The sequence below is a fragment of the Citrobacter sp. Ct235 genome (assembly GCF_030332305.1).
In the GTDB taxonomy this organism is placed as follows: domain Bacteria; phylum Pseudomonadota; class Gammaproteobacteria; order Enterobacterales; family Enterobacteriaceae; genus Citrobacter_A; species Citrobacter_A telavivensis.
This window is the reverse complement of record NZ_JAOWIC010000049.1, coordinates 1,427,934-1,484,309: the sequence shown is the minus strand read 5'-3', so window position 1 is coordinate 1,484,309 and position 56,376 is coordinate 1,427,934. Positions and strand designations below refer to the sequence as shown.

Annotated in this window: 56 protein-coding genes and 1 riboswitch (2 of these 57 running past the window's edge); of the genes, 38 read left to right on the top strand and 18 right to left on the bottom strand. The window is 52.9% G+C overall.

The genetic code is table 11. The annotated features are described in order from the left end of the window. The 4 genes from galS to mglC form a co-directional block, all read left to right on the top strand. Positions 1-70 carry the 3' end of an HTH-type transcriptional regulator GalS gene (gene galS / locus OGY35_RS24315; RefSeq protein ID WP_152403564.1) on the top strand. 956 nt of this gene lie to the left of the window's left edge, so the window shows 70 of its 1,026 coding nt (coding positions 957-1,026); the start codon falls outside the window, past its left edge; the stop codon is at positions 68-70. 294 nt (positions 71-364) lie between these two features. Then, positions 365-1,363, top strand: coding sequence for a galactose/glucose ABC transporter substrate-binding protein MglB (gene mglB / locus OGY35_RS24310; RefSeq protein WP_042317978.1), 999 nt, complete (start codon positions 365-367; stop codon positions 1,361-1,363). 67 nt (positions 1,364-1,430) lie between these two features. Continuing rightward, entirely contained in the window at positions 1,431-2,951 is a 1,521-nt protein-coding gene (gene mglA, locus OGY35_RS24305; protein WP_152403568.1) for a galactose/methyl galactoside ABC transporter ATP-binding protein MglA, read from the top strand. Positions 2,952-2,966: 15 nt separating this feature from the next. After that, positions 2,967-3,977 (top strand): galactose/methyl galactoside ABC transporter permease MglC, encoded by a 1,011-nt coding sequence (mglC, locus tag OGY35_RS24300; protein WP_046481620.1) that lies wholly within the window; start codon positions 2,967-2,969, stop codon positions 3,975-3,977. Positions 3,978-4,026: 49 nt separating this feature from the next. Here the strand turns inward: mglC and OGY35_RS24295 are convergent, their stop codons facing one another. The 6 genes from OGY35_RS24295 to OGY35_RS24270 all read right to left on the bottom strand — a co-directional run bounded on the left by OGY35_RS24295 (position 4,027) and on the right by OGY35_RS24270 (position 8,348). Further along, on the bottom strand, positions 4,027-4,266 hold the full coding sequence (locus OGY35_RS24295) for a DUF2542 family protein (protein WP_046481618.1): 240 nt from the start codon (positions 4,264-4,266) through the stop codon (positions 4,027-4,029). 2 nt (positions 4,267-4,268) lie between these two features. Continuing rightward, positions 4,269-4,988 (bottom strand): outer membrane permeability protein SanA, encoded by a 720-nt coding sequence (gene sanA / locus OGY35_RS24290; protein WP_152403570.1) that lies wholly within the window; start codon positions 4,986-4,988, stop codon positions 4,269-4,271. A 215-nt stretch (positions 4,989-5,203) separates the two neighbouring features. Continuing rightward, positions 5,204-6,088: a cytidine deaminase gene (gene cdd / locus OGY35_RS24285; RefSeq protein WP_286633695.1), complete on the bottom strand. Its 885-nt coding sequence runs from the start codon at positions 6,086-6,088 to the stop codon at positions 5,204-5,206. Between the two features lie 129 nt (positions 6,089-6,217). Further along, positions 6,218-6,913, bottom strand: a complete 696-nt coding sequence (locus OGY35_RS24280) for a CidB/LrgB family autolysis modulator (protein WP_178827888.1) — start codon at positions 6,911-6,913, stop codon at positions 6,218-6,220. After that, positions 6,910-7,308 (bottom strand): CidA/LrgA family protein, encoded by a 399-nt coding sequence (locus OGY35_RS24275; RefSeq protein ID WP_046481609.1) that lies wholly within the window; start codon positions 7,306-7,308, stop codon positions 6,910-6,912. The genes OGY35_RS24280 and OGY35_RS24275 overlap by 4 nt, the downstream gene beginning before the upstream one ends. Positions 7,309-7,439: 131 nt before the next feature. Then, the gene (locus tag OGY35_RS24270; protein WP_042317990.1) at positions 7,440-8,348 is read right to left on the bottom strand and encodes a LysR family transcriptional regulator; all 909 of its coding nucleotides are present in this window, start codon (positions 8,346-8,348) and stop codon (positions 7,440-7,442) included. A 126-nt stretch (positions 8,349-8,474) separates the two neighbouring features. Between OGY35_RS24270 and mhbT the strand changes: the two genes are divergently transcribed. The 7 genes from mhbT to mdtQ all read left to right on the top strand — a co-directional run bounded on the left by mhbT (position 8,475) and on the right by mdtQ (position 16,140). Continuing rightward, positions 8,475-9,833, top strand: coding sequence for a 3-hydroxybenzoate transporter MhbT (mhbT, locus tag OGY35_RS24265; RefSeq protein ID WP_286633694.1), 1,359 nt, complete (start codon positions 8,475-8,477; stop codon positions 9,831-9,833). Between the two features lie 11 nt (positions 9,834-9,844). After that, entirely contained in the window at positions 9,845-10,882 is a 1,038-nt protein-coding gene (gene gtdA, locus OGY35_RS24260) for a gentisate 1,2-dioxygenase (RefSeq protein ID WP_152403580.1), read from the top strand. Positions 10,883-10,896: 14 nt separating this feature from the next. Then, on the top strand, positions 10,897-11,598 hold the full coding sequence (locus OGY35_RS24255) for a fumarylacetoacetate hydrolase family protein (RefSeq protein ID WP_286633693.1): 702 nt from the start codon (positions 10,897-10,899) through the stop codon (positions 11,596-11,598). 8 nt (positions 11,599-11,606) lie between these two features. After that, positions 11,607-12,251 carry a maleylacetoacetate isomerase gene (gene maiA, locus OGY35_RS24250; protein WP_152403597.1) on the top strand — a complete coding sequence of 215 codons (645 nt, stop codon included), beginning with the start codon at positions 11,607-11,609 and terminating at the stop codon, positions 12,249-12,251. A 14-nt stretch (positions 12,252-12,265) separates the two neighbouring features. Next, on the top strand, positions 12,266-13,459 hold the full coding sequence (locus OGY35_RS24245) for a 3-hydroxybenzoate 6-monooxygenase (protein ID WP_152403600.1): 1,194 nt from the start codon (positions 12,266-12,268) through the stop codon (positions 13,457-13,459). Between the two features lie 158 nt (positions 13,460-13,617). Continuing rightward, on the top strand, positions 13,618-14,556 hold the full coding sequence (dusC, locus tag OGY35_RS24240) for a tRNA dihydrouridine(16) synthase DusC (RefSeq protein ID WP_284554198.1): 939 nt from the start codon (positions 13,618-13,620) through the stop codon (positions 14,554-14,556). Positions 14,557-14,700: 144 nt separating this feature from the next. Continuing rightward, positions 14,701-16,140: a multidrug resistance outer membrane protein MdtQ gene (gene mdtQ / locus OGY35_RS24235; RefSeq protein WP_286633692.1), complete on the top strand. Its 1,440-nt coding sequence runs from the start codon at positions 14,701-14,703 to the stop codon at positions 16,138-16,140. Here mdtQ and OGY35_RS24230 read toward each other — a convergent pair. Beyond that, a complete protein-coding gene (locus tag OGY35_RS24230; protein ID WP_152403604.1) occupies positions 16,131-16,706 on the bottom strand; it encodes a DedA family protein in 576 nt (191 codons plus the stop codon). The genes mdtQ and OGY35_RS24230 overlap by 10 nt on opposite strands. A 163-nt stretch (positions 16,707-16,869) precedes the next feature. Between OGY35_RS24230 and OGY35_RS24225 the strand changes: the two genes are divergently transcribed. Together OGY35_RS24225 and pbpG are read left to right on the top strand one after the other, a co-directional pair. After that, positions 16,870-17,457: a Yip1 family protein gene (locus OGY35_RS24225; RefSeq protein WP_152403606.1), complete on the top strand. Its 588-nt coding sequence runs from the start codon at positions 16,870-16,872 to the stop codon at positions 17,455-17,457. Between the two features lie 165 nt (positions 17,458-17,622). Continuing rightward, positions 17,623-18,570 carry a D-alanyl-D-alanine endopeptidase gene (pbpG, locus tag OGY35_RS24220; RefSeq protein ID WP_152403608.1) on the top strand — a complete coding sequence of 316 codons (948 nt, stop codon included), beginning with the start codon at positions 17,623-17,625 and terminating at the stop codon, positions 18,568-18,570. A 137-nt stretch (positions 18,571-18,707) separates the two neighbouring features. On the opposite strand, the gene OGY35_RS24215 is transcribed toward pbpG, so the two are convergent. Together OGY35_RS24215 and dld are read right to left on the bottom strand one after the other, a co-directional pair. Beyond that, on the bottom strand, positions 18,708-19,262 hold the full coding sequence (locus tag OGY35_RS24215) for a GNAT family N-acetyltransferase (RefSeq protein ID WP_152403610.1): 555 nt from the start codon (positions 19,260-19,262) through the stop codon (positions 18,708-18,710). Between the two features lie 113 nt (positions 19,263-19,375). Next, a complete protein-coding gene (gene dld / locus OGY35_RS24210) occupies positions 19,376-21,097 on the bottom strand; it encodes a D-lactate dehydrogenase (protein WP_286633691.1) in 1,722 nt (573 codons plus the stop codon). Positions 21,098-21,313: 216 nt separating this feature from the next. Here dld and bglX point away from each other — a divergent pair, with 216 nt between their 5' ends. From bglX to OGY35_RS24185, 5 genes are all read left to right on the top strand, one after another. Beyond that, positions 21,314-23,611: a beta-glucosidase BglX gene (gene bglX, locus OGY35_RS24205; protein ID WP_286633690.1), complete on the top strand. Its 2,298-nt coding sequence runs from the start codon at positions 21,314-21,316 to the stop codon at positions 23,609-23,611. A 142-nt stretch (positions 23,612-23,753) separates the two neighbouring features. Continuing rightward, on the top strand, positions 23,754-24,671 hold the full coding sequence (osmF, locus tag OGY35_RS24200) for a glycine betaine ABC transporter substrate-binding protein OsmF (protein WP_286633689.1): 918 nt from the start codon (positions 23,754-23,756) through the stop codon (positions 24,669-24,671). Between the two features lie 15 nt (positions 24,672-24,686). Then, a complete protein-coding gene (locus OGY35_RS24195) occupies positions 24,687-25,853 on the top strand; it encodes an ABC transporter permease (RefSeq protein ID WP_286633688.1) in 1,167 nt (388 codons plus the stop codon). After that, positions 25,846-26,793, top strand: a complete 948-nt coding sequence (locus OGY35_RS24190) for an ABC transporter ATP-binding protein (RefSeq protein ID WP_152403621.1) — start codon at positions 25,846-25,848, stop codon at positions 26,791-26,793. The genes OGY35_RS24195 and OGY35_RS24190 overlap by 8 nt, the downstream gene beginning before the upstream one ends. Beyond that, positions 26,777-27,508 carry an ABC transporter permease gene (locus tag OGY35_RS24185; protein WP_152403624.1) on the top strand — a complete coding sequence of 244 codons (732 nt, stop codon included), beginning with the start codon at positions 26,777-26,779 and terminating at the stop codon, positions 27,506-27,508. The genes OGY35_RS24190 and OGY35_RS24185 overlap by 17 nt, the downstream gene beginning before the upstream one ends. Here OGY35_RS24185 and OGY35_RS24180 read toward each other — a convergent pair. After that, on the bottom strand, positions 27,489-27,596 hold the full coding sequence (locus tag OGY35_RS24180; RefSeq protein ID WP_042318015.1) for a protein YohO: 108 nt from the start codon (positions 27,594-27,596) through the stop codon (positions 27,489-27,491). The genes OGY35_RS24185 and OGY35_RS24180 overlap by 20 nt on opposite strands. A gap of 59 nt (positions 27,597-27,655) precedes the next feature. Next, the gene (gene mlrA, locus OGY35_RS24175) at positions 27,656-28,387 is read right to left on the bottom strand and encodes an HTH-type transcriptional regulator MlrA (protein ID WP_286633741.1); all 732 of its coding nucleotides are present in this window, start codon (positions 28,385-28,387) and stop codon (positions 27,656-27,658) included. A gap of 222 nt (positions 28,388-28,609) precedes the next feature. On the opposite strand from mlrA, the gene OGY35_RS24170 reads away from it, so the two are divergent. From OGY35_RS24170 to OGY35_RS24160, 3 genes are read left to right on the top strand one after another with little or no spacing between them, the layout of a single operon-like run. Beyond that, on the top strand, positions 28,610-30,298 hold the full coding sequence (locus OGY35_RS24170; protein ID WP_152403626.1) for a sensor histidine kinase: 1,689 nt from the start codon (positions 28,610-28,612) through the stop codon (positions 30,296-30,298). Then, the gene (gene btsR / locus OGY35_RS24165) at positions 30,291-31,010 is read left to right on the top strand and encodes a two-component system response regulator BtsR (protein ID WP_152403628.1); all 720 of its coding nucleotides are present in this window, start codon (positions 30,291-30,293) and stop codon (positions 31,008-31,010) included. The genes OGY35_RS24170 and btsR overlap by 8 nt, the downstream gene beginning before the upstream one ends. 46 nt (positions 31,011-31,056) lie before the next feature. Further along, positions 31,057-31,527 carry a YehS family protein gene (locus OGY35_RS24160; RefSeq protein WP_152403630.1) on the top strand — a complete coding sequence of 157 codons (471 nt, stop codon included), beginning with the start codon at positions 31,057-31,059 and terminating at the stop codon, positions 31,525-31,527. 45 nt (positions 31,528-31,572) lie between these two features. Here OGY35_RS24160 and OGY35_RS24155 read toward each other — a convergent pair whose 3' ends face one another. Both OGY35_RS24155 and metG read right to left on the bottom strand, forming a co-directional pair. Then, positions 31,573-32,031, bottom strand: a complete 459-nt coding sequence (locus OGY35_RS24155) for a YehR family lipoprotein (protein ID WP_152403632.1) — start codon at positions 32,029-32,031, stop codon at positions 31,573-31,575. A gap of 193 nt (positions 32,032-32,224) precedes the next feature. Next, positions 32,225-34,258, bottom strand: a complete 2,034-nt coding sequence (gene metG / locus OGY35_RS24150; RefSeq protein ID WP_152403634.1) for a methionine--tRNA ligase — start codon at positions 34,256-34,258, stop codon at positions 32,225-32,227. Between the two features lie 165 nt (positions 34,259-34,423). Between metG and apbC the strand changes: the two genes are divergently transcribed. The 6 genes from apbC (at position 34,424) to OGY35_RS24120 (ending at position 41,228) form a co-directional block, all read left to right on the top strand. After that, positions 34,424-35,533: an iron-sulfur cluster carrier protein ApbC gene (apbC, locus tag OGY35_RS24145; protein ID WP_284554184.1), complete on the top strand. Its 1,110-nt coding sequence runs from the start codon at positions 34,424-34,426 to the stop codon at positions 35,531-35,533. 273 nt (positions 35,534-35,806) lie between these two features. Further along, entirely contained in the window at positions 35,807-36,091 is a 285-nt protein-coding gene (locus tag OGY35_RS24140; RefSeq protein ID WP_286633687.1) for a DUF2574 family protein, read from the top strand. A gap of 296 nt (positions 36,092-36,387) precedes the next feature. Further along, a complete protein-coding gene (gene yehD / locus OGY35_RS24135) occupies positions 36,388-36,936 on the top strand; it encodes a fimbrial protein YehD (RefSeq protein WP_286633686.1) in 549 nt (182 codons plus the stop codon). A 59-nt stretch (positions 36,937-36,995) separates the two neighbouring features. Further along, entirely contained in the window at positions 36,996-37,679 is a 684-nt protein-coding gene (locus OGY35_RS24130) for a fimbria/pilus periplasmic chaperone (RefSeq protein ID WP_286633685.1), read from the top strand. A 13-nt stretch (positions 37,680-37,692) separates the two neighbouring features. Then, positions 37,693-40,182, top strand: a complete 2,490-nt coding sequence (locus OGY35_RS24125) for a fimbrial biogenesis outer membrane usher protein (protein WP_286633684.1) — start codon at positions 37,693-37,695, stop codon at positions 40,180-40,182. 14 nt (positions 40,183-40,196) lie between these two features. Beyond that, entirely contained in the window at positions 40,197-41,228 is a 1,032-nt protein-coding gene (locus tag OGY35_RS24120) for a putative fimbrial-like adhesin protein (protein ID WP_286633683.1), read from the top strand. Between the two features lie 76 nt (positions 41,229-41,304). On the opposite strand, the gene rcnB is transcribed toward OGY35_RS24120, so the two are convergent. After that, complete coding sequence (gene rcnB, locus OGY35_RS24115) at positions 41,305-41,631, bottom strand: Ni(II)/Co(II) efflux transporter accessory subunit RcnB (RefSeq protein ID WP_286633682.1); 327 nt, start codon at positions 41,629-41,631, stop codon at positions 41,305-41,307. Positions 41,632-42,375: 744 nt separating this feature from the next. Here rcnB and OGY35_RS24110 point away from each other — a divergent pair. Next, on the top strand, positions 42,376-42,810 hold the full coding sequence (locus OGY35_RS24110; RefSeq protein ID WP_286633740.1) for a hypothetical protein: 435 nt from the start codon (positions 42,376-42,378) through the stop codon (positions 42,808-42,810). A 167-nt stretch (positions 42,811-42,977) separates the two neighbouring features. Here the strand turns inward: OGY35_RS24110 and OGY35_RS24105 are convergent, their stop codons facing one another. Next, the gene (locus OGY35_RS24105; protein ID WP_286633681.1) at positions 42,978-43,811 is read right to left on the bottom strand and encodes a YadA C-terminal domain-containing protein; all 834 of its coding nucleotides are present in this window, start codon (positions 43,809-43,811) and stop codon (positions 42,978-42,980) included. A gap of 507 nt (positions 43,812-44,318) precedes the next feature. Further along, a riboswitch (TPP riboswitch) is annotated at positions 44,319-44,416 on the top strand. A gap of 31 nt (positions 44,417-44,447) precedes the next feature. On the opposite strand from OGY35_RS24105, the gene thiM reads away from it, so the two are divergent. Genes thiM through OGY35_RS24090 form a run of 3 tightly spaced genes read left to right on the top strand, consistent with a single transcriptional unit; the run spans position 44,448 to position 46,821 of the window. After that, complete coding sequence (gene thiM, locus OGY35_RS24100; RefSeq protein ID WP_286633680.1) at positions 44,448-45,236, top strand: hydroxyethylthiazole kinase; 789 nt, start codon at positions 44,448-44,450, stop codon at positions 45,234-45,236. Then, positions 45,233-46,033, top strand: coding sequence for a bifunctional hydroxymethylpyrimidine kinase/phosphomethylpyrimidine kinase (gene thiD, locus OGY35_RS24095; RefSeq protein ID WP_286633679.1), 801 nt, complete (start codon positions 45,233-45,235; stop codon positions 46,031-46,033). The genes thiM and thiD overlap by 4 nt, the downstream gene beginning before the upstream one ends. 41 nt (positions 46,034-46,074) lie before the next feature. Further along, the gene (locus OGY35_RS24090) at positions 46,075-46,821 is read left to right on the top strand and encodes a GntR family transcriptional regulator (protein WP_042318035.1); all 747 of its coding nucleotides are present in this window, start codon (positions 46,075-46,077) and stop codon (positions 46,819-46,821) included. Here the strand turns inward: OGY35_RS24090 and OGY35_RS24085 are convergent. Genes OGY35_RS24085 through OGY35_RS24075 form a run of 3 tightly spaced genes read right to left on the bottom strand, consistent with a single transcriptional unit; the run spans position 46,795 to position 50,029 of the window. Then, positions 46,795-47,760 (bottom strand): PfkB family carbohydrate kinase, encoded by a 966-nt coding sequence (locus OGY35_RS24085; RefSeq protein ID WP_286633678.1) that lies wholly within the window; start codon positions 47,758-47,760, stop codon positions 46,795-46,797. The two genes, OGY35_RS24090 and OGY35_RS24085, sit on opposite strands and share 27 nt — an antisense overlap. Then, positions 47,757-48,761 (bottom strand): ADP-ribosylglycohydrolase family protein, encoded by a 1,005-nt coding sequence (locus OGY35_RS24080; RefSeq protein WP_286633677.1) that lies wholly within the window; start codon positions 48,759-48,761, stop codon positions 47,757-47,759. The genes OGY35_RS24085 and OGY35_RS24080 overlap by 4 nt, the downstream gene beginning before the upstream one ends. After that, positions 48,758-50,029, bottom strand: a complete 1,272-nt coding sequence (locus OGY35_RS24075) for a nucleoside permease (RefSeq protein WP_152403651.1) — start codon at positions 50,027-50,029, stop codon at positions 48,758-48,760. Before OGY35_RS24075 ends, OGY35_RS24080 begins: the two co-directional genes overlap by 4 nt. A 250-nt stretch (positions 50,030-50,279) precedes the next feature. Between OGY35_RS24075 and fbaB the strand changes: the two genes are divergently transcribed. The 7 genes from fbaB to gatD all read left to right on the top strand — a co-directional run. After that, positions 50,280-51,332: a class I fructose-bisphosphate aldolase gene (gene fbaB, locus OGY35_RS24070; RefSeq protein ID WP_178823629.1), complete on the top strand. Its 1,053-nt coding sequence runs from the start codon at positions 50,280-50,282 to the stop codon at positions 51,330-51,332. Between the two features lie 200 nt (positions 51,333-51,532). Next, positions 51,533-52,408 carry a tagatose bisphosphate family class II aldolase gene (locus tag OGY35_RS24065; RefSeq protein ID WP_286633676.1) on the top strand — a complete coding sequence of 292 codons (876 nt, stop codon included), beginning with the start codon at positions 51,533-51,535 and terminating at the stop codon, positions 52,406-52,408. Between the two features lie 17 nt (positions 52,409-52,425). Next, a complete protein-coding gene (gene gatZ, locus OGY35_RS24060) occupies positions 52,426-53,691 on the top strand; it encodes a tagatose-bisphosphate aldolase subunit GatZ (RefSeq protein WP_286633738.1) in 1,266 nt (421 codons plus the stop codon). 68 nt (positions 53,692-53,759) lie between these two features. Then, positions 53,760-54,212 (top strand): PTS galactitol transporter subunit IIA, encoded by a 453-nt coding sequence (gene gatA / locus OGY35_RS24055; protein ID WP_286633675.1) that lies wholly within the window; start codon positions 53,760-53,762, stop codon positions 54,210-54,212. A gap of 32 nt (positions 54,213-54,244) precedes the next feature. Beyond that, positions 54,245-54,529 (top strand): PTS galactitol transporter subunit IIB, encoded by a 285-nt coding sequence (gatB, locus tag OGY35_RS24050; RefSeq protein ID WP_286633674.1) that lies wholly within the window; start codon positions 54,245-54,247, stop codon positions 54,527-54,529. Between the two features lie 3 nt (positions 54,530-54,532). After that, the gene (locus OGY35_RS24045; protein ID WP_286633673.1) at positions 54,533-55,888 is read left to right on the top strand and encodes a galactitol-specific PTS transporter subunit IIC; all 1,356 of its coding nucleotides are present in this window, start codon (positions 54,533-54,535) and stop codon (positions 55,886-55,888) included. Positions 55,889-55,937: 49 nt separating this feature from the next. Next, positions 55,938-56,376 carry the beginning of a galactitol-1-phosphate 5-dehydrogenase gene (gene gatD, locus OGY35_RS24040; protein WP_286633672.1) on the top strand. The gene runs 602 nt beyond the window's last position, so only the first 439 of its 1,041 coding nucleotides appear in the window; the start codon lies at positions 55,938-55,940; its stop codon lies beyond the right edge, outside the window.

Sequence of the window (56,376 nt, the reverse complement as noted above, 5' to 3'; positions counted from 1 at the left end):
TATGCCGACCCTCGTGCGGCGTCATTCGGTCGCCGTGCGACAGAATGCGGCGGCGATCACTAACTTATGATTTCGCCAGATGTAACCGCTTTCAATATGTGAGTAAATTCACAGTATCTTAACATTGTCGTCGCTATGATGGCACCGCTTGTCGCACTGTAACTACGATGTAACTGTGAGTAATCACTTTTACCGAGGTAAAGTCGCTTTAAGCGAAATTAAAGCCTATTTCTGGAGCGTTACCGGGCAAGGAAGAGAGATTTTTTTAAAATGAGCTTCGGCGTTTACATAACACTTCATTAACGTTTTGTCCCGCCGGGCATTTATCTTACGTACTACCCTGCATAATAAAACCGGAGTTACCATGAATAAGAAGGTGTTAACCCTTTCTGCCGTTATGGCAAGCATGTTATTCGGCGCGGCTGCGCACGCTGCTGATACTCGCATCGGTGTGACAATCTACAAATATGACGATAACTTTATGTCCGTGGTGCGTAAGGCTATCGAAGCAGACGCGAAAGCGGCTCCAGATGTTCAGTTGCTGATGAACGACTCACAGAACGACCAGTCGAAACAGAACGATCAGATTGACGTGCTGTTGGCAAAAGGCGTGAAAGCGCTGGCCATCAACCTGGTTGACCCGGCGGCGGCGGGCACGGTTATCGAGAAAGCGCGCGGTCAAAATGTGCCAGTAGTCTTCTTCAACAAAGAACCTTCGCGTAAAGCCCTGGACAGCTATGACAAGGCTTACTACGTCGGTACTGACTCCAAAGAATCCGGTATTATCCAGGGCGATCTGATCGCTAAACACTGGGCGGCAAACCAGGGCTGGGATCTGAACAAAGACGGTCAGATTCAGTTTGTGCTGCTGAAAGGCGAACCGGGTCATCCGGATGCTGAAGCGCGTACCACTTACGTTATCAAAGAGCTGAACGACAAAGGCATCAAAACCGAGCAGCTGCAGTTAGATACCGCGATGTGGGACACCGCAATGGCGAAAGACAAAATGGACGCGTGGCTCTCCGGTCCGAACGCGAACAAAATTGAAGTGGTTATCGCCAACAACGATGCGATGGCAATGGGTGCTGTTGAAGCGCTGAAAGCGCACAACAAAACCAGCGTACCGGTATTTGGCGTCGATGCACTGCCAGAAGCGCTGGCGCTGGTGAAATCCGGTGCGCTGGCCGGTACCGTGCTGAACGATGCGAACAACCAGGCAAAAGCGACCTTTGATCTGGCGAAAAACCTCGCAGACGGCAAGGGTGCAGCTGATGGCACTGAGTGGAAAATCGAAAATAAAATCGTCCGCGTTCCTTACGTAGGCGTTGATAAAGATAACCTGGCCGAGTTCACCAAGAAGTAAGTTTGTGGGGCGCGATGATTATCGCGCCCTTTCATCACGCACTCTGCGAGGCCAACAAGGTATAATTATGGTCAGCACAATTACTCAGCCGTCAGGCGAATTCTTGTTGGAAATGAGCGGCATCAACAAGTCTTTTCCCGGCGTTAAGGCACTTGATAATGTTAATTTAAAAGTCCGCCCGCATTCGATTCATGCATTAATGGGAGAGAATGGTGCTGGAAAGTCGACACTATTAAAATGTCTTTTTGGGATCTATCAAAAAGATTCTGGCAGCATATTATTTCAGGGTAAAGAAATCGATTTTCATTCAGCCAAAGAAGCGCTGGAGAATGGTATTTCAATGGTACACCAGGAGTTAAACCTGGTATTACAGCGTTCTGTAATGGACAACATGTGGCTGGGGCGTTATCCCACCAAAGGCATGTTTGTCGATCAGGAAAAAATGTACCGTGATACCAAAGCTATTTTTGATGAGCTGGATATTGATATCGATCCGCGCGCGCGCGTCGGGACCTTGTCCGTGTCGCAAATGCAGATGATCGAAATTGCCAAAGCGTTTTCGTATAACGCGAAAATTGTGATTATGGATGAACCGACCTCCTCGTTAACGGAAAAAGAGGTCAACCATCTGTTCACGATTATTCGTAAGCTGAAAGAGCGTGGCTGCGGTATTGTGTATATCTCCCACAAAATGGAAGAAATTTTCCAGTTGTGCGATGAGATTACCGTTCTGCGTGACGGACAGTGGATTGCGACGCAACCGCTGGAAGGGCTGGATATGGACAAGATCATCGCCATGATGGTCGGTCGTTCTCTGAACCAGCGATTCCCGGATAAAGTCAACGAGCCGGGGGAAGTTATTCTGGAAGTGCGTAACCTGACCTCGCTGCGCCAGCCATCTATCCGTGATATCTCTTTTGATTTGCATAAAGGCGAGATCCTCGGCATCGCAGGACTGGTCGGCGCCAGGCGCACTGACATCGTTGAAACGCTGTTTGGTATCCGTGAGAAATCATCGGGCACCATTACGCTACACGGCAAAAAGATTAATAACCATAGTGCGAATGAAGCCATTAACCACGGTTTCGCGCTGGTCACAGAAGAGCGTCGTTCCACGGGGATTTATGCTTATCTGGACATCGGTTTCAACTCCTTAATTTCCAATATTCAGAATTACAAAAATAAAGTCGGTCTGTTAGATAACTCGCGAATGAAAAGCGATACCCAATGGGTTATTGACTCCATGCGGGTAAAAACGCCAGGTCACAAGACGCAAATTGGTTCGCTTTCGGGTGGTAACCAGCAGAAGGTGGTTATTGGTCGCTGGCTGCTGACGCAACCGGAAATTTTAATGCTCGACGAACCCACCCGTGGGATCGACGTCGGTGCGAAGTTTGAAATTTATCAGTTAATTGCGGAACTGGCGAAAAAAGGTAAGGGGATCATTATCATCTCCTCCGAAATGCCGGAATTGTTAGGGATAACAGATCGTATTCTGGTCATGAGCAACGGCCTCGTTTCTGGAATTGTTGATACAAAAACGACAACGCAAAACGAAATTCTGCGTCTTGCGTCTTTGCACCTTTAAGATTAGGGGCTCCTCATGAGTGCGTTAAATAAGAAAAGTTTTCTTACTTATCTGAAAGAGGGCGGTATTTACGTCGTTCTTTTAGTCTTGCTGGCCATTATTATTTTCCAGGATCCCACGTTCTTAAGTCTGCTTAACTTAAGTAATATTCTGACCCAGTCTTCCGTGCGTATTATTATTGCGCTGGGGGTTGCGGGTCTGATTGTCACCCAGGGGACAGACCTGTCCGCAGGTCGTCAGGTTGGGCTGGCGGCGGTGGTGGCGGCAACGCTGCTGCAGTCAATGGATAACGTCAATAAAGTGTTCCCGGAAATGGCAACCATGCCGATTGCGCTGGTTATCCTGATTGTCTGCGTTATTGGCGCGATCATCGGTCTGGTGAACGGGATTATCATCGCTTATCTGAACGTGACGCCGTTTATTACCACGCTCGGCACGATGATTATCGTCTACGGGATTAACTCCCTGTATTACGACTTCGTGGGGGCCTCACCGATTTCGGGCTTTGATAGCGGCTTCTCGACCTTTGCGCAGGGCTTTATCGCACTGGGTAGCTTCCGGCTTTCGTATATCACGTTCTATGCGCTGATCGCCGTCGCATTTGTCTGGGTACTGTGGAATAAAACCCGCTTTGGTAAAAACATTTTCGCCATCGGCGGTAACCCGGAAGCGGCGAAAGTGTCGGGTGTGAACGTGGCGCTGAACCTGCTGATGATCTATGCGCTGTCCGGTGTGTTCTATGCCTTCGGCGGCCTGCTGGAAGCGGGGCGTATCGGTTCGGCGACCAACAACCTGGGCTTCATGTACGAACTGGATGCGATTGCGGCCTGCGTGGTCGGCGGCGTGTCGTTTAGCGGCGGGGTGGGTACCGTGTTCGGTGTGGTGACCGGTGTGATTATCTTTACCGTCATCAACTACGGCCTGACCTACATCGGCGTTAACCCGTACTGGCAGTACATCATCAAGGGCGGCATTATCATCTTCGCGGTTGCGCTGGATTCACTGAAATACGCGCGTAAGAAGTAACCCTTCCATGCAGAATCAAACCGGTGCAGACGAGCTTTGCGCCGGTTTTTTATTTGATAAAAACCAGCCAGATACCCACAAGCAGCGCGCCAACCGAAAGGCCAAAGTAGACGCCAATATAGCTCCAGTAAGCGGCAGGTTCTGCGGAACGCTGAATTAGGCGTGGTGTCTGCGAGCCCTTGACCGTTTTCTCGACGACGCCGGAGCGTAACCCTTTAATTCCTTCCCGCAGGGTCCAGGCGACAATCATCAGCACGCCAATCACGATAAAAAGCGTTTTATCTTCCATGTCTATTTTCCTTGTTTCTTTTGCAGTTCAAGCAATTGCTCTGGCGTCACGGCCGGATACCCCTGGGCATCGTCAGGAACCTGATGCAGGGTGGGGATCGGCACTAACGGGCCGAGGAACCGGGGTTCACGTTTAAACAGATACAGATCGGCAAGCGCCCCAAAGCGTGCGCCAAACTCGCGAACCCGAACCGTCAGCATATCTTTTGGCGAAGGTACGGCGTAGCACTGCGCCTGTATGCCCATATGCAGGGCGATAAACAGCGCGCGCTCGCAGTGGAAGCGCTGGGTAATGATGATGAAGTCATTGGTGTCGAAGACTTTACGGGTGCGAACAATCGAATCGAGCGTGCGAAATCCGGCGTAATCTAACACGATATCGGTAGGATCGACGCCAGCGGCAATCAGGTCTTTGCGCATGGTCATCGGTTCGTTGTAGCTTTGCAGCGAGTTGTCACCGCTAAGCAGTAGGTAGTTAACTTTGCCGCTGTTGTAGGCGTTGAGCGCGCCCTGAATACGATAGCGGTAATACTGGTTGATAACCCCGGTACGATAATATTTTGCGGTACCAAGTACCACGCCGACCTGGCGGTAGGGAAGGTCCTGAAGCTCATCGTAAATATAGGGGGCGGTTTTCCAGCTCATCCAGCGGTCAAGACCCAGCACGACCAACAGCAGCAAGCCGATCAGGACCAACAGGCTGTAGAGTACGCGCTTTAGCATGAAGAAAACTCTGTCACTGGATGAAATTTCAATCAGGCTACTGTACCCGCTGTCGAAGCGCAAGAAACAGTAGTCTGATTGGGGGGATTTTCAGCAATACGCAGTCATGCCGAATAAAACCAGTGCAGGCCTGATAAGCGTAGCGCCATCAGGCGATTAGGCCGGATGGCGGTGAAAATACCTTTTCCGGCCCAGGGGCTGAAGCCATCGGGCAATTAACCCAGTAGCACGCGATCGATGTGATGGCATCCCAGCGCTTTCAGCGTAGCGGCGGTGGCATCCCACTGGATCAGCGGCGCGTCGGCTTTTTCCGCCAGAACCGCACGTTGAATATCGGCATAACCGTAGCCGTTCAGATTCAGCAGAATCAGCGCCCCCTGCAACGGTGGCAGCGTCGGGTTAAACGCGGCATTCTCGGCATAGCTTCCGCTAAAGATGCGTCCGTCTTTGCACTCCAGCGCCACACCGCTCGGTGACTGGCTGTACGGCATATGACTGCGGCTGGCGGCGGCAATGGCCGCTTGCGTCAGTGCATCGCCCTGAGGGGCAAAACCGTGATCCTGTTCGTCCATCAGCAGCGTCTTGATGTCGAGATCTTTGGGCCCAAACGCGTCTGGCAAATAGTCGCGCAACGTATGCGGTTCGCGACCGGGCAGATGAATGCGCAGATCCAGTCCGCTGTTCAACTCGTTCATAAACTGACGGCAGTGGCCACACGGAGTGTAGTTAACGGTGATCGCCGCGAGGCCTTTCTCGCCGCGCAGCCAGGCGTGGCTGATGGCGCTTTGTTCAGCATGAACCGTTTGCTGCATGGTCGCGCCGAGGAATTCCATGTTGGCGCCGAAGTACCATGTTCCGCTCACGCCGCGTGCAATCGCGCCGACGTTGAAGTTCGACAACGGCGTACAGGCGCAGGCCGCAGCCAGCGGCAGCAGCGCGAATGCCAGCGCGTCTTCGTCCAGTCCCGTTGCGCTTTTAAGCATTGAAACCTGCTCAGCCGTCAGCGAAGCGGGGAAATGCGTATCCGCCAGGATGGGTGCCAGCGCTGATTGCAGATTGTCTGCAAGTTGGCTAAAGGCAGTGTGAAAACGTGGGTGCATGACGTTGCCTCATAACAATGTATTGGGATCGTAGTGTACGGGCCTGTTACGGCCATATGTGTGATCTAAATCTCATTGTGTATGCAACTTATGAAACTTAAATTAAAAATGCGCGACGTATCGCAAATTTTAGCCCACAACCGCGAGAATAATCGGAAACAGGAATGGGGCGATCAGTGAGGTAATAATCCCGCAAATCACCAGCGCCAGCGAACTGAATGCGCCTTCCTGATAATCCAGCTCCGCGCAGCGGGCGGTGCCGAGGGCGTGAGACGCAGTGCCCATCGCCAGTCCACGCGCGGCTTTGGTTTTAATGCGCATGGCGTTTAACAGCGTATGACCAAAGACGGCGCCGAGAATACCGACGAAAATCACGCACACGGCGCTGACCGCCGGGATGCCACCGATGCTGCCGCCGACGGCCATCGCAATCGGCGTGGTGACGGATTTCGGTAAGACAGAGGCGGCGATTTCAGGCGTTGCGCCCATCAGCAGCGCCACCGAGGTACCGGTCACCATGGCCACAATGCTGCCGACAAAGCAGATAGTAATAATCGACTTCCAGCGGGCACGGATCTGATGCAGTTGTTCGTACAGCGGATAGGCCAGCGCCACCACCGCCGGTTGCAGCAGATCGTTTAATACCTCGCTGCCTTTAAAATAGCTGTCGTAGGAAATACCGGTCAGCAGGAGGAACGGGATAATCACCACCATCGCCACCAGCAGCGGATTCAGTAAAGGAAATTTGAAACGTGCAGCCAGTTTGCGCGCGCCGAAAAAAACCGCCAGCGTCAGCGGTAAAGACCACCAGATTGACGACATCATTCTTTAGACCCTTTCTGACCAACCACTTTGCGTTCACCGTGGACCAGGTGCGAACTCCAGCTCACCACCAGAAAAACCACCAGCGTACTGATTGCGCACGACACCACCACCGGACCAAACTGCGCGCGCAGCAGATCGAAGTACTGCATTACGCCGACGCCAATCGGCACAAACAGCAGCGCCATATAGCGAATCAACACATAGCAGCCGGGGTTGACCCATTTCGCCGGAATGATTTGCAACGCCAGCAGCACAAACAGGATCAGCATCCCGATGATGCTGCCTGAAATGGCGACGGGCAGCAGGGACGCAATAAAAATGCCTGCATACAGACAGGCATAAATCAGCACGAAAGCGCGCAAGTATTGCCAGATGATATTCAGTGTCTTGCTCATGTTGTAATTCCTTGAAGCGACGGATTCATCATACAATTAAACTTTAAAACGTGCTATCGATCACATCATGAATTCTTAGCATACTGAAGATAGACAGCGGGAACATTGGGCAATGTCCCCAATACGTGACGCTAAACTTGTGCCAGCAGTTGCAAGAAACGACTCAGCGCGCTGGACGGCGTCTCATTATTGCGCCAGAACACACCCACGCTGCCCTTTTGTTCAATTTTCGGCAGGTTCAGGATCACCAGTTGCCCCTGACTGGCATAGCGTTGCGCCAGCCGTAAAGAAAGGATAGAGATCATATCGCTGCTTTGCAGCAGGTTGGTACTGACGTTCATTGATGCCGATTCGATGGTGTTTTCCGGCAGCATCACCCCGTTATCGACCAGCGCGTTATCAATACTCAGGCGGATGGGCGTTCCCGTCGGCCAGACAATCCAGCGCCAGTGCGCGAGATCGGCCCAGCTCAGGGTATCAAACTTCGCCAGAGGATGGTGGGGACGAGCGACAAAGCAGACTGGTTCGGTATACAGCACCTGATAATTGAGCGGAAGTTGCAGCGCTCGCCCACCGACGCGACCCACTACCACATCCACGGAACCGGCAAGCAGGTCGTGCAGCAGCGGCGTCATGACCTTTTCTTCAATGTTAAGATGCAGCGTCGGCATCTCAACGAGCAGATTGAGGATCGCCTGCGACACACAGTCGGTCGCCACCGGTGAGCAGCCAATCTTCAGGCTCCCTACCAGCCCGCCTTCTTTAAAGCGTGCCATTTCATACTGTGAACGTTCCATGTCATTGATTAAACGCTGGGCGTGTTGCAGCAGCAACTTGCCGCCTTCCGAGGGGCGCAGACCTTTACTGTGACGTTCAAAGAGCGTGATCCCCATCTCATCTTCGAGCTGTGACAGCCATTTCGACAGCGCGGGCTGGGTGATATTCATCATCCGCGCGACGTGCGTGAGATTCCCTTGTTCGCCCAGCGCCACCAGCATTTGCAGATGGTGCAGCTTCAGTTTTTGCGCCCAGTTTGCCATCAGCGATAACCTCCAGGTTATGTCTCTGCATGAAATGCCATTGTACATTTTATCGCCCAGTCTACAAACTCGTAACATACCAAAAACAAAACAACATCTGTCCCTACCTGCACCGAGGCATTCACTATGACTCAACGACGTGAACTACAAGCTCTGATCGATGCTGCTCCTGTCAGCAAGACACAGTGGCGGGTGATCATCTGCTGCTTTCTGGTGGTCATGCTTGATGGTTTTGATACTGCGGCCATTGGCTTTATCGCACCCGATATTCGTACCCACTGGCAGTTAACTGCCGGAGACCTGGCCCCGCTGTTTGGCGCGGGTCTGTTAGGACTTACCGCTGGCGCCTTACTTTGCGGACCGCTGTCCGACCGTTTCGGTCGCAAACGGGTGATTGAGCTCTGCGTGGCGCTGTTTGGCGCGCTGAGCCTGATTTCCGCCTTTTCGCCAGATCTGCAAACGCTGGTCATCCTGCGCTTTCTGACCGGTCTGGGCCTGGGCGGCGCCATGCCAAACACAATCACAATGACCTCTGAATACCTGCCTGCCCGTCGCCGTGGTGCGCTGGTTACCCTGATGTTCTGCGGCTTTACGCTTGGTTCCGCAATGGGCGGGATTGTCAGCGCGCAGCTGGTGCCGGCCATCGGTTGGCACGGAATTCTGGTACTCGGTGGCGTGTTACCGCTGATGCTGTTCTTCGTACTGCTCGCGGTCCTGCCGGAATCTCCGCGTTGGCAGGTACGCCGTCAGCTACCGCAGGCAACCATCGCCAGAACGGTCAGCGCGATCACCGGCGAACGTTACGACAATACGCAGTTTTACCTCCAGGAGGCTGCGGCGATTGCCAAAGGCAGTATTCGCCAGCTGTTTGTTGGCCGTCAGTTGCCCATTACCCTGATGTTATGGGTGGTGTTCTTCATGAGTCTGTTAATCATCTATCTGCTGTCGAGCTGGATGCCAACGCTGTTAAACCATCGAGGGATTGACCTGCAACAGGCTTCCTGGGTGACGGCGGCGTTTCAGGTTGGCGGTACGCTCGGCGCGCTGGCCCTGGGCGTGCTGATGGATAAACACAATCCGTTCCGGGTGCTGGCCGTGAGTTACGCGCTGGGGGCGGTATGCATCGTCATGATTGGTCTGAGCGAAAACGGTTTATGGCTGATGGCGCTGGCGATCTTCGGTACCGGGGTGGGTATCAGCGGATCGCAGGTGGGCCTCAACGCCCTAACCGCCACGCTCTATCCCACACAGAGTCGGGCGACGGGCGTGAGCTGGTCCAACGCGGTGGGGCGCTGCGGCGCGATTGTCGGGTCGCTTTCCGGTGGCGTGATGATGGCGATGAATTTCTCTTTCGATACTTTGTTTTTCATTATCGCTGTTCCAGCGGTCATCAGCGCGGTGATGTTAGCCGTACTGACAGTCGTCGTCCGCCAGTCAGCCTCTGTCCCGGATAGCTTGCCGCACGCAAGCGTCGTGAACGAATAAGGAGAATCCCTATGTCAGAACAAAATCAGGATGTTAAAAACAGCCGTCAGCAGTTTTATCAGCATATTTCGGGGCAGAACCTGACCCCGCTGTGGGAATCACTGCATCACCTGGTTCCGCAAACGCCGAATCCAACCTGTGCGCCAGCGTACTGGAACTACCAGGAGATTCGCCCGCTGCTGCTGGAAAGCGGCAACCTGATTGGCGCGAAAGAGGCGATTCGTCGCGTGCTGGTACTGGAAAACCCGATGTTACGTGGGCAGTCCTCCATCACGTCAACGCTCTACGCGGGGTTGCAGTTGATCATGCCGGGTGAAGTTGCACCCAGCCATCGTCATAACCAGTCGGCGTTACGCTTTATTGTCGAAGGGAAAGGCGCGTTCACTGCCGTGGACGGCGAGCGCACCCAGATGCACACCGGCGACTTTATTCTGACCCCGCAGTGGCAATGGCACGATCACGGTAACCCTGGCGATGAGCCGGTGGTCTGGCTGGACGGTCTGGATCTGCCGTTGGTCAACCTTTTGGGCTGTGGCTTTGCCGAAGATTACCCGGAAGATCAGCAGCCGGTCTCGCGCAAAGAGGGTGACTACCTGCCGCGCTATGCCGCCAACATGCTGCCGCTACGCCATCAGAAAGGCAACTCATCGCCGATTTTCAACTACCGCTATGACCGCAGTCGCGACGCGCTGCATGACCTGACGCGTCTGGGCGATGCCGACGAGTGGGATGGCTACAAGATGCGCTATGTCAACCCGGTAACCGGCGGCTACCCGATGCCATCGATGGGCACGTTCCTGCAACTGTTGCCAAAAGGCTTTACCTCGCGGGTGGCGCGTACCACTGACAGCACCATTTACCACGTCGTTGAAGGGGCGGGCGAGGTCACCGTCGGCAACGAGACCTTCCATTTTTCAGCCAAAGATATTTTTGTGGTTCCGACCTGGCACGGCGTGTCGTTCAAAACCACCGATGAGACCGTTTTATTCAGCTTTTCGGACAGACCGGTACAGGAAGCCCTCGGGCTGTTCCGCGAAGCCCGCTATTAATTTGGGAGAGAGCCATGACTCAGTATGTATTTGCCCCACAGGCCCCCGTGACCGTACCGGTTGTCGGCAGCGATGCGCAGTTCCCCGTCCGTCGCGTGTACTGCGTGGGACGCAACTATGCCGCCCATGCCCGCGAAATGGGTTTCGACCCTGACCGTGAACCGCCGTTCTTCTTCTGTAAGCCTGCCGATGCGGTTGTGCCGGTTGCTGCAGGTGAAACGTTAACGCTGCCGTATCCGGCGCAAACGGACAACTATCACTATGAAATTGAGCTGGTGGTTGCCATCGGCAAAAAGGGTAGCGATATCCCGTTAGAAAAAGCCCATGAATATATCTGGGGGTATGCCACCGGGCTGGATATGACCCGTCGCGATCGCCAGATGGAGATGCGTCAGATGGGGCGTCCGTGGGAAATCGGCAAAGCGTTCGATCTCTCTGCGCCCATCGCGCCGCTGCATAAAGCGGATGAGATTGCGGATATCACTTCCGCGCCCATCTGGTTGCAGGTGAACGGCGACGATCACCAGCGTAGCGACATTCGCCATCTGATCTGGTCGGTGAATGAAACGATCAGCTATCTGTCCGGTTTCTTCGAATTGCAACCGGGCGACCTGATCTTCACCGGTACGCCAGAAGGCGTCGGCGCCGTGGTGAAAGGGGATGTGATCACCGGTGGCGTGGGCGGGTTGACACCTGTCGCTGTGAAGATTGTCTGAGGTGATGTATGAAGCTGTACAGTTTTTTTAACAGTTCGGCGTCATACCGCGTACGTATCGCGCTGGCATTAAAGGGCATCGACTACCAGACGGTGGGCGTCAATATTCGTATCGGTCAACAAAACGAACTGGCCTACCGGCGGATGAATCCGGTGGGGCTGGTGCCGACGCTGGTGACCGATGACGGCGAAGCGCTCGGTCAGTCGCTGGCCATCATCGACTGGCTGGACCGGCATTTTCCACAGTCGCGCTTGCTGCCCGTCAGCGATCCGGCGCGCACGCAGGTGCTGGAAATCGTCTATGCCATCGCTTGCGACATTCACCCGGTGAACAACCTGCGGGTGCTGCGCTATCTGAGCGAGGAACTGAAGGTCAGTGAAGAAGACAAAAAACGCTGGTACGCGCACTGGATCCAGCAGGGGTTAAGCGCCGTCGAACAACTGTTGCGTCAGAGCCAGTCGCAGAACTACTGCGTGGGCAATGCGCCAACGCTTGCCGACTGCTGCCTGGTCCCACAATGGGCGAATGCGTTAAGAATGGGGTGCGATCTGAGCGGTTATCCGCGCTGCAAAGCCGTGTATGACGCCTGTACACAGCTATCGGCGTTCATCGCCGCAGCCCCCGAAAATCAACAAGATAAAATCTCAGCCTGAGAAGGAGAATGACAATGGCTAAAGTGATGAGAGCAATTATTGTCGGCGGCGGAATTGGCGGAGCAGCCACCGCGCTTTCGCTGGCACGTCAGGGCATCAAGGTGATGCTGCTGGAAAAAGCCCATGAAATTGGCGAAATTGGCGCGGGCATTCAGCTCGGTCCAAACGCCTTCTCAGCGCTGGACAGTCTCGGCGTCGGCGAAGTGGCGCGTTCACGCGCGGTGTTTACCGATCACATCACCATGATGGACGCTGTGAACGCGGAAGAAGTGGTGCGCATCGAAACCGGACAGGACTTTCGCGACCACTTTGGCGGTCCGTATGCGGTTATCCACCGGGTTGATATCCACGCTTCCGTCTGGGAATCGGTTCTGACCCATCCGAATGTTGAGTACCGGACCTCGACCAACGTGGTCGATATTCGCCAGACGGCAGACGACGTGACGGTATTTGATGAGCAGGGTAACAGTTGGACCGCCGATATTCTGGTTGGCTGTGACGGCGTGAAGTCGGTAGTGCGTCAGAGTCTGCTGGGCGATTCGCCGCGCGTGACCGGACACGTGGTCTACCGCGCGGTTATTGACTGTGCGGATATGCCGGAAGACCTGCGCATTAACGCGCCGGTGCTCTGGGCCGGGCCGCACTGCCACCTTGTGCACTATCCGCTGCGTGGCGGCAAGCAGTACAACCTGGTCGTGACCTTCCACAGTCGTCACCAGGAGGAGTGGGGCGTTAAAGACGGCAGCAAGGAAGAGGTGCTGTCGTATTTCGCCGGGATCCATCCGCGCCCCCGGCAGATGCTGGATAAACCCACAACCTGGCGTCGCTGGTCAACTGCCGATCGCGAACCGGTAGAAAAATGGGGTACTGAGCGCATCACGCTGGTTGGCGATGCGGCGCACCCGGTGGCGCAGTACATGGCGCAGGGGGCCTGTATGGCGCTGGAAGATGCCGTCACGCTGGGCAAAGCGCTGGCGCAATGCGACGGCGATGCGGCAAAAGCCTTCGCGCTGTATGAGTCGGTGCGCATTCCGCGCACGGCGCGCATCGTCTGGTCTACCCGCGAAATGGGACGCGTGTATCATGCGGCGGGCGTGGAGCGCCAGGTGCGTAATCTGTTGTGGAAAGGCAAATCGCAGGCGGAGTTTTATCGCGGCATGGAATGGCTGTACGGCTGGAAAGAAGATAACTGTCTTCTGCCGCGCTGAGAATAAGGGCCTTTGCCGGGGGGCGCTTCGCTTGCCCGGCCTACCGCCATGATGGGGTGCCGGCGGGATAAGGCGCTTTGCGCCGCCACCCTTGCAAAAGGTTTTGCTCATCCCGGATAGGCGCTATGATAGCGCCTCTTTTTTTTGCGGATGACGATATGCGTGTTTTACTGGCGCCGATGGAAGGTGTGCTCGATTCACTGGTGCGCGAACTTCTGACGGAAGTGAATGATTATGATCTCTGCATCACCGAGTTTGTACGCGTGGTGGATCAACTCCTGCCGGTAAAGGTCTTTCATCGTCTCTGCCCCGAGCTGCTCAACGGCAGTCGGACGCCTTCCGGCACCTTAGTGCGCGTGCAACTGTTGGGGCAGTACCCGCAGTGGCTGGCGGAAAATGCGGCTCGCGCTGTGGAACTCGGCTCTTACGGCGTTGATCTCAACTGCGGCTGTCCGTCTAAAATGGTGAACGGCAGCGGCGGTGGCGCAACGTTACTGAAGGATCCTGAACTCATCTACCAGGGCGCGAAAGCGATGCGTGAAGCCGTGCCGGCGCATCTGCCGGTGACGGTGAAAGTGCGTCTGGGTTGGGACAGCGGCGACAAGAAGTTTGAGATTGCGGATGCCGTCCAGCAGGCCGGGGCAAGCGAGCTGGTCGTGCACGGGCGCACTAAAGAGCAGGGCTATAAGGCGGAGCATATCAACTGGCAGGCGATTGGCGAAATCCGCGAGCGTCTGTCGATTCCGGTGATTGCCAACGGTGAAATCTGGGACTGGCAGAGCGCGCAGGCGTGTCTGGCTGTCAGCGGCTGTGATGCGGTTATGATTGGTCGCGGGGCATTAAACATTCCTAACCTTAGCCGGGTGGTGAAGTACAACGAGCCGCGAATGCCGTGGCCGCAGGTGGTTGCGCTGCTGAAAAAATATACCCGTCTGGAAAAACAGGGCGACACCGGGTTGTATCACGTCGCGCGCATTAAACAGTGGCTGGGTTATTTGCGTAAGGAATACCGTGAGGCCACGGACGTCTTTCAGGATATTCGCGCGTTAAATAATTCAGCGGATATTGCCCGCGCGATTCAGTCGATTGAAATTTAGTATTATTGGCGTGTTTATATTCTGCTGGAATATATTTTTCCAGTTGTGACTTTTCATTGCCGAAGATGTTATGCCACGCGTAACTAAAAAACAGGTCACCACAACGGGTAAGCTCCGCGCACCTTTTCTTATCAGAACCTCTTCATGACTCGTAATTCTTTTCACGCGCTGAACGCGTGCTTTCCGCTGGCTATTTTGCTTGCGGGATGCGCCCCCATGCATGACACCCAAAAGACGCTGGTTCAGCAACCTCCCACCTCTCACGTAGATTCCGCGCTGCCGTCGGCGCTGAATAACGGATGGCCTGGAAGCCAGTGGTGGCAGGATTATCATGACGCACAGTTGAACGAATTAGTGAAGCATGCGCTTGCCAGTTCCCCGGATATGCAGGTGGCGGAACAACGGATCGCGCTGGCCGAAGCGCAGGCTAAAGCGGTCGAAGCCCAGGATGGGCCGCAGGTTGATTTCTCGGCGGAGGCCGAACGGCAGAAAATGTCAGGAGAAGGGGTCATGGGGCCGTTTGCGGTCACCGATCCGGCGGCAGGTACGACCGGGCCCTGGTACACCAACGGGTCGTTCGGCTTAACCGCCGGTTGGGATCTCGATTTGTGGGGTAAGAACCGCGCGGAAGTGACGGCGCGAATCGGGGCGGTGAAAGCGCGGGAAGCCGAGCGTGAACAGACGCGCCAGCTGTTAGCCAGCGGCGTTACGCGGCTTTACTGGGAATGGCAGACCGAGGCGGCGCTCAGCAAACTGCTGACGCAAATTGAACAGGAACAGCGCAACATCATTGATACCGATCGCCAGTTGTATCAGAACGGCATCACCTCCTCGGTGGAAGGCGTGGAAACGGATATTGATGACAGCAAAACCCAGCAGCAGTTGAATGATATCGCCGGAAAGATGAAAGTGATTGAGGCGCGTCTGAGCGCGCTGACCAACACGCAGTCGACGTCGCTGAAACTGCACGAAGTGAGTCTGCCGCAGGTGGAGAGTCAGCTTCCAGCGCAACTGGGTTATGCCCTGCTGGCGCGCAGAGCGGATTTGCAGGCAGCGCACTGGGTGATCGCGTCATCCATGAGCAGCGTGGAGGCGGCGAAAGCGGCGTTCTATCCCGATATCAATCTGATGGCGTTTTTACAACAGGATGCGCTGCATCTGAGCGATCTGTTCCGCAGTTCTGCGCAACAGATGGGCGTGACCGCAGGCCTGACGCTGCCTGTTTTCGACAGCGGCAGACTGAATGCCAGTCTGGATATTGCCCATGCACAAAACAATTTGTCGATCGCCAGCTATAACAAAGCGGTTGTTGATGCGGTGAACGACGTGGCGCGCACCGCCAGTCAGGTGGCGACGCTGATGCAGAAAAATCAGCATCAGCAGCAGATAGAGCATGACGCCGATCGGGTGGTCAGCCTGGCGCAGGCACGCTTTGACGCCGGGATCATTGCGGGTTCTCTTGTCAGTAAGGCCAGAATACCGGCGCTGCGCGAGCAGGCTAACGGACTGATTTTACAAGGGCAGTGGCTGGATGCGTCGATCCAGCTCACCAGCGCGCTCGGTGGCGGCTATCATCACTCCTGAGGCATCTTCGCTTTACTGCGGCGCTTTAGCCACCAGCGAGCGCCGATCACCAGCACTACCGCCAGAATCAGCCAGATCCAATGCTTGAGGTGCTGATCGAGGTGATGCAACCACGGCGCGACCACTTCACCTCCCACGTAGCCCAGGGTGGTGAAGATCAGCGCCCAGATCAGCGCGCCGAGAATATTCAGGGGTAAAAAAATCTTTGGTGGCAGATGGCTGGCACCAATCAGCAGCGGCCCGATCACGCGGAATCCGTACATAAAGCGGGTGCCGATCACGAACAGATACGGGCGGCGCTGGATCATCTTTTGCGCCTGGCGGATTTTGTTGCGGTGACGGGCGAAGCGGCGCAGAATCTTGCCGCCATAGCGGCGTCCCAGCAGATACAGCAGTTGATCACCTATCATGCCGCCTAAGGCCACGGCCACGACCACAAGAGGAAATTTGAGTAATCCCTGATGTGCGGCAACGCCTCCCAGCAGAGTGATGGTCTCGCCTTCCGCCAGACTCCCAATCACCAGCGCGGCATAACCGTATTGCGCAATAAGACTGTTTATATCCATACGTCTGTATGACCTCCACGACTGTAAGCATACACCCTCTGAATTCGGGATGCTCAAAAAGGGCCATCACACGCAGCGGCATTTCTTTGTCTGTACAATAAATAATCGAAAAGCTGAATTATACTTGAAGTGTTAAGTCCACAGCTGACAACAAGGGGGCGGTATGAACCATGTCTGGGGGCTGTTTTCCCATCCCAATCGTGAAATGCAGGTGATCAACAGCGAGAACGAAACGGTTTCGCATCACTACACCCACCATGTGCTTTTGATGGCGGCCATCCCGGTTATTTGCGCCTTCATTGGTACAACACAAATCGGCTGGAATTTTGGCGACGGCAATGTCCTGAAGCTCTCTTTGTTTACGGGACTGGCGCTGGCTGTCCTGTTCTATGCCGTGATGCTGGCGGGCGTGGCAATCATGGGGCGCGTGATCTGGTGGATGGCGCGGAGTTATCCGCAGCGTCCATCCCTGACGCACTGTATGGTGTTTGCCGGCTATGTCGCGACGCCGCTATTTCTTAGCGGTCTGGTGGCGCTGTATCCGCTGGTGTGGCTTTGCGCATTTGTTGGCACAGTAGCGCTGTTCTATACCGGCTATCTGCTCTATCTGGGCATTCCGACATTCCTGAATATCAATAAGGAAGAGGGCTTAAGTTTCTCCAGCTCGACCCTGGCTATCGGCGTACTGGTACTGGAAGTGCTGCTCGCGCTGACCGTCATCCTCTGGGGATACGGCTACCGCTTGTTCTGATTACCGTGCTGCATTGTTGGTGCAAAAGCCAGCAATGCAGCATTTCCTGACGATTCTCTTATGGCGGCGAGGTCATTAGCTCGCTATGATTCCTCTGCTAGCCGGAGCCATCCTGACTCCGGCGGTGCGTGTCATCACGCGTGAATCATTTTCTGAAATCTCATCATGCTGAAATTCCGAGTTTCCATACTGAGCCTGGCGCTGATGCTGGCTGTGCCTTTTGCGCCACAAGCGCTGGCAAAAACGGCGGCGACTGCCGCGGCGTCTCAACCCGAGATCGCCTCCGGTAGCGCGATGATCGTGGATCTGAACACCAATAAGGTTATCTATTCGAACCATCCGGACCTGGTGCGTCCGATTGCGTCAATTACCAAATTAATGACGGCGATGGTGGTGCTTGATGCACGACTGCCGCTGGACGAAAAACTGAAAGTGGATATCAGCCAGACGCCGGAGATGAAAGGGATTTACTCGCGCGTGCGGCTGAACAGTGAAATCAGCCGTAAAAATATGTTGCTGCTGGCGCTGATGTCCTCAGAAAACCGGGCGGCGGCGAGCCTGGCGCACCATTATCCTGGCGGCTATAACGCGTTTATAAAAGCAATGAACGCGAAGGCAAAAGCGCTGGGTATGACCCAGACGCGTTTTGTGGAGCCAACCGGTTTGTCGATTCATAACGTGTCGACCGCACGCGATCTCACCAAAATGCTGATTGCCAGCAAGCAGTACCCGCTGATCGGTCAACTGAGTACCACGCGTGAAGATATGGCGACCTTCGCCAATCCGGCGTATACGCTGCCGTTCCGCAATACCAACCATCTGGTGTATCGCGATAACTGGAATATTCAGCTTACTAAAACCGGCTTCACCAACGCGGCTGGCCATTGTCTGGTGATGCGCACGGTAATCAATAACAAACCGGTGGCGCTGGTGGTGATGGATGCGTTCGGCAAGTACACCCATTTCGCCGACGCCAGTCGTTTACGCACGTGGATCGAAACCGGGAAAGTGATGCCGGTTCCGCCGGCGGCGTTGAGCTATAAAAAGCAGAAAGCCGCACAGATGGCTGCTGCGGGTGGCAATGCGGGTGAGCAGACCGCGCAAAACGACTGATGCCGCTATAGGCCGAATAAGGCGAAGTCGTCCTGGAAAATAGCCTGATGACGCTTCGCTTATCAAGCCGACGAAAACATCTCACCCGTAGGCCGGATAAGGCGTTTATGCCGTCATCCGGCATGGATAACAAAACCTTACTCTGGCAGCGTCCAGTCACCTTCGTTGAGTGGGCGCTGCATAATCAACGTATCCCGCCAGTCTCCCTTTTTATACCCGACGCTACGCAACTGTCCGGCAATCTCGAAACCGTGCTTTTTATGCAATCGCAGCGACCCCGGATTGTTATGGCCGTCGCCAATCACCGCCACCATCTGCCGCCATGGACCTTCTTCACAGCGGGTGATTAACGTATGCATCAGCAGGCTGCCGACGCCGCGTCCGGTCATGCTGGCATCGACATAAATCGACTCTTCCAGGGTAAAACGATAGGCCGGGCGAGGACGATACTGCGTGGCATAACAATAACCGACGATCACGCCGCGATAGAGCGCCACCAGCCACGGCAATCCATACTGTGCCACCGTACGCATACGTCGGCGCATTTCATCGACCGTCGGGGGTGTTTCTTCAAAAGAGGCGCGGCCATTCAACACATGCCACGCATATAACGAGGAGATCGCCTCTACGTCGTCGGGCAGCGCATCGCGTACCACGATATCGTTATCAGAAAGCGTATCGGCAACAGACATGGTTCTCACCTTTGCGAAGAAAAACCGGAGTCATCACGACTCCGGCACATCTTATTACTTTTGCACGATATTTCGTGCAAATCCAGCCTGCGCATCAGGCACATTAGCTGGTGTTAATCTGAAGACGGTACTTTCCAGAATTTTTGCTTACTGGTCTTGCCAATTCCGGGATTCATACTGTTGGTCGGGTCATTTTCGCGATAAAAACGGGTCAGCGCGGGCGGTGCTTCATACAGATGCCCGACGTTATGCTCAGCCGGGTATTGTGCGCCGCGCTGTTGCAGCAGTTCCAGCATTTGTGCTTTCAGCGCGTGAGCATCCACACCTTTCTTCACGATATAATCCTGATGGAAGACGTAGCACATAAAGTGCCCGTAATAGAGTTTATGCACCAGTTGGTTATCCATTTCCGCCGGCAGATGTTCGTACCATTCGGTGTCATTGCGGCGCAGTGCGATGTCCAGCGCCAGAATATCCTCCACCTCGTCAGCATGAACCGCCTGATAGCGAATGGCTGCGCCAGCCGCTGCGAAGCGGTGCAGGAAGGCTTTGCTACCTTCTTCCGGCGTGCAGGCAAAGAAATCGCCTTCTGCGGTTTTAAAGAATTCGGTGAGCCAACTTTGCGCTTCCGCGACGCCATCGCCCGCCATTTTTAACAGCAGATGATGTTCATATTTATCGCGCCAGCTTTTCATGCGTGGCGGCAGATGACTCGGGAACAGATGACCAAACTTCTGCATTGCGCGGTCGGTAAAGTGCGGACGAAAGAATTTCACCTTTTCCAGCATCGCGTCGGTGCGCCCCTTCAGGGTGAAGAAGAACGGCATTTTGTCGGTGCCGAGCTTATCAATCATCAGGAAAGTGTCTTTGCCGTACTGTTCGGCAATGTCGTAAATGTCGCGGTGCATGTATTCACCCGCCACCGGCAGATTGTCGAACGTCGCCAGAATATGGCGGCGGATCTCCGTCAGCACCTCGGGTTGATTGGTGCCAATGTAAAATACCTGCTGATTTTTTTCCGCTTCAAAGGTGTCGAGACGCACCGCAAAGACCGCCAGCTTTCCGGCACAGCCAGAAGATTCGAACAGGCGATCCGGATCGGCGTTATAGCGTGCGGGCGTGTCGGCGTCGATGTCTCTGACGCGGGTGACGTAGTCGTGATCGTGGGCGTGTCGCCCGTCGTGGCGGACATTTTCCTCTTTGATCCGTTCATCGTCCAGTTGACTCAGGATCTGTTCTGGCGTTTGTCCCAGATCGATCCCCAGATGGTTAACCAGTTGCAGCTTGCCGTTTTCATCAATACGGGCAAACAGGGACATTTCGGTATACGCCGGGCCTCTTTGCACCAGCGAACCACCGGAGTTATTACAGATCCCGCCAATGACCGATGCGCCGATGCACGACGAACCAATCACCGAGTGTGGCTCACGCCCCAGCGGCTTCAGCGCTTTTTCCAGTGAGTACAACGTGGTGCCGGGATAGGCCAGCACCTGCTCACCTTTGCCCAGCACGTGGAGCTTGTCGAGGCGCAGGGTGCTGATGATGACAATCTCGCGGTCATAATCATTACCATTCGGCGTGGAGCCTTCGGTCAGGCCGGTATTGGCCGCCTGCATCAGGATAATTTTATCGGCGTTGACGCAGGCGTTCAGCACGCGCCAGAGTTCCAGCAGCGATCCGGGAAAGACTACCGCCAGAGCCTCGCCCTGACCGGAACGGAAACCCTTGCGATAGCGGGCGGTTTTTGCAGGATCAGTCAGCAGGTGTGAATGTCCCACCAGGCGGGCGAGCTCATTCAGGAAGGTTTTATTATCAGTTGTTGTAATGGAAGACATTCTCCACTCCTTGTGGTGGGACAAAATATCAGGTTCAAGCATAGCGCTTTGTATGACAATACGCTTTCTCATTCACACTGTCTTTGAATTGGCGGCGTTGAAAATTAAGAGAATAACCTTAGCTTTCTGCCGCGCTGCCGTTTAGGCTTATGGCAAAATGCGGTTTTTGCTATATTTTCGCTGCCACGTCGGGCTTTAGAGAAAGAGAGAATCAACATGAAATGGCTATGTTCTGTAGGTGTCGCAGTTAGTCTGGCGTTGCAACCAGCGCTGGCGGAGGAGCTGTTCGGTAACCATCCGCTGACGCCGGAAGCGCGGGATGCGTTTGTCACCCAGTTGCTGACGAAAATGACCGTCGATGAAAAGATTGGCCAGCTGCGTTTGATAAGCGTCGGCCCGGATAACCCGAAAGAAGCGATCCGCGAGATGATCAAAGACGGCCAGGTGGGCGCGATTTTTAACACCGTTACCCGTCAGGACATCCGTAAAATGCAGGATCAGGTGATGGAACTGAGCCGCCTGAAAATCCCTCTCTTTTTTGCCTATGACGTGCTGCACGGCCAGCGTACCGTCTTCCCGATTAGCCTTGGGCTGGCGTCCTCTTTTAACCTCGACGCGGTGAAAACCGTCGGACGCATCTCGGCGTATGAAGCTGCCGACGACGGCCTGAATATGACCTGGGCACCGATGGTCGATGTCTCCCGCGATCCGCGTTGGGGACGCGCCTCGGAAGGTTTTGGCGAAGATACCTATCTGACCTCCATCATGGGCAAAACGATGGTGGAAGCGATGCAGGGCAAAAGCCCGGCGGATCGCTATTCGGTGATGACCAGCGTGAAGCACTTCGCCGCCTACGGTGCCGTGGAGGGCGGTAAAGAGTACAACACCGTGGACATGAGTCCGCAGCGCCTGTTTAACGACTATATGCCGCCGTACAAAGCCGGTCTGGATGCAGGCAGCGGCGCGGTGATGGTGGCGCTGAACTCGCTGAACGGCACGCCAGCGACCTCTGATTCCTGGCTGCTGAAGGACATTCTGCGCGATAAGTGGGGCTTTAAAGGCATTACCGTGTCTGACCACGGGGCCATCAAAGAGCTGATTAAACACGGCACCGCCGCCGATCCGGAAGATGCGGTGCGCGTGGCGCTCAAGTCCGGCATTAACATGAGCATGAGCGACGAGTATTACAGCAAATACCTGCCGGGACTGATCAAATCCGGCAAAGTGACGATGGCGGAACTGGATGACGCGGCGCGTCACGTGCTCAACGTGAAATATGACATGGGGCTGTTTAACGATCCGTACAGCCATCTGGGGGCGAAAGAGACCGATCCGGTGGATACCAACGCCGAAAGCCGACTGCACCGCAAAGAAGCACGTGAAGTCGCGTGTGAAAGCCTGGTGCTGCTGAAAAACCGCCTCGACACGCTGCCGCTAAAAAAATCGGGGACGATTGCGGTTGTCGGCCCGTTGGCTGACAGCAAACGCGACGTGATGGGCAGTTGGTCTGCCGCAGGCGTGGCCGATCAGTCCATTACCGTTCTGACCGGCATTAAAAATGCTCTCGGCACAAACGGTAAGGTGGTGTACGCCCATGGGGCCAACGTCACCAACGATAATGACATTGTCACCTTCCTCAATCAGTACGAAGAGGCGGTGAAGGTGGACTCGCGTTCTCCTCAGGAGATGATTGATGAAGCCGTCGCGGCGGCGAAGCAGTCTGATGTGGTGGTTGCCGTGGTGGGTGAGGCACAGGGCATGGCGCATGAAGCGTCCAGCCGTACCGATATCACCCTGCCGCAGAGCCAGCGCGACCTGATCGCGGCGCTGAAAGCGACCGGAAAACCGCTGGTGCTGGTGCTGATGAACGGTCGTCCGCTGGCGCTGGTGAAAGAAGATCAACAGGCCGATGCGATTCTGGAAACCTGGTTTGCCGGTACGGAAGGGGGTAACGCGATTGCCGACGTCCTGTTTGGCGACTACAACCCGTCAGGCAAACTGCCGATGTCCTTCCCACGCTCGGTGGGGCAGATCCCGACCTATTACAGCCACCTCAACACCGGTCGTCCGTATAACGCCGACAAGCCGAACAAGTACACCTCTCGCTACTTTGACGAAGCTAACGGCCCGCTCTATCCGTTTGGTTATGGCCTGAGCTACACCACGTTTACTGTTTCTGACGTGACGCTTTCTGCGCCGACCATGAAACGTGACGGCAGCGTGACGGCAAGTGTGAAGGTGACCAACACCGGCAAGCGTGAAGGTGAAACGGTGATCCAGCTGTACGTGCAGGACGTCACGGCTTCCCTGAGTCGTCCGGTGAAAGAGCTGAAAGGCTTTAAGAAAGTGAACCTGAAACCCGGCGAAACGCAGACCGTCAGCTTCCCGATTGATATCAACGCGCTGAAGTTCTGGAATCAGCAGATGACGTTCGATGCCGAACCCGGCAAGTTCAACGTATTTATCGGCGTCGATTCTGCCCGCGTGAAGCAGGGATCGTTTGAATTGCTGTGATCGGCGTAAGGGGGCGTTCCCGCGTGGATTCCCCCTGTTTTTCCCCCCGAAAAAACCGAAATGTCGGGTTAACGGAACACTTTTCGACTATGCTTTTCCCTCAAGTCGCTGAAAAAGTCGACAAAAAGATGAGGAAAGCATCATGACAATCTCAAAGATTTGGGCCGGTTCGCTGGCGCTGTTAGCGGCAGTGAGCTTACCCTTGCAGGCGGCGTCGCCGGTGAAGGTTGGGTCGAAAATTGATACCGAAGGCGCGCTGCTTGGCAACATCATTTTGCAGGTGCTGGAAAGCCACGGCGTCAAAACGGTCAATAAAGTCCAGTTAGGTACCACGCCGGTCGTGCGCGGTGCGATCACCTCAGGCGAACTGGATATCTACCCTGAATACACCGGTAATGGCGCGTTCTTCTTCAAAGATGAAAACGATCCGGCATGGAAAAATGCACAAGCAGGCTTTGAGAAAGTCAAAAAACTCGATGCGGAGCAGAATAAGCTGGTCTGGTTAACACCGGCACCGGCCAATAATACCTGGACTATCGCGGTGCGAAGCGATGTCGCCGAAAAGAATAAACTCACCTCGCTGGCCGATCTCGGACGCTATCTGAAAGAGGGCGGTATCTTCAAACTGGCCGCCTCCGCCGAATTTATCGAACGTGCCGACGCGCTGCCCGCGTTCGAAAAAGCCTACGATTTTACGCTCGATCAGACGCAACTGCTTTCACTGGCGGGCGGTGACACGGCGGTGACCATCAAAGCTGCCGCGCAGCAAACGTCCGGCGTCAACGCCGCGATGGCCTACGGGACGGATGGTCCGGTCGCCGCGCTGGGCTTGCAGACGTTAAGCGATCCCAAAGGCGTTCAGCCCATTTATGCGCCAGCCCCTGTGGTGCGTGAGGCGGTGTTGAAGGCGTACCCGCAGATGGCGGAATGGCTGCAACCTGTGTTTGCCAGCCTGGATGAAAAAACGTTGCAACAACTCAATGCCAGTATTGCCGTTGAAGGGTTAGATGCCAAAAAAGTGGCGGCAGATTACCTGAAACAAAAGGGATGGGTGAAGTAAAGGGACTGAAAAAGGTTGGGTGACGTGTCAAAAGTCAGTATTCAGCGCGTACTGCTGCTGCTGGTTGTTCTTTCAGCCGCCGCCGTTGCGCTGCCGTTTGTGAACTATGCCCCGAATCGTCTGGTGTCGGGAGAGGGGCGTCAGCTCTGGACGCTCTGGCCCGGTTCGGTGTCGATGCTCGCCGGCGCGGGTTGCGCCCTGCTGGCATTGTGCTTCGTGCCGGGAAGAAAAGGGGCGCTGTGTACGCTGGTGGTGGCACAACTGCTGGTGATCCTGATGCTGTGGAGCGTGGGTAAAGCGGCGACACATCTGGCAGAGACGGGAACGCCGCTGGCGCGAACCAGCGTGGGAAGCGGTCTCTGGCTGGGGCTCGCGCTGGGATTACTGGCCTACAGCGACGCTATCAGACGTATTACCGCACAGCCACTCTGGCGCTGGGTTTTACATGCGCAGATGGCGATTATTCCCGTCGCACTCTTGCTGACGGGGACGTTCGATGACCTCTCTTTACTCAAAGAGTACGCTAATCGTCAGGATGTCTTTGATGATGCGCTGGCCCAGCATCTGACGTTGCTGTTGGGTACCGTGCTGCCCGCGCTGGCGATAGGCATTCCCCTAGGAATCTGGTGTTATTTTTCCACCGCCCGCCAGGGGCCGGTGTTTACCGTCCTCAATGTGATTCAAACCGTTCCTTCCGTCGCACTGTTCGGCCTGTTGATTGCACCGCTTGCCGGACTGGTAAAGGCGTTCCCCTGGCTTGCAACGGTGGGCGTGGCGGGAACCGGTCTGACCCCGGCGCTGATCGCGCTGGTGTTGTACGCGCTCTTGCCGCTGGTTCGCGGCGTGGTGGCCGGGCTGAATCAGGTTCCCCGCGATGTCCTGGAAAGCGCCCGCGCGATGGGGATGAGCACCGTGCAGCGCTTTCTACACGTTCAGCTTCCGCTGGCACTGCCGGTCTTTTTACGTAGCCTGCGGGTGGTGATGGTGCAGACCGTCGGGATGGCCGTCATCGCCGCGCTGATTGGCGCCGGTGGTTTTGGCGCGCTGGTGTTTCAGGGACTGCTCAGCAGCGCCGTGGATCTGGTGCTGCTGGGCGTGATCCCGGTCATTGCGCTGGCGGTACTGATTGATGCGCTGTTTGATTTAGGGAATGCTCTGCTGAAGGTAACCCACCATGATTGAATTTAGCCACGTGAATAAAGCCTTTGGTGAGCACAAGGCGGTTAGCGACCTGAATCTGCACGTTAAGGAAGGCAGTTTCTCGGTACTGATTGGCACCTCAGGTTCGGGGAAATCCACCACTCTGAAAATGATTAACCGGCTCGTGGAGCATGACAGCGGCAGAATTCGCTTTGCTGGTGAGGAAATTCGCAGTCTGCCGGTACTGGAACTGCGTCGGCGGATGGGCTACGCGATTCAGTCGATTGGCCTGTTTCCGCACTGGACGGTAGCGCAGAACATCGCCACCGTCCCGCAATTGCTGAAGTGGCCGCGCAGAAAAATTGATGAGCGGGTGGAGGAATTAATGGCGCTGCTCGGGCTGGAAGTCGTGCTGCGCGAGCGCTATCCGCATCAGCTTTCCGGTGGACAGCAGCAGCGCGTGGGCGTGGCGCGCGCGCTGGCTGCCGATCCGCAGGTGCTGCTGATGGATGAACCTTTCGGCGCGCTGGATCCGGTCACTCGTGGGGCGTTGCAGCAGGAGATGACCCGCATCCACCGTCTGTTGGGGCGGACCATTGTGCTGGTCACGCATGATATTGATGAAGCGCTGCGCCTGGCAGAGCATCTGGTGCTGATGGACGGCGGAGAAGTTGTTCAGCAGGGGACGCCGCTGGCGATGCTGACGGCACCGGCGAATGACTTTGTGCAACAGTTTTTCGGTCGCAGCGAGTTGGGAGTACGGTTGCTGTCGCTGCGAACCGTGGCTGACTATGTGCGCCGGGATGAACAGATTGCCGGGGAGGCGTTGACCGAAGAGATGACGCTGCGCGACGCGCTTTCCGCGTTTGTCGCGCGCGGGTGCGACGTGTTACCGGTGGTCAATCAGCAGGGCATTGTCTGTGGGACGCTGCATTTTCGCGATCTGCTACTGGAGACGCTAACGCATGAAACGACTGTCTGACCCGCTGCTCTGGTTGATCGCACTCTTCCTGCTGATGCTGTTGGGGTTACCGCACAGCCAGGCGATTTTTGCCAGTCTGTTTCCTGAACTTCCGCGCCCGGTTTATCAGCAGGAAAGCTTTCTCGCGCTGGCGCTGGCCCATTTCTGGCTGGTCGCGGTGTCGAGCCTGTTTGCCGTGGTGATTGGCGTGGGCGCCGCAATTGTGGTGACACGACCAAAAGGACGGGAGTTCCGCCCGCTGGTGGAGACCATTGCTGCCGTTGGACAAACCTTTCCGCCCGTCGCGGTGCTGGCGATCGCGGTGCCGGTGATGGGGTTTGGTCAGAAACCGGCCATTATTGCGCTGATCCTGTACGGCGTGTTACCCATCCTGCAGGCGACGCTGGCGGGACTGGGGTCGATTGAGGACAGCGTGCGCAACATTGCCAGCGGAATGGGGATGAGTCCGGGACAACAGTTGCGAAAGGTGGAGTTGCCGCTGGCGGCGCCGGTGATTCTGGCAGGGGTACGGACGTCGGTGATTATCAATATTGGCACCGCGACTATCGCGTCAACGGTGGGGGCCAGCACGCTTGGCACGCCGATTATCATCGGTCTGAGCGGATTCAACACGGCGTATGTTATTCAGGGCGCGCTGCTGGTCGCGCTGGCGGCGATCGTCGTAGACCGCCTGTTCGAGCGGTTAGTGCAGCGCCTTAGCCGGCACGCAAAATGAAGGTATAGCCTGCGAGCATCACACCGCCAATACCGCCGATGGCCATGAGTAAAAAGAGGGTGATGACACCGATTTTCGCTACGCTCATGATGTTCTCCTTATGTTAACTCAGAGATTATACAGAGAAGCGTAGCTGTTAATGAATCATTAAATGCCAAGTGGATAAATATCGTGTCCTTCCGCGCGCCAGGCATTCAGCAGCTGCTGCTGTGCCGACGTCTGATTTTCGCCGCACCACACCAGTAGGGTTCGCCCCTCAAACAGGTCCGGGCGAAACTGGCTCAGCGAATGCGCCAGTACGTCAACCCGCCATCCCTGCTGGCTGGCAACCCAACCTTCCAGCCACAGACGCGTGGTATCGTGAATATTCCAGCCCACGACCAGCGCATCTTTGCCCTGTTTTTTTCTGGCCGAGGCGAGGCAAATGGCGATGTAGTTGATCAACACACCGTCAAGGATCCCCAATAGCGCCAGTAGTGTGGGCTGTTGGCACTGTAACCGCCGACGTAGCGGAAGAAAAAGGTGGGTGGTTAGCGTCTGCGCGGGGTAATCCTGTCCACGCTCTTTCAGCCAGACCCGGAGACTGTGCAGATTGTTATTTTGCAGATAGTGCAGCAGGGTTTCCTGTTGTTCACGCCATCCGTTTTGCAGGTCTACATTCTCATTGCTCAACAGCATCTTGACTTTGCCGACCTGCACCCCGTTATCAATCCAGCGTTTGATTTCGCGGATCCTGTCGATATCTGAATCATTGAACAGGCGATGTCCGCCGTCGGTCCGCTGCGGTTTCAATAATCCATAACGCCGCTGCCACGCGCGGAGCGTAACGGGGTTAATATCACAAAGCAAAGCCACTTCACCTATGGTGTAAAGCGCCATCATTTTATCCTTGCTCGCGAGGTCCCAGTCTAACTTTAGTCGCTCTTTTTCGAACCAGGTAGTTTTGTCTGTTTTTTAATCAAAGGAGGCGTGATATTGTATTCACACGGACACTTTTGAGTGATCGTTCTCACGAATTCATCTTTTTTTGCAACAGTTCAAAGAAAGATCAACGTAGTCGATGTATGTTACGCGGTTTTAAACGCAGTGTGGTTTGCGGGTATGTACGATTTTAATCTGGTGTTGCTGCTGCTTCAGCAGATGTGCGTGTTCCTGGTTATTGCATGGTTGATGAGTAAAACGCGTTTATTCATACCGTTGATGCAGGTGACCGTTCGCTTACCCCATAAGTTGCTCTGTTACGTCACCTTCTCTATTTTCTGTATCCTCGGCACCTATTTTGGTCTGCACATCGATGATTCCATCGCCAACACGCGCGCGATTGGCGCGGTGATGGGCGGTCTGCTCGGCGGACCGGTCGTCGGTGGACTGGTGGGGCTAACCGGGGGTCTGCACCGCTATTCGATGGGCGGCATGACCGCGCTCAGTTGTATGATCTCCACCATTGTCGAAGGACTGCTGGGCGGTCTGGTGCACAGCGTGCTGACGCGGCGGGGACGCACCGATAAAGTCTTCAATCCGCTGACGGCTGGGGCGATCACGTTTGTCGCCGAAATGGTACAGATGCTGATCATTTTGCTGATCGCCCGGCCGTTTGACGATGCTTACCGGCTGGTCAGCAATATCGCCGCCCCTATGATGGTCACCAACACCGTTGGCGCGGCGCTGTTTATGCGTATTTTGCTCGACAAGCGCGCGATGTTTGAAAAATACACCTCTGCGTTTTCCTCCACTGCGCTGAAAGTGGCGGCCTCCACCGAAGGTATCCTGCGCCAGGGATTCAACGAAGTGAACAGTATGAAGGTGGCGCAGGTGCTGTATCAGGAACTCGATATCGGCGCGGTGGCGATTACCGATCGCGAGCGGCTGTTGGCCTTTACCGGGATTGGCGACGATCATCATTTGCCGGGCAGGCCTATCTCTTCCAGCTACACGCTACGGGCCATCGAGACGGGCGAGGTCGTATATGCTGACGGCAACGAAGTGCCGTACCGCTGTTCGCTGCATCCGCAGTGCAAACTTGGTTCTACGCTGGTTATCCCGTTACGCGGTGAAAACCAACGGGTGATGGGGACCATCAAGCTGTATGAAGCAAAAAACCGACTCTTCAGTTCTATTAACCGAACGCTGGGTGAGGGGATTGCTCAGCTACTCTCCGCGCAGATCCTCGCCGGGCAATATGAACGTCAGAAAGCGATGCTGACTCAGTCAGAAATCAAGCTGCTGCATGCGCAGGTTAATCCGCATTTTCTGTTTAATGCGCTCAACACCATTAAGGCGGTGGTGCGCCGCGACAGTGAACAGGCGAGCCAACTGGTGCAGGATCTCTCCACCTTCTTTCGCAAAAACTTAAAGCGTCCGTCGGAGATCGTCACGCTTGCCGACGAAATTGAGCACGTGAATGCCTATCTGCAAATTGAGAAAGCGCGATTCCAGGCGCGGCTGCAGGTGAGTTTAAACGTGCCGGATGCGCTGGCGCATCAGCAGTTGCCGGCCTTCACTCTGCAACCCATTGTCGAAAACGCCATTAAGCACGGGACGTCACAGCTGCTGGGGACGGGAGAGGTGTCTATCACCGCCCGTCAGGAAGGGCAGTACCTGATGCTGGATATTGAAGATAACGCCGGGTTGTACCAGCCCACCACGAATGTCAGCGGTCTGGGCATGAATCTGGTGGATAAACGCCTGCGCGAACGGTTTGGCGATGACTACGGTATTAGCGTGGTCTGCGAACCGGATAGCTTTACCCGAATAACCCTACGACTGCCCCTGGAGGAGACGCATGATTAAGGTGCTGATTGTGGATGATGAGCCGTTAGCGCGGGAAAATCTGCGGATCTTGTTACAGGAACAAAGTGATATTGAGATCGTGGGTGAGTGCGCCAACGCCGTTGAAGCGATTGGCGCGGTGCATCGACTGCATCCGGACGTGCTGTTTCTGGATATTCAAATGCCGCGTATCAGCGGGCTGGAAATGGTCGGTATGCTTGACCCGGAGCACCGTCCGTATATTGTTTTTCTGACCGCCTTTGACGAATACGCGATTAAGGCCTTTGAAGAGCATGCCTTTGATTATCTTCTGAAACCGATAGAAGAGGCGAGGCTGGAGAAAACCCTCAGTCGTCTGCGCCAGGAGCGGAGCAAGCAGGACGTGTCGGTGCTGCCGGAAAACCAGCAGTCGCTGAAGTTCATCCCCTGTAGCGGGCACAGCAGGATCTATCTGCTGCAAATGGATGATGTCGCCTTTGTCAGCAGCCGCATGAGCGGTGTGTTTGTGACCAGCAGCGAAGGCAAAGAAGGCTTTACGGAACTGACGCTCAGAACACTGGAAAGCCGCACGCCATTGTTGCGCTGCCATCGACAGTATTTGGTTAACATGGCGCAGTTACAGGAAATTCGCCTGGAAGATAACGGTCAGGCAGAGCTGATACTACGCAACGGGTTAACCGTTCCGGTCAGCCGCCGCTATCTGAAAAGTTTGAAAGAGGCGATTGGCCTGTAAAACTGGTACACTGCGCGCCATTGCATTATCGACAGTTGAAGGCTCTATGCTTAGTAACGATATTCTTCGTAGCCTGCGCTACACCCTGAAAGTTAATAATAACGACATGGTGCGCATTCTTGCGCTTGCCGACATGGAATCCACCTCTGCGAATTTCGACACCTGGATGACCAAAGAAGATGAAGAGGGTTTTGTCCGCTGCCCGGATATTATTCTCTCCGGATTTCTGAATGGTCTGATCTACGAGAAGCGCGGCAAAGATGATTCAGCGCCTGAACTGGCGCTTGAGCGTCGGGTGAACAACAACACGGTGCTAAAAAAGCTGCGTATCGCCTTTTCGCTAAAAACGGATGATATTCAGGCGATCATGACCCAGCAGAACGTTCGCGTTTCAATGCCGGAAATTACCGCCATGATGCGTTCTGTCGATCATAAAAACTACCGCGAGTGCGGCGATCAGTTTATGCGTTATTTCCTGCGTGGACTGGCTGTGCGTCTGCACGGCAATAAAGACTAAAAGAAAAGCGACGACCCGGCAGGATGCCCGGTCGTCGTCGTTTGATTATTTCACTTCTTTAAAGCCTGAGGCTTCCAGCATTTTCTGGCTCTGCTTCATGCTGATACCGTTGCTCGGGTCACCAGAGAATTGAGTTCCCGTCACGCCCTGCAGCTTTTTAAAGTCAACCTTCTCCATGTCAACAGAGACGGTTTCTTCCGCGTAGCCATCCTTATAGGTCAGCTTCTCTTCCACGCCGGGAATGTTTTGATATTTTGCACTGATCGGATCAAGGATCTTCGCCGCGTCTTCTTTGGTTTTTACCCCGATAGAGGCAAAGTTGATTTTGTTTTGTGAGGTCTGCTTAATGACTTTGTCACCCTTGTAGGTATAGGTCATTACGATCTCAGTACCATTGACATCCGCTTTGAATGTTTTGCTTTCTTCCTTGTCGCCACATCCAGCCAGAGAGAAAACGAGAACTGACGCGAAAACTACCGAAAAAAACGTATTTAATGCTTTCATGTAAAACTCCATTTTATTAAACGTCTGGTACTCAAAAAATCGTACCTGGTATGTATACCAGAAAGAGATACAGTATAGGGGGAAAAGGCTAGGGGAGATGTCTGAAAATGCGGTGTGAAAAATCTGAAAATGACGCGGTCTGCTGCCCTGGTGGACAAAAAAAGCGCCGCGAAAGCGGCGCTTGAGGGCGAACTTATTTAACCTGATGTCCAGGCTTCGCGCCTTCATCCGGGCTCAGCAGGAAGATATCTTTCCCGCCAGGACCCGCCGCCATCACCATCCCTTCAGAGATGCCGAAGCGCATTTTACGCGGTGCCAGGTTTGCCACCATGATCGTATGACGGCCAATCAGTACCTGCGGATCCGGATAGGCTGAACGAATGCCGGAGAAGACGTTGCGCTTCTCGCCGCCCAGGTCCAGCGTCAGGCGCAGCAGCTTGTCGGAACCGTCAACAAATTCGGCGTTTTCAATCAGCGCCACGCGCAGATCGACTTTGGCGAAATCATCAAAGCTAATGGTTTCCTGAATCGGGAAGTCCGCCAGCGGACCGGTCACCGGAGCGGTCATCGCTTTGACCTCTTCCTTAGACGCTTCAACCAGCGCTTCAACCTGCTTCATGTCGATACGGTTATACAGCGCTTTGAAGGTGTTCACCTTGTGGGCCAGCAGCGGTTGCGTAATTGTATCCCAGCGCAGTTCCGTATTGAGGAACGCTTCAACGCGCTCGCTCAGGGTTGGCAGAACCGGTTTCAGATACGTCATCAGCACGCGGAACAGGTTGATGCCCATTGAGCAAATCGCCTGCAGATCGGCGTCGCGACCTTCCTGTTTCGCCACAACCCATGGTGCCTGCTCGTCCACATAACGGTTTGCGACATCCGCCAGCGCCATGATTTCACGAATCGCTTTGCCGAATTCACGACTTTCCCAGGCTTCGCCAATGACAGTCGCTGCGTCGGTAAAGGTTTTATAAAGCGCGGGATCGGCCAGTTCAGAAGCCAGCACGCCATCAAAACGCTTGCTGATAAAGCCGGCGTTACGAGAGGCGAGGTTAACCACCTTGTTGACGATGTCGGTGTTCACGCGCTGCACGAAATCTTCCAGATTCAGGTCGATATCATCAATGCGTGAAGAGAGTTTCGCGGTGTAGTAGTAGCGCAGGCTGTCGGCGTCAAAATGGTTCAGCCAGGTGCTGGCCTTAATAAAGGTGCCGCGAGATTTTGACATCTTCGCGCCGTTGACGGTGACATAACCATGCACGAACAGGTTAGTCGGCTTGCGGAAGTTGCTGCCTTCCAGCATGGCCGGCCAGAACAGGCTGTGGAAGTAGACGATATCTTTACCGATGAAGTGATACAGCTCGGCAGCAGAATCTTTCTTCCAGTATTCGTCAAAGCTGACGGTATCACCGCGCTTGTCGCACAGGTTTTTGAAAGAGCCCATGTAGCCGATCGGGGCATCCAGCCAGACATAGAAATATTTACCTGGCGCATTCGGGATTTCAAAACCAAAGTAAGGCGCATCGCGGGAGATATCCCACTGTTGCAGGCCAGATTCAAACCATTCCTGCATTTTGTTCGCAACCTGCTCCTGCAGCGCGCCGCTGCGGGTCCACGCCTGCAGCATTTCGCTGAAAGAGGGCAGGTCAAAGAAGAAGTGTTCAGAGTCACGCATCACCGGCGTTGCGCCAGACACCACGGATTTCGGCTCGATCAGTTCAGTCGGGCTGTAGGTCGCGCCGCACACTTCACAGTTGTCGCCGTATTGATCCGGAGATTTACATTTCGGGCAGGTGCCTTTCACAAAACGGTCCGGCAGGAACATGCCTTTTTCCGGATCGTAGAGCTGAGAGATGGTGCGGTTCTTAATAAAACCGTTCTCTTTCAGACGGGTATAGATAAGCTCAGACAGTTCCCGATTCTCATCGCTGTGCGTGGAGTGGTAGTTGTCATAGCTGATGTTGAACCCGGCGAAATCCGTCTGGTGTTCCTGACTCATTTCCCCAATCATCTGCTCCGGGGTGATGCCAAGCTGCTGTGCTTTCAGCATGATTGGCGTGCCGTGGGCGTCGTCGGCGCAGATGAAGTTGACCTCGTGGCCGCGCATTCGCTGGTAACGGACCCAGACATCAGCCTGGATGTGCTCCAGCATATGGCCGAGGTGGATTGAGCCGTTGGCGTACGGCAGTGCGCACGTTACCAGAATTTTCTTCGCGACTTGAGTCATAGTAGGTATTACTTCTTCTCTGTTGAAAGGGGGTTCTGATGTTACCTGAAAGGGAATAACTACGCCAAGAATTAAGGGCATCAAACCACAAATGAATAATTGTTACCGCTGGAGTACACTAGCTCGCTACAATTGACCTTTTCAGAACAACAAAAAGGAGTCGGGATGAACGCACAATCCCAGGCCAAATCACCAGAGACCCTGCGCGCGATGGTCGCCGGGACGCTGGCAAATTTTCAGCACCCCACCCTGAAGCATAATCTGACGACGCTGAAGGCGTTGCACCACGTCGCCTGGATGGATGACACGCTGCACGTTGAACTGGTCATGCCGTTCGTCTGGCACAGTGCATTTGAGGTGTTAAAAGAGCAATGTAGCGCCGACCTGTTGCGTATCACCGGTGCGAAGGCGATCGACTGGAAGCTTTCTCACAATATTGCCACCCTGAAGCGTGTGAAAAATCAGCCGGGCGTGAATGGCGTGAAGAACATTATCGCCGTCAGCTCTGGCAAAGGCGGCGTGGGCAAATCGTCGACTGCGGTAAACCTGGCGTTGGCACTGGCGGCAGAAGGGGCGAAAGTAGGGATTCTGGACGCCGACATTTATGGTCCGTCGATCCCAACCATGCTGGGTGCGGAAAACCAGCGTCCCACCTCGCCGGATGGCACGCATATGGCGCCGATCGTGTCTCACGGGCTGGCGACGAACTCCATCGGCTATCTGGTCACGGATGATAACGCGATGGTCTGGCGTGGGCCGATGGCCAGCAAAGCGCTGATGCAGATGCTACAGGAGACGCTGTGGCCGGATCTGGATTACCTCGTGCTGGATATGCCGCCAGGCACCGGCGACATTCAACTGACCCTGGCGCAAAACATTCCCGTCACCGGTGCAGTGGTGGTCACGACGCCGCAGGATATCGCACTGATCGACGCCAAAAAAGGTATTGTCATGTTTGAAAAAGTCGAAGTGCCTGTGCTGGGCATTGTCGAAAATATGAGCATGCATATCTGCAGCAACTGTGGTCATCATGAGCCTATCTTTGGTACCGGCGGCGCGCAGAAACTGGCTGAGCAGTATCACACGCAACTGTTGGGGCAGATGCCGCTGCATATCAGTCTGCGTGAAGATCTCGATCGCGGGACGCCGACCGTTGTCAGTCGTCCGGACAGTGATTTCACCGTAATGTATCGCGAACTGGCGGGACGTGTTGCCGCGCAGCTTTACTGGCAGGGTGAAGTCATTCCTGGTGAGATTGCCTTTCGTGCCGTCTGAGTTCTGCTGAACTGCTTCTTTATCTTCGTTCACCGCATCCGCTAAATAATGATGCGGTGAATATTTAATTTAAATAATGCTGTCTGATCTATGTAGTTCCACTGAACAGAGTGGGCGCTTTTCTTAAAAAAGAAGCGTAATCCACCATTTAAATTGCTCATTCCCGCACGATTAATTTATTATTTCTATTGGTATGGCAATGGAGTCATGACCATACTTTACAGGCAGACATACTGCGCTGTAACTATTTTTACTACAGGGATTACACTCGACATGAAGAATTATCTGTTGTCAGGAATCATAGTTTTGACTTACGGAATGAGTACCCCTGCCTTTTCCTCCGATACAGCCACGTTAACCATCAACGGTAGAGTAACCATACCCACTTGCAGCACCGACGTCGTTAACAGTCAGTTGCAGCAGCGTTGTGGTAATACTCTCTATCAGTTTAATACGCAGGATGCAAAAAAGACCTCATCAGCAAGGGGCGTGGCGACCGAAATGACCCATCTTCCCGGAGATGCGGCACGACAGATCGTACTTAACCGCTACGATTAATCAGGCGGTTGTCTATTTAAGTAAATTTTCGTTCTTAGCCGAAATCATCATCATGAATGATTTCGGTATTTTAATTCCCTTCTCATATATTACTGTATAAAAATTATCTAAAATTAATGACTGCTAAAAATAGTCATTCCCTTCTTTATTTATTGAAATTATGTTTCATAATTTTATTTGCGTTAAATCAATAAAACAATGCGTTTACATTGCGGCAACGAACCGTCTATGAGAATTTACGCCCCGAGATAAGCCCTTTCTTAACAAATAGACATAATTCAATTCAGGAAAATATTATGAAGCGTTCAATTATTGCCATCGCTGTTCTTTCATCTGTTTTTATCAGTGCTGGCGCAGTGGCTGCAGCGGGTGATACCTATGATTCCGGCGTATTAAAAATTAACGGTAAAGTGGTTGGGACTACGTGTCAATTTATTGACTCAAATACTGCGGAAATCAGTCTGAACGAAGTGGGTATGGATAAACTGAGTTCGCTTACCGTCGGTCAGGCTTATACTCCGGTGGTTAATGGAACTCAGCAACCGTTGAGAATTAAGTGTGAAGGGAATAAAACGCTGCGGGTAACATTCTCTGCCAGTCAATTTGATGATAAAAAAGTTACGTTTAATAACAGCGATGCAAAAGGGGTAGGTTTTGCGGTTTACTACGGTAATGATAAAAAACAGATTGATCCTGCCGGGAAAATGGACCTCGCTCTCGAAAAAAATGCAAATGGCGAATATGAACTCAACTTCTTCGCCCGTTATGCTCGCCTGAATAATAGTGATGCAGTTAAAGCCGGTAGTGTAAGTTCAACACTGACGCTGACGGTTGTGACAGACTGATATATGATACCGGCGGTACTTACCGCCGGTTCCTGGTGAGTAAGGCCGCGCAATTAAATATGAAAAGACTGGTTGCAGTATTATTATCTGCCATAATTCTACCTGTCCACGCAGGCATTGTTATTTATGGCACTCGGGTCATTTACCCGGCAGAAAAAAAAGAAGTGGTTGTCCAATTGATGAATGAGGGCGGTAGCGCCTCGCTTGTGCAATCATGGATTGATGAGGGCGACACGTCATTACCCCCGGAGAAAATCCATGTTCCTTTCATGTTAACGCCACCGGTGGTGCGTGTCCCAGCCAGTTCCGGGCAACAGCTAAAAATTAAGAAAATGGCCAATGCATTACCAGAAGATAGAGAAAGCCTGTTTTATTTGAATGTTCTGGACATCCCGCCGAATAACGTGGAATCGACAGGTAAAAACACGCTCAAGTTTGCCATGCAAAACAGGATTAAACTTATCTGGCGTCCAAAAGGAATTACTGTCGTCAATGATGATAGCTTTCGTCAGTTAGGCCTGTCCGCAACAGGTAGAACTCTGACTTTGAGGAATGGCACCGCAAACTGGATTACTGTTGCCGATATTAATACAGGAACGGTGAAAATAAATGATAAAGCAATCATGCTGGAACCGTTCTCTGCGCAGACCGTAAATACGAAGTCTGCTGTCGAAAGACAATATGAATTAACTATTATTGACGATAGCGGAAATTATATTAGCAGCAAAGTGAATGTAAAATAAACAGGAGTTGATTATGCCGCGGATGACCCCTGTTGCATTACTTATATTATCTATTTTGTTATCTCATCAGGTTCACGCCACAGCGACAGAAACATTTGACACCCATTTTATGATGGGGGGAGCAAAAGATCAGAAAGTTTCAAACTTTAGTCTTGATGACAGCAAGCCACTTCCCGGCCAGTATGAGCTGGATATTTATGTCAATAAACAATGGCGTGGCAGATATGAAGTTAACGTTGGTGATGAACCCGATAATGTTTGTCTGACTGATGATATTTTGCATAACCTCGGTGTCATAACCGACGATCTGAAACCACAGGTACCCGATCGGTGTATTACATTAAAGCGCGCGATCAGAAGCGGCAGCTATACATTCGATATAGGCATTTTTCGTTTGGATATGAGTGTTCCGCAAGCCTATGTTACACAAGTGGAGGCGGGTTATGTTTTACCAGAGAATTGGGAACGCGGAATTAACGCTTTCTATACGTCATATTATGTGAGTCAGTATTACAGCGATGATCAACGTTCAGGACGTAACAAGAGTACTTATGTGCGATTTAACAGCGGATTGAACTTACTGGGGTGGCAGGCTCATGCGGATACCAGTTTTGACAAAGCAGAGGCCAGTCAGGGGGAGTGGAAAAGCAATACGCTGTATCTTGAGCGCGGTTTTGCGCCAATTCTTGGCACATTACGTGCCGGTGATATGTATACGTCACCCGATATATTCTCGTCCGTACGATTTAGCGGTGTTCGCCTGTTTCGCGATATGCAAATGCTACCGAACTCAAAGCAAAATTTTACGCCGCGGGTGCAGGGGATCGCGCAGAGTAATGCTTTGGTTACCATCGAGCAGAATGGCTTTATCGTTTATCAAAAAGAAGTTCCGCCAGGACCCTTCTCAATTGCTGATATGCAACTGGCAGGCGGCGGGACAGATTTGGATATAACGGTACGCGAAGCGGACGGTTCAGTAACAACCTATCTGGTGCCCTATGCTTCAGTCCCCAATATGCTACAACCGGGGGTGTCGAAATATGACTTTGCGGCCGGGCGTAGCCATATCGAAGGTGCGAGCAACCAGTCCGATTTTGCACAGGCCAGTTATCAGTACGGATTAAACAATTTACTGACACTTTTTGGCGGTACCATGTTTTCTAATCACTACCATGCGTTTACCTTTGGTACGGGCTGGAATACGCGCATTGGCGCGATTTCTATGGACGCCACCCGGTCACACAGCGAGCAGGATAGTGGCGAGGTATTTGACGGACAGAGCTACCAACTCGCCTATAACAAGTATTTGGCGCAAACCGCGACCCGTTTTGGACTTGCGGCATATCGTTATTCATCGCGCGACTATCGGACATTTAACGATCACGTCTGGGCGAATAACAAAAACAGCTATCATCGTGATGAAAACGATGTTTACGACGTCGCTGATTATTATCAAAACGATTTTGGCCGTAAAAATACTTTCTCGGCAAACATCAGTCAGACGTTGCCGGAGGGATGGGGCGCTGTTTCATTGAGTTCGCTGTGGCGAGATTATTGGGGACGAGGGGGGAATAGTGAAGACTATCAGCTCAGTTATTCAAATAGCTGGCAGCGGATTAGCTATACATTCTCAGCGAGCCAGACCTATGATGAAGACCATCGCGAAGATAAACGTTTTAACCTGTTTATTTCGGTTCCGCTTGACTGGGGGGACGGTATTACCACACCGCATCGTTACCTGAGCATGTCAAATTCAACCACCTTTGATGAGAATGGACTGGCGTCAAATAATATCGGCTTAAACGGAACGACGGGCGATCGCGATCAATTTATTTATGGTGTTAACCTGAACCACCAACGACAGGATAATGAAACGGCCGTGGGGGGAAACGTCACCTGGAATACCCCGATAGCGGCCATTAACGGCAACTACAGTCAGTCGTCGCAATATCATCAGGCCGGCGGAAGTCTTTACGGGGGCGTAGTGGTGTGGTCTGGCGGCGTGAATTTATCGAATCGACTTTCGGATACGTTTGCTATTATGCAAGCGCCGGGTCTGGAAGGTGCCTACGTTAATGGACAAAAATATCGGACGACCAATGCTAACGGGACGGTCGTCTACGATAATCTGACGCCCTATCGCGAGAATCACCTGCTGCTTGATGTATCGCAAAGCGACAGTGAAACCGAACTACGTGGTAACCGTAAAAACGCATCCCCATACCGTGGTGCAGTTTTGCTTGTGCGTTTTGATACCGACCAGCGCAAACCGTGGTTTATTAAGGCCCAACGCCCGGATGGCGCGCCATTAACCTTTGGCTACGAAGTGAATGATGTCCACGGGTACAACGTGGGGGTCGTGGGGCAGGGAAGCCAGCTTTTTATCCGTACGAATGAAATTCCGCCTGAAGTCAGCGTGGCGGTTGATAAAGAAAAGGGACTTTCATGTTCAATCACTTTCGATAAGACGATTGATGAAAGTAACGTCTATATTTGCCGATAGTGTCGGATACCGCTATGAAACTCAATTTTTTACTTTTACTGGTTCTGATGGTGGTGCTGCCCGCATCTTACGCAGGGTGTAAAGGAAATATCTCCTACGAGGATAATCTTATTATACGTGAAGATTTTTCTATAAATTCCTCACAGTCAGAATCCTATACTCATCAGTTTAACGATCTCACTTGCGTAGGGACGAATACTATTAGTCCATTAAAAACATCGGATGTTATTGTTGGATTGTATGATGATACCGTTAAGCTAGCGTTGAAATTTACGTGGGTAAATAGTTCTGATATCAGTCTGGCAAGTGGAAAAGGTGATTTTTCAGCGAGCTATCGGGTCGATGTTTCGCCTGCAAGCAGTGCTGCATCTGTGAACATCTCAGCGGGGTCAGGGAACAGCGTCTATATCAAAGATGTGACTTCACTTTCCAGCGCAACGGCTACTTCTCAAAGTTCAGCACTCTTTACCTTAGTGGTTTGTTTACTGTCGGGTAAAGCGTGGGAACCTTGCATCACAAGTTATCATAACTCGCTTGCAAAGGACGGCGGATTTTACTCTGCGAATTTGCGTTTAACCTACAACAGAAAGCAGACGACCTGCAAACCTGAAGAGTTGAATATTGTACTGCCTGACATTGCTCTTTCAGAACTTGCTGCAAACGGAAAGATTGTCAGCAAAAATGTTACCGAAAATATTCGATTGCAGTGTGATAATCTTTTTGGTGACCGCAAACAGACGTCACGCAAAATGGTGACGTATCTCTCCAGCAGTGATTTAGTCGCGGGAAGCAGTTTTATTCTTCGTGGCAGTGCAGACAATGGCGTTGGGTTTGTTCTGGAGAATAATAATCAAGTCGTCAATATATCCAGCGTGACCGGACAAGGTGACGCAACCACATTATGGAAAGTGGATAAGCCAGGAGACGCGGTGAACAGCAATACTGTGAACATTCCCATCGTTGCCAGCTATTACGTTTATGACAAAAGTAAGGTGAAACCGGGCAATCTCAGCGCTACCGCGTTAATTTATGTGAAGTATGACTGACTGTGCCTGGGGTTATCCTGATTACGTTAACGATAAAGCAAGCGCTTGAATTCCCCCTCAGTCCGAGGGGGGATTTTTAGCGGTGATAAAAAATCTCGCCATCGTAGGCTTTGATAATTTTGCCGTCAGCGTCATTGATCAGCACATACGCACCGCCCATATAGGTCCAGTGCGTCCCGGCATCCGGTGCGGGTAAATTTCGCAACTTCCACTGCTTGATGCTGTACTCGTCGGTACGATACATCTCTGGCACCGTATCGCCTGGTTTGAAATGAGTGAAGTCAGCGATGAAGCCGCTGAGTTCGTACTGATCAATCCCCTTCGCGGCGACGGTTGTGGCGGGTGCGGCCCAGACTGCGCTGGATGCGAGCAGCAGCGCGCCCATCACCAATTTGTTCTTCATACTTCTACGCTCCACTGTTAGAACCTTCAAAATCAATCGTGTATCTTTCCCGGCCTTCATGATGACTGACAAGCGCTGGTTTGTTAGATTCCCGGAAATTTCGTAAAAAATGTAAACCTGTTTTTCGTCTGACAACTGCACTATAGAAGAATTCGGCCAAAAATGATGGCGTCAGACAGCGTTTTCGGACCACTGGCTACCCATGCCACGATCCCCAGATGCAGAAATGCAGGCGTTCGGCATACATCACTCCAGCGATGAAGCCCATAGAGACCAGAAGGAGATACAGAAAAAGATAAAGGACTATCAACTTTAACGCACTGGGTTTCATATTGAAATAGGTTTCATAAACAGAGACGTTTTAAATATTTTCGAAGATAACAGTTAATCAATGGCAACAGATAAATCACCCTGCACGATACTATGGCGTAGTAGGCGTTTTTTGATCTTGATAAATATCATAATATTAAATGTATTTAAGATTGTGGATAAAAGAATATATGATGACATTGTATCTTTGTACCTCCTTCGTTAATTAATTGCTAATTGAATAAATCAGAATGAAAAAACAGCCAGGAGTACTCTTATTATTCATGCCGGGAGCGCGTTTTGATATCAGCACTACATGAATTATATTGACAGAACAGAACGGCAAAAATATCCTGCACGTGATCTGTTGATATAAAATTCGCGGCTGGCCAGCTGCGTTATTCTTTTTGTTAACTAATGATGGTGATGGCAGTGATGAAAGCGTTAAGCCTAAAAAAGAGTGTTTATGTTCTGGTTATAGCCAGCGTATTGTCTGGTTGTGTTTCGGAAGAAGAACGCCTCGCGCGCTGTGAAGCTAAAGGCGTGAGCCGTGATGTTTGTTATCAGGTCGATCGCGCTAATCAGCAAATGATCGACAACAATGCGCAACAAAGCGCTTATGCCAATGCCCGTGCTGCGGTAAAACAGCATGCGCAGGCCACGAAGAAAAAAAGCGTCTATTACTATGACGGGATGGAAATCAAAAAGGTGAGCACGGGTTTGAATATTAATGGTTTGCCAGCGTCTCTCGTGGAGAAAGAGGAAAGCGCTACCGTTTATCAGCAAGGTTTACATTATTTTATCGTGTACAACACGGGACGCCTGGCAGTACTTAATAACCAGCGTCAGATGCTGGGCTGGGCAAAATAAAAAGCCATCGCTTTCTAATCTGCTGTTCTTACCGCGGGTCAGGCAAAGCTGATTTCAGTCGCGCCAGGAATAAGACAATAAACGCCGACGATATCAATATTCATGTGGCGCTTCAGGTTGAAGCGCCACCATTTTAACCGATACCTTAGCGTCGTTTCACTATATTCTTACCAGCCTAATGAAGCAGAAGCCGCGACGACGGAATCACCATCAGACGTTCCGGCATAGCTAACCGTTGCGGCGACATTCTCCGCGAATTTATGACGATAACCCATGGCATAACCTTGCTCACTTTTAAAATCAGCAGCGCCAACAGCAATAGCATTATCAGTGTCTACATAGTGAAGTCCGGCGATAGACGCGGCTCCAGCAATACCACTACGGTATTCTTTACGATCGTCGTTTTGCTGCTTTTCCATCGAAGAGAAGCGCGAATTATTTTGATTTTCCAGGGTTGTAATACGCGTTTCATGGTTAGCTAACTGTGTGGTGTGAGTCTGAATGACGCCATCTTGTGCTTTTTGTTTTGTTTGCACGTTAGCCACAGCGACCTGGTTAGTCGTTGTATGCTGTAAAGCCGTGTCTGCTTTACTACCATTAGTGCTAATTAACACGTTTTGATCGTTATCGACAATTTTCTGGTTTGCTTTGTTAGTGGCAATATCATCACGATTCTTAATGATTGCCTGGCCGTCATATTGTTCATCCAGAGTGACACGTTTTACCAGGTTATCATGATCGGTACGAATTTGTTGTGCATAAGTGGCAACATTATTCACCTGAGTTACATCCGCTTTACCCGCTTCCAGAGCGGATATTTGTCCTTCATGCTTTTGTAAATCATACGTAGCGCCATCAATACCAGAGACAAAAAAAGCCCCATTGGTCGTGGGATTCGTGACCACTGCATCAACGTTAGCCGCCAGGGCCGCAGGGGCAAGGGAAGCAAACAGAGCAGAGAAAACGGCAACAGCAATAATGGATTTATTTACAGATTTCATTTCAAAGTCTCACATTCAAAACACTATATATAAACAGTTATTTCCACTCTTTTTAATTGCGAGTGTGATTTAACAGTTGTTAATAAAAATGGATGTCAACATTAATAATACGTTCAGAGCATCTTGATTAAGATTTTCCTTAATTCGTGAGGCGAACTATCCACTAATGGAGGGCTAATAATCTTGACTTGGATCACATTTGAATTTAATAAGTAAAGAGGCGTGTCGAGTTATGGTTGGATTATTTTAATGTAAACATTAATAACCCATGCAGCATAAGGTGTCGGCATAATAAATATATTTCTGAAGAGGCGAAAATATTTTTTCATGCCTGGTTCAAATAATGGATTTCTTACATTAATAATGATTATGCTGCTTATAAGCGTTGGCGGCGTTTTGTCCTGAAGATGCTGTTGTTGTTACGCACAGAAAAACTCCTTGCACCTGCTAGGTACCGGCGGTTACACTAAATATTGACATTTTATATGTAATTCATTGTTTTATAAGTAATTTGACTCGGGGTGCCCCTTTTCATGAAGGGCTGAGAAATACCCGTACCACCTGATCTGGATAATGCCAGCGTAGGGAAGTCAGACACTGCTCGTGTCCCTTCTTCGCGCGGGCAGGAGCGTAATCATGCAGCCTGACCTGCACAGCCGCGAACATGCGGTTCGTACCTTAAAACAATTTCGTACCCTTTCTCCGTTAACACACTGTATGACCAATGACGTCGTGCAGAGTTTTACCGCCAATACGCTACTGGCTTTGGGCGCTTCTCCGGCGATGGTGATCGAGCCGGAAGAGGCTCGCCAGTTCGCTGCCCTTGCCAGCGCCTTACTTATTAACGTGGGTACGCTGACCCAGCCGCGCGCACGCGCAATGCGAACGGCGGTTGAGCAGGCGAATAGCGCAAAAACGCCCTGGACACTGGACCCCGTTGCCGTGGGCGCGCTCGAGTATCGTCGTCGTTTCTGCTTTGAACTCCTGGCCTTAAAACCCGCAGCCGTTCGCGGTAATGCTTCGGAGATCCTGGCGTTAGCCGGTGAAGACGCCGGGGGACGTGGAGTGGACGCCACCGACGCGGTCGCAACGGCCCTGCCAGCGTCGCAGATTCTGGCACGTCAGACTGGCGCTATTGTGGTGGTCACCGGTGAAGTGGATTACGTCACGGACGGCGAGCGCACGCTGAGCGTCACCGGCGGCGACCCGTTGATGACGAAGGTGGTGGGCACCGGGTGCGCGCTTTCCGCCGTGGTGGCCGCCAGCTGCGCGCTGCCCGGAAACCGAATCGAAAATATCGCGTCTGCCTGCGGGTGGATGAAACAGGCGGGACGGATTGCCCGCAAAACCTGTCACGGACCCGGCAGTTTCATTCCGGCGTTTCTCGACGCGCTTTACACCCTGGAGACGGAGGTCGCAGCATGAAGCGGATTAACGCCTTGACCATCGCCGGCACCGATCCCAGCGGTGGCGCAGGTATTCAGGCCGATCTGAAAGCTTTCTCGGCGCTCGGTGCTTACGGCTGTTCGGTGATTACTGCGCTGGTGGTGCAGAATACGCGCGGCGTGCAGTCGGTATATCGCATTGAGCCGGATTTTGTCGCCGCGCAGCTCGATTCAGTGTTCAGCGATGTACGCATTGATACCACCAAAATCGGCATGCTGGCGGAAACCGATATCATCGAGGCTGTGGCGGAGCGTTTACAGCGCTATCAGGTGCGGAATGTGGTGCTCGACACGGTCATGCTGGCGAAAAGCGGCGATCCGTTGCTGTCGCCCTCTGCCGTTGAGACATTGCGCAAGCGACTGCTGCCGCAGGTTTCACTGATTACGCCCAACCTGCCTGAAGCGGCAGCGTTGCTGAATTGTCCGCATGCGCGCGCAGAAAAAGAGATGCTGGAACAGGGACGGGCGCTGCTGGCGATGGGCTGTGGCGCGGTGCTAATGAAAGGCGGCCATCTGGATGATGCGCAAAGCCCCGACTGGCTCTTTACGGCTGACGGTGAGCAGCGCTTTACCGCACCGCGGGTGATGACCAAAAACACGCACGGCACCGGTTGCACGCTCTCTGCGGCGCTGGCCGCACTGCGTCCTCGGCATGCTGACTGGGCAGGGACGGTGCAGGAGGCGAAAGTCTGGCTGTCGGCGGCGCTGGCGCAGGCGGATACCCTGGAGGTTGGGCACGGCATTGGACCTGTTCATCATTTCCACGCGTACTGGTAGCGTATATACTGGCAGCAGACTGGCTGTCAGGAAAAAGACTCATGGAACAAGCGCATACTCAACTTATCGCGCAACTGAACGAACGTATTTCAGCGGTGGATAATACGCCGCTCTATATCAAGTTTGCCGAGACGGTAAAAAATGCCGTGCGCAGTGGAGTGCTTGAGCATGGCAATATTTTGCCCGGCGAACGAGATCTCAGCCAGTTGACCGGCGTCTCACGCATCACGGTGCGTAAAGCGATGCAGGCGCTGGAAGAAGAGGGCGTGGTGACGCGTGCGCGCGGCTATGGTACGCAGATCAACAATATCTTTGAGTATTCGCTGAAAGAGGCGCGTGGTTTTTCTCAGCAGGTTGTCCTGCGCGGGAAAAAGCCGGACACCTTATGGGTCAACAAACGAGTCGTTAAGTGTCCGGAAGAGGTGGCGCAACAGTTGGCGATTGCCGCCGGCAGCGATGTGTTTTTGCTTAAGCGTATTCGCTACGTTGATGAAGATGCCGTATCTATTGAAGAGTCGTGGGTGCCCGCGCACCTCATTCATGATGCCGATGAGATAGGCATATCGCTGTACGACTATTTCCGTAGCCAGCACATCCACCCGCAGCGCACCCGCTCGCGGGTGAGCGCAAAGATGCCGGATGCCGAGTTCCAGTCGCATATCCAGATGGACAGCAAAGTGCCGGTGCTGGTGATAAAGCAAGTGGCGCTTGACCAGCAGCAGCGCCCCATCGAATACAGCATCAGCTACTGCCGAAGCGATTTATACGTCTTTGTGTGCGAGGAGTAACTCCTCGCGAAACGGCGCACAGTCACCGCCGCGATGTCCGACGACCCACGAGGCCACGGCGTTGCCGAGCAGCACCGCGTCCGCCAGCGACCAGCCCGACGCCAACCCGGCCAGCATCCCCCCCGCGTGACTGTCACCCGCGCCAATCGTATCAACGACCAGCGTTGGAAAGGCGGGGACATGACCAGAGGATGACGTACTGAAAAACCAGGCGCCCTCTTTGTCATGGCGAACGATCAACGGTGCCGCAAATCGCTTCACCCATTGTGCGCCCAGGTCTTCCACATCCGAGCTCAGATCGAACCGTTGGGCCGCGATTTCAGCTTCCTGACGATTGAGCGACACCAACGGGCGACAGGACAGAATGCGCGCCATTAGCGCATCAGGTATATCGCCAATGCGCGGACCAAAATCGATAAACGGCATCATCTGATCCAGACCTTCCAGCCACTGCACCAGCAGTTCGCCGCAGGGTGAGGCCAACTGATAGCCCGAGAGATAAATCAGGCTATTACGCGGGATGGTGAGTTGGGCCAGCCAGTCAGCGTTCCACTGGTTCTCAACGCCGCTGAATGACATGAACGTGCGCTCGCCATCCGGCTCGACCAGTGCCAGACACCAGCCGTTGTCGCCTTCTGCGGTCTCAATGAGGCTGTGTAACCCTTCTTTCGCCATCCGGTTACGAATGATATCTGCCCACACGCCCTGGCCCAGCGGCAGGGCATTACCGGCATCAATGCCCAGCCGTTTCAATGCGACGGCGATGTTCAGCGCGCAACCGCCGACGTTAACACCTTGCTGCTTTAGCTCAATGTCACAACCGCGCCAGGGCAGAGCATACGCATCGGCAATGACATCGATAACCGCTGCGCCGATGACCGTGACTGGTTGGCGAGTCGTTAAACCTGGCAGCAGTTCGGCTAAACGTGAAGCGTTCATGACTCCTCCCGACGTTGGCGCAGACGGGCAAGCGCCGTAGCATAGCGGTTGAAATCGAGCTGATTGACCGTATCCAGCTCCTGTTTCCATGCCGGATTAATGGCGCCAACGCCCTGCAACGCACCGCAAATGGCCGTTGCCATCGCCCCAATGGTATCGGTGTCGCCACCAAGATTTGCGCACAGAATAGCGCAACGATTGGGATCGGTTTGCGCCAGTTCGACCATCGCAATAGCGCACGCCACCGATTCGATCGTGCTGGTTCCCGCACCAATCACCTGATACAGCTGTTCGCTGGCCGCTTCGGCACCGTCGGCATGACGCACAATTTTTAGCGCCATCTCCAGACGTGCACAGAGCGACGCGCTAAAGGTGGTGATTCGCTTTTGCTGGGCATGCAGGGCGATGGCGGGGAGCGAATCAACGATCGTTGCCCAGGAATCGCCTTCGATCGCCCGTGAAATCGCCCATGCCACCACTACCGCACCGGCGATAGCCAGATCCGATTTGTGCGTCGGGCTGGAGGCCAGCGCGACGTCGTCGATAAACGCATCCAGATTGCGCGCTGGCAGCAGGCATCCCAACGGCGACACGCGCATGGCCGCGCCGTTGGTGACGCCATTGTTCTCCAGTTCCGCCACCGGTTTCCCGTCGCGAATGGCGTTCAGGGCGATTTTCGATGTCGGCCCGAGGACGTTTTTGTTGAAGGCGTCAAAGCGCAGCGCCCAGTCGAGAATGTTACGCCCAATCAGATCCGGGTCGATCTCACCGTCGCGCGCCAGCAGGGCATCTGCCAGACAGAGCGCCATTGAGGTATCGTCGGTAAATTCTGCGCGGCCAAAATAGCAGGCCGCATTGTTTTCTTGCGGGCCCGGCAGAAAGCGGTCAATCCAGCCAAAGTGCGCTTTAACGCGGGTTCTCGGCCACAGTTCTGACGGCATACCCATCGCATCCCCTAACGCCTGCCCGTAAAGAGCACCGAGAATACGTTCTGCTTTCATTTCACTTCCCCTTGTGTCAACGCAGTATCGCGAACCTCAATAGCGGTAATTTCTTTGTCCGATTCGCGAAAGAAAATCATAAACAGCACGGCAATCACGGCGATCATCACCGCCCCGAATGTCCACATGCCCGCCCAGTTGAAGGTGAGGCCGTTGACCGGCTCCTGATAGGCAAACATTTTTTCCATCATTACGCCGCCGAGACGGTAACCCAGCAGGCTGCCGAATCCCTGACAGCAGAGTGTAATCAACCCTTGTGCGGCGGTACGCATATGCACTGGCGCTTTTTTATCGACGTAGATATACGCCGTCACATAGTAGAAGTCATAGCTCACACCGTGCAGCAAAATGCCGAGGAACAGCAGAGCATAGGTGAAGTATTCGTCTGCGCTGCCGTAAATGAAGAAGCCATAGCGGATCGCGGCAGTGATAAGACCAAGGAGTAATACCTTTTTGATACCAAAACGCTTGGTAAAGAAAGGCAACGCCAGCATAAAGAAGATTTCAGAGAATTGACCGAGGGTCATCCAGCCGGTGGCGTTTTTCATCCCCACTTCCGTCAGATATCCATTGGCGAAGATGTAATAGAACGCCAGCGGCATCGCGAACAGGAACGAGCAGAAGAAAAAGACGAGGAAGTTTTTATCACGCAGCAGGGTAATCGCATCCAGACCCAACATGACTTTAAAGTCCATCTTGCCGGTGCTTTTCGGCGGCGTATCCGGCAGGAAGAAGGCAAATACGCCCAGCAGCGCAGAGCTGGCAGCCGTCACCAGCAGTGGGATGTTGGTTGGCGATATATCGTTATAACCCAGCATTTGCGGCAGGAATCCACAGGCGAGACCGGAGGCAATCCAGCCGATGGTGCCCATCACACGGATGCGCGGGAAGTCGCGCTCCACGTCCGGCACGTTGGCAAATGCGATGCTGTTGGTCAGCGCAATGGTCGGCATATAGGTCAGCGAGTAGGCCAGCAGCAGCGGGAAGAATCCACCGAACGTCGTCTGCTGAGCGGCAAAATACATCAGCACCGCACCGGCGAACATCAGAACTGCCAGCACCTTTTGCGCCGAGAAAAATCGGTCAGTCAGAGAGCCCACGAGGATCGGCGACAGAATCGCGGCGATTGCAGTACAGGCGTAAGACCAGCCAATCTCACCGGCGGTAAAACCACTTTTACTCAACCAGAGCCAGAGCGGAACAAACCAGGCTCCCCAGATAAACCATTCAACGAACATCATGAACGACAGCTTCACTGTAGTTTTCATCTTTAAATCCTTCATGACAGGTAAGGTACGTCATGACAGTACCATTTAATAATACCTTTTAAATACCTTTGAGGCGAAACCTTGACCGTCTTAACACTTTTTCGTCAGTGAATCGTGCCAGCGGATAACGCTGAAAAATGCCCGAAAGATGGAAAAAATGGCCGGTCAGTACCAGACTTATGGCTGCCCGCAAAACGCGGATCAGGACAATTCACATTCCGACTCATTCGGAACTTACGGGAGCATAGCTATGACTGATATTGCGCAGTTGCTTGGCAAAGACGCCGACAGCCTCTTACAGCATCGTTGCATGACCATACCCTCTGACCAACTCTATCTACCCGGACATGACTACGTCGACCGCGTGATGGTGGATAACAACCGTCCGCCTGCAGTGCTGCGTAACATGCAGACGTTGTATAACACCGGGCGTCTGGGGAAAACGGGTTATCTGTCAATTTTACCGGTCGATCAGGGGGTGGAACACTCGGCAGGTGCCTCGTTTGCCGCCAACCCGCTCTATTTCGACCCGAAAAATATAGTTGAACTGGCGATCGAAGCCGGATGTAACTGCGTAGCCTCGACCTATGGCGTGCTGGCCTCCGTATCGCGCCGTTATGCGCATCGCATTCCGTTTCTGGTAAAACTCAACCATAACGAAACCCTCAGCTATCCGAATACTTACGACCAGACGCTGTACGCCAGCGTGGAGCAGGCGTTCAATCTGGGGGCGGTGGCCGTAGGCGCAACCATCTACTTTGGTTCAGAAGAGTCGCGCCGGCAGATTGAAGAGATTTCTGCCGCCTTTGAACGGGCGCATGAGCTGGGGATGGTCACCGTACTGTGGGCCTATTTGCGAAATTCTGCGTTTAAAAAAGATGGTGTCGACTACCACGTCTCCGCTGATTTAACCGGACAGGCGAACCATCTGGCGGCAACCATTGGCGCGGATATCGTCAAACAAAAAATGGCAGAAAATAACGGCGGATACAAAGCCGTGAACTATGGCTATACCGACGATCGCGTCTACAGCAAGCTGACCACGGAGAACCCTATCGATCTGGTGCGCTACCAACTGGCAAACTGCTATATGGGGCGTGCAGGGTTAATCAACTCCGGTGGTGCAGCGGGCGGCGAGACCGACCTGAGCGACGCGGTGCGTACTGCGGTTATCAACAAACGCGCGGGCGGAATGGGTCTGATCCTCGGTCGCAAAGCCTTCAAGAAATCGATGGCTGACGGCGTGAAACTGATTAACGCCGTGCAGGATGTCTATCTCGACAGCAAAGTGACGATTGCCTGATAGTATTTCAGTCTGTCCCCAACGGCTTCCCGGAGAAGCCGTTTCTTTTGCCATTTCCCCCGTCTTCAATAAATAGACCTCCCTGCTGAAACACTCCCGTTTTTCATAAATTCATTTTTATGATCGAAATCACGACATTTTAAAACGAATGCTTACAATATGTTTTGAATTCGAAAGAAATCGATAGGATATGAAAGATTATGTATGTGATTTCAACAAACCAAATGCTCAGGCAAGCACAGCGTGGCAGGTATGCAGTTCCGGCGTTCAATATTCACAACTTAGAGACGATGCAGGTGGTGGTTGAAACCGCAGCCAGACTCCATGCACCGGTCATTATTGCGGGAACACCCGGTACGTTTGCGTACGCTGGAACCGAAAATTTGATTGCACTGACTCGCGCAATGGCGCGGCATTTCAGTCACCCTCTGGCAATTCACCTCGATCACCATGCCGGGTATGACGATATTGCACAGAAGGTTTGTCAGGGCGTGCGCTCAGTCATGATCGACGCGTCATCTCTGGCCTATGACCAAAACGTGGCGGTGGTGAAAAAGGTGGTGACGTTTTGTCACTATCACGATGTCAGCGTAGAGGCTGAACTCGGTCAGTTGGGAGGACAGGAAGACGATCTGTCGGTCAACAGCGAGGATGCTTTATATACGTCGCCCTCACAGGCTGGCGACTTTGTGTTAGCCACCGGGATTGATTCGCTGGCTGTGGCGATTGGTACTGCTCATGGAATGTATACGGCACCGCCTGCTCTCGATTTCGGCCGCCTTGATGCGATCCGCGACCGGGTCAGCGTGCCGCTGGTGCTACATGGCGCGTCGGGATTGCCCTCTGGGGCGATACATAAAGCGATCAAGTCTGGTATCTGCAAAATCAATGTCGCTACTGAATTAAAAAATGCGTTTTCGTCTTCCCTGAAACGTTATCTACAGGATAACCCCCAGTCTACCGATCCCCGGGACTATCTCCAGCCAGCAAAACTCGCCATGAAAGAAGTTGTGGAGAAAGTCATTGCTGATTGTGGTTGTGAAGGTAAGGCGTACGCGCGCAGTCCATCGATTTAATTTAACAAGGAGAAATGATGAAAGAACTTATTGCACGTCATAAGGCAGGTGAACACATTGGGATTTGTTCTGTATGTTCAGCGCATCCACTGGTGATCGAAGCTGCGCTGACATTCGATATTGCCAGCTCCCGCAAGGTGCTCATTGAAGCGACGTCAAACCAGGTGAATCAGTTTGGCGGTTATACCGGGATGACGCCTGCGGATTTTCGCGAGTTTGTCTACGCCATTGCCGACAAGGTGGGGTTTTCGCGTACGCGAATCATCCTTGGCGGCGATCACCTGGGTCCGAACTGTTGGCAAAATGAGCCTGCGGATTTCGCGATGGAAAAATCTGTCGAGCTGGTGAAAGCCTACGTTGCCGCGGGGTTCTGCAAAATTCATCTGGATGCGTCGATGTCTTGCATGGGTGACCCGGTTCCACTGGCACCTGAAACTGTTGCCCAACGTGCCGCGATACTCTGCAAAGCAGCTGAGGACGTTGCGACAAACCTCCAGCGGGAGCAACTCACTTATATCATTGGTACAGAGGTGCCGGTGCCGGGTGGGGAGGCCAGTTCAATTGCCACGATTCATGTCACTCGTGCAGAGGATGCGGCAAACACATTGCGCACGCATCAGAAAGCATTTATTGCAGCAGGACTGACGGAGGCGTTATCACGCGTCATTGCGCTTGTTGTGCAACCCGGCGTGGAGTTCGATCACAGTCAGATTATCCATTATATCCCGTCCGCGGCCCTTGAGCTTTCTGACTGGGTTGAGGGAACCAAAATGGTTTATGAGGCACACTCGACGGATTATCAGACCAAAGAGGCTTACCGGTCACTCGTTCGCGATCATTTTGCCATTCTGAAAGTCGGACCGGCGTTAACTTTCGCTTTGCGTGAAGCGATTTTTGCACTCGCGAAAATTGAAAACGAGCTTATTGCTCCGGAACAGCGCAGCGGTACCCTTGAGGTGATTGATGAGGTGATGTTGAATGAGCCTGAGTACTGGGAAAAATATTACCACCCGATATTCAGTGAGTCGCTACGGGATATTCATTACAGCCTTTCAGATCGTATTCGTTATTACTGGCCGCACAGTCGCATTAAACAGTGTGTGAACACTATGCTGGCCAGACTAAATGAAGTCGATATTCCTCTGGGAATGCTTAGCCAATATCTTCCCAAACAATTTGAACGTGTTATTGCCACAGAGTTGCAGGCCACACCTCATGCTCTAATAATCGACAAAATCTACGATGTATTGCGTGCCTATCGCTATGGTTGCGTACTTGATTAAAATAAGGAGATAAACCGAAATTCGCTAAAATGTCTTTGGCCTTTATTACTCATCTCATCGAGATAATTATGACTCACTTATTTATTTGTACCGGAGCATCTTTTGCCGATCGTACGGCGGTATTAACGCACATTGGTAAAGAGATGCTGGAAATGGGCGTCGTACATGAAACCTATCCAGCTGCACTTCTGGCACGTGAAGAAGTCTATCCTATCGGTATTTTACTGGATAAACATGCGGTGGCGATCCCCCACTGTGAAGCCATTCACACTAAGTCACCGGCCATATACCTGATAAGGACTGCCGCGCCGGTCCACTTTCAACAGGCCGATGATGATAATGAACTTGCGGTCTCTTTAATCATTGCATTGATTGTTGAAAACCCAACGGAGCAATTAACACTGTTACGTTGTCTGTTTAGCAAACTCCAACAAGCGGAGGTGATTGAATCACTCATTGCGTTACCGGAAAGAGAATTACAGGCGTACTTCAGAGAACAGATTTTACTTACTGATAAATAGAACCAATACCTTCAATATAAAAAGGAATTCTAATGAAACGAAAAATAATCGTTGCCTGCGGCGGGGCGGTTGCCACGTCGACAATGGCCGCAGAGGAAATAAAAGAGCTATGTCGTGCCCACAATATTCACGTTGAGCTTGTTCAGTGTCGGGTAAATGAAATTGAAACATATATGGATGGCGCGGACTTAATTTGTACAACTGCAAAAGTTGATCGTGCTTTTGGTGATATTCCATTAGTACACGGAATGCCATTTATTTCCGGTGTGGGAATAGAGGCATTGCAGAATAAAATTCTGGATATCTTACAGGGGTGACCTATGTTTGCGGACGTAATGCGTTATATCCTCGATCTTGGTCCGACGGTGATGCTGCCGATTGTGATCATTATTTTTTCTAAATGTCTGGGAATGAAAGCCGGAGATTGTTTTAAATCAGGACTGCATATCGGGATTGGTTTTGTGGGGATCGGGTTAGTTATTGGCCTGATGCTGGATTCTATCGGTCCGGCCGCAAAAGCAATGGCGGAAAATTTCGATCTTAATCTGCATGTCGTGGATATTGGCTGGCCTGGTTCTTCGCCGATGACCTGGGCATCGCAGATTGCGCTTATCGCCATATCGGTGGCCATCGGGGTGAATATCCTCATGCTGGTGACCCGCATGACGCGAGTCGTGAATGTTGATATCTGGAATATCTGGCATATGACGTTCACTGGCGCACTGCTGCATCTTGCGACTGGCTCCTATTGGATAGGTATTCTCGGCGTCGTTATTCATGCTGCCTTTGTCTATAAACTGGGCGACTGGTTTGCACGAGATACACGGGATTTTTTTGAACTTGAGGGCATTGCTATTCCGCACGGCAGTTCGGCATATCTTGGCCCCATCGCCGTGCTGGTGGACGCCATTATTGAAAAAATACCCGGTGTTAATCGGATCACGTTCAGCGCCGATGACATCCAGCGCAAATTTGGTCCATTCGGAGAGCCTGTCACGGTGGGCTTTGTGATGGGGCTGGTTATTGGCGGCCTTGCAGGATATGACGCAAAGGGTATTTTGCAACTGGCGGTTAAAACAGCAGCGGTGATGCTGCTGATGCCCCGCGTCATTAAACCGATTATGGATGGATTGACGCCGATAGCCAGACAGGCACGCAGCCGCCTGCAGGCGAAGTTTGGCGGCCAGGAGTTTTTAATCGGTCTCGATCCGGCCCTGTTACTGGGCCATACCGCCGTCGTTTCCGCCAGTTTGATTTTTATTCCATTGACCATTCTGATCGCTGTCTGCGTACCGGGTAACCAGGTTTTGCCTTTTGGCGACCTGGCAACCATTGGTTTTTTTGTCGCCATGGCGGTCGGCGTGCACCGGGGCAATCTGTTTCGCACGCTGATATCGGGCATCATCATCATGAGTATGACATTGTGGATTGCCACGCAAACTATTGGCCTGCATACACAACTGGCGGCAAATGCCGGGACGTTAAAAGCCGGGGGAATGGTGGCCTCTCTTGATCAGGGCGGTTCCCCGATAACCTGGTTATTAATTCAGCTATGTTCACCCCAAAATATTCCTGGCTTTATCATCATTGGCGCTATTTATCTTGCTGGCGTTCTGATGACCTGGCGGCGTGCCCGGGGGGTTATTGCTCAACAGAAAATCACTGCCGTAGAATAATTTCTAAATAAGGGGGATACATTCCCCCTTGATATCTCAGGAGTAGTCAATGAAATCAGTCGTTAATGATACTGACGGCATCGTTCGTCTTGAAGAACGTCCCATGCCTGAAATTAACCACGAGCATGATGTTTTGGTCAAAATCGCCAGTTCTGGAGTTTGCGGCTCCGATCTGCCGCGCTTATTTAAAAACGGGGCGCATTATTACCCTATCACGCTAGGTCACGAATTTAGCGGTACCGTCGAAAAATGGGGATCAGGGGTGACAGATTTACATACGGGTGACGCCGTTGCCTGTGTTCCGTTATTACCCTGCTTTGAATGTCCGGAGTGCCAGAAAGGTTTTTATTCTCTCTGCATAAAATATGATTTTATTGGTTCGCGGCGGGATGGCGGTTTTGCTGAATATATTGTAGTGAACCGAAAAAACCTGTTCGTCCTTCCCGCGGAAATGGCGATTCACGATGGCGCTTTTATTGAACCCATTA

What these genes read in the sequence shown, in the direction of transcription:
- OGY35_RS24215 (WP_152403610.1), bottom strand. Translation starts at nt 19,262, where the DNA reads ATGTCTGTTGCCGATACGCTTTCTGATAACGATATCGTGGTACGCGAT.
- OGY35_RS24075 (WP_152403651.1), bottom strand. Translation starts at nt 50,029, where the DNA reads ATGAAAACTACAGTGAAGCTGTCGTTCATGATGTTCGTTGAATGGTTT.
- thiD (WP_286633679.1), top strand. Translation starts at nt 45,233, where the DNA reads ATGAAGCGGATTAACGCCTTGACCATCGCCGGCACCGATCCCAGCGGT.
- OGY35_RS24185 (WP_152403624.1), top strand. Translation starts at nt 26,777, where the DNA reads ATGAAACGACTGTCTGACCCGCTGCTCTGGTTGATCGCACTCTTCCTG.
- pbpG (WP_152403608.1), top strand. Translation starts at nt 17,623, where the DNA reads ATGCTGAAATTCCGAGTTTCCATACTGAGCCTGGCGCTGATGCTGGCT.
- OGY35_RS24140 (WP_286633687.1), top strand. Translation starts at nt 35,807, where the DNA reads ATGAAGAATTATCTGTTGTCAGGAATCATAGTTTTGACTTACGGAATG.
- OGY35_RS24180 (WP_042318015.1), bottom strand. Translation starts at nt 27,596, where the DNA reads ATGAGCGTAGCGAAAATCGGTGTCATCACCCTCTTTTTACTCATGGCC.
- OGY35_RS24080 (WP_286633677.1), bottom strand. Translation starts at nt 48,761, where the DNA reads ATGAAAGCAGAACGTATTCTCGGTGCTCTTTACGGGCAGGCGTTAGGG.
- OGY35_RS24170 (WP_152403626.1), top strand. Translation starts at nt 28,610, where the DNA reads ATGTACGATTTTAATCTGGTGTTGCTGCTGCTTCAGCAGATGTGCGTG.
- mlrA (WP_286633741.1), bottom strand. Translation starts at nt 28,387, where the DNA reads ATGGCGCTTTACACCATAGGTGAAGTGGCTTTGCTTTGTGATATTAAC.
- OGY35_RS24125 (WP_286633684.1), top strand. Translation starts at nt 37,693, where the DNA reads ATGCCGCGGATGACCCCTGTTGCATTACTTATATTATCTATTTTGTTA.
- thiM (WP_286633680.1), top strand. Translation starts at nt 44,448, where the DNA reads ATGCAGCCTGACCTGCACAGCCGCGAACATGCGGTTCGTACCTTAAAA.
- fbaB (WP_178823629.1), top strand. Translation starts at nt 50,280, where the DNA reads ATGACTGATATTGCGCAGTTGCTTGGCAAAGACGCCGACAGCCTCTTA.
- OGY35_RS24255 (WP_286633693.1), top strand. Translation starts at nt 10,897, where the DNA reads ATGACTCAGTATGTATTTGCCCCACAGGCCCCCGTGACCGTACCGGTT.
- OGY35_RS24120 (WP_286633683.1), top strand. Translation starts at nt 40,197, where the DNA reads ATGAAACTCAATTTTTTACTTTTACTGGTTCTGATGGTGGTGCTGCCC.
- mglB (WP_042317978.1), top strand. Translation starts at nt 365, where the DNA reads ATGAATAAGAAGGTGTTAACCCTTTCTGCCGTTATGGCAAGCATGTTA.
- OGY35_RS24190 (WP_152403621.1), top strand. Translation starts at nt 25,846, where the DNA reads ATGATTGAATTTAGCCACGTGAATAAAGCCTTTGGTGAGCACAAGGCG.
- osmF (WP_286633689.1), top strand. Translation starts at nt 23,754, where the DNA reads ATGACAATCTCAAAGATTTGGGCCGGTTCGCTGGCGCTGTTAGCGGCA.
- gtdA (WP_152403580.1), top strand. Translation starts at nt 9,845, where the DNA reads ATGTCAGAACAAAATCAGGATGTTAAAAACAGCCGTCAGCAGTTTTAT.
- OGY35_RS24130 (WP_286633685.1), top strand. Translation starts at nt 36,996, where the DNA reads ATGAAAAGACTGGTTGCAGTATTATTATCTGCCATAATTCTACCTGTC.
- btsR (WP_152403628.1), top strand. Translation starts at nt 30,291, where the DNA reads ATGATTAAGGTGCTGATTGTGGATGATGAGCCGTTAGCGCGGGAAAAT.
- apbC (WP_284554184.1), top strand. Translation starts at nt 34,424, where the DNA reads ATGAACGCACAATCCCAGGCCAAATCACCAGAGACCCTGCGCGCGATG.
- bglX (WP_286633690.1), top strand. Translation starts at nt 21,314, where the DNA reads ATGAAATGGCTATGTTCTGTAGGTGTCGCAGTTAGTCTGGCGTTGCAA.
- gatB (WP_286633674.1), top strand. Translation starts at nt 54,245, where the DNA reads ATGAAACGAAAAATAATCGTTGCCTGCGGCGGGGCGGTTGCCACGTCG.
- OGY35_RS24045 (WP_286633673.1), top strand. Translation starts at nt 54,533, where the DNA reads ATGTTTGCGGACGTAATGCGTTATATCCTCGATCTTGGTCCGACGGTG.
- OGY35_RS24245 (WP_152403600.1), top strand. Translation starts at nt 12,266, where the DNA reads ATGGCTAAAGTGATGAGAGCAATTATTGTCGGCGGCGGAATTGGCGGA.
- gatA (WP_286633675.1), top strand. Translation starts at nt 53,760, where the DNA reads ATGACTCACTTATTTATTTGTACCGGAGCATCTTTTGCCGATCGTACG.
- cdd (WP_286633695.1), bottom strand. Translation starts at nt 6,088, where the DNA reads ATGCACCCACGTTTTCACACTGCCTTTAGCCAACTTGCAGACAATCTG.
- mhbT (WP_286633694.1), top strand. Translation starts at nt 8,475, where the DNA reads ATGACTCAACGACGTGAACTACAAGCTCTGATCGATGCTGCTCCTGTC.
- rcnB (WP_286633682.1), bottom strand. Translation starts at nt 41,631, where the DNA reads ATGAAGAACAAATTGGTGATGGGCGCGCTGCTGCTCGCATCCAGCGCA.
- OGY35_RS24295 (WP_046481618.1), bottom strand. Translation starts at nt 4,266, where the DNA reads ATGGAAGATAAAACGCTTTTTATCGTGATTGGCGTGCTGATGATTGTC.
- OGY35_RS24085 (WP_286633678.1), bottom strand. Translation starts at nt 47,760, where the DNA reads ATGAACGCTTCACGTTTAGCCGAACTGCTGCCAGGTTTAACGACTCGC.
- OGY35_RS24105 (WP_286633681.1), bottom strand. Translation starts at nt 43,811, where the DNA reads ATGAAATCTGTAAATAAATCCATTATTGCTGTTGCCGTTTTCTCTGCT.
- OGY35_RS24280 (WP_178827888.1), bottom strand. Translation starts at nt 6,913, where the DNA reads ATGATGTCGTCAATCTGGTGGTCTTTACCGCTGACGCTGGCGGTTTTT.
- mdtQ (WP_286633692.1), top strand. Translation starts at nt 14,701, where the DNA reads ATGACTCGTAATTCTTTTCACGCGCTGAACGCGTGCTTTCCGCTGGCT.
- OGY35_RS24155 (WP_152403632.1), bottom strand. Translation starts at nt 32,031, where the DNA reads ATGAAAGCATTAAATACGTTTTTTTCGGTAGTTTTCGCGTCAGTTCTC.
- maiA (WP_152403597.1), top strand. Translation starts at nt 11,607, where the DNA reads ATGAAGCTGTACAGTTTTTTTAACAGTTCGGCGTCATACCGCGTACGT.
- sanA (WP_152403570.1), bottom strand. Translation starts at nt 4,988, where the DNA reads ATGCTAAAGCGCGTACTCTACAGCCTGTTGGTCCTGATCGGCTTGCTG.
- yehD (WP_286633686.1), top strand. Translation starts at nt 36,388, where the DNA reads ATGAAGCGTTCAATTATTGCCATCGCTGTTCTTTCATCTGTTTTTATC.
- mglC (WP_046481620.1), top strand. Translation starts at nt 2,967, where the DNA reads ATGAGTGCGTTAAATAAGAAAAGTTTTCTTACTTATCTGAAAGAGGGC.
- OGY35_RS24270 (WP_042317990.1), bottom strand. Translation starts at nt 8,348, where the DNA reads ATGGCAAACTGGGCGCAAAAACTGAAGCTGCACCATCTGCAAATGCTG.
- metG (WP_152403634.1), bottom strand. Translation starts at nt 34,258, where the DNA reads ATGACTCAAGTCGCGAAGAAAATTCTGGTAACGTGCGCACTGCCGTAC.
- dld (WP_286633691.1), bottom strand. Translation starts at nt 21,097, where the DNA reads ATGTCTTCCATTACAACAACTGATAATAAAACCTTCCTGAATGAGCTC.
- mglA (WP_152403568.1), top strand. Translation starts at nt 1,431, where the DNA reads ATGGTCAGCACAATTACTCAGCCGTCAGGCGAATTCTTGTTGGAAATG.
- OGY35_RS24275 (WP_046481609.1), bottom strand. Translation starts at nt 7,308, where the DNA reads ATGAGCAAGACACTGAATATCATCTGGCAATACTTGCGCGCTTTCGTG.
- gatZ (WP_286633738.1), top strand. Translation starts at nt 52,426, where the DNA reads ATGAAAGAACTTATTGCACGTCATAAGGCAGGTGAACACATTGGGATT.
- OGY35_RS24160 (WP_152403630.1), top strand. Translation starts at nt 31,057, where the DNA reads ATGCTTAGTAACGATATTCTTCGTAGCCTGCGCTACACCCTGAAAGTT.
- OGY35_RS24230 (WP_152403604.1), bottom strand. Translation starts at nt 16,706, where the DNA reads ATGGATATAAACAGTCTTATTGCGCAATACGGTTATGCCGCGCTGGTG.
- OGY35_RS24090 (WP_042318035.1), top strand. Translation starts at nt 46,075, where the DNA reads ATGGAACAAGCGCATACTCAACTTATCGCGCAACTGAACGAACGTATT.
- OGY35_RS24225 (WP_152403606.1), top strand. Translation starts at nt 16,870, where the DNA reads ATGAACCATGTCTGGGGGCTGTTTTCCCATCCCAATCGTGAAATGCAG.
- dusC (WP_284554198.1), top strand. Translation starts at nt 13,618, where the DNA reads ATGCGTGTTTTACTGGCGCCGATGGAAGGTGTGCTCGATTCACTGGTG.
- OGY35_RS24110 (WP_286633740.1), top strand. Translation starts at nt 42,376, where the DNA reads ATGAAAGCGTTAAGCCTAAAAAAGAGTGTTTATGTTCTGGTTATAGCC.
- OGY35_RS24065 (WP_286633676.1), top strand. Translation starts at nt 51,533, where the DNA reads ATGTATGTGATTTCAACAAACCAAATGCTCAGGCAAGCACAGCGTGGC.